Here is a 57671-nt window from a genome sequence, read left to right on the forward strand (position 1 = left end):
AAATCCGAAACCACGCTGTCCCGGAGTTCCACGCAACGGATCAATTTGTTTTAATTGAATAAAATTCATTTAATCCATCAAATAAAAATATTATTCATAAAATGAATAATGGGCTCCCACACATTTGTGATGCATATATTTGATCTTACTGATTAAGTCAAGGAATACCTTATTTTTGATCCGGGGCATGATTTTTCCACCCGCCGGTGGTACCAAACATTGGCAAGCCCTGCTGGCGTCAGAACACATCATATTGAAAACACTACAAAAACGGTTTGACAGGCAATTTAAAAAAGCGTAAGTTAATAAATTTTCAGTCAATAACCCTTGGCTTTACAAACAGCCATTTGCTGAAGGACACAATAGCCAATAACCCGATGTTTAGGTTGTGGTTGGCCAATTAAAGCGGGAATGCCCCCCAAGCCTGCCCCATTGGCACACCAACTCTGACGAGTGGCCCATGTTGTGACCAGGATCCATTTATTAAAACAGAGAGTAAGATGAAAAAGATAATCGTTCTTCATGGCATCAATTTAAATATGTTCGGGCAACGTGATCCAAAGCAGTATGGTAACATAACCCTTGACGGCATCAACAATCAGTTAAAACGCCTTGCCCGGGAGCTTAAACTTGAAATCATTTGCTTTCAGACAAACCACGAAGGTGAGATGGTGGAAAAAATCCATGAATCCCATAAAAACAACATGGATGGGGTTCTGATCAATCCCGGCGCATGGACACACTACAGTTACGGACTGCAGGATGCCCTGGCAATTTTAGACATACCCATTGTGGAGGTCCACATGTCCCATGTCCACTCAAGGGAAAAATTCAGGCAATTTTCTGTTGTGGCACCCGTGGCCAAAGGTCAAATCAGTGGATTTGGCGTAAACAGTTACCTTCTTGGATTAAGGGCCCTTGCCCAGATATTGCAATAGTTCATATCAAGAATGCCAAAAAGGATAGACTTTTCCCATGAATGCACAAATCCCCCCCCCTCTGGTCTCCGCCATTATTCCCACTTATAACCGGGCCTGGGCCATCATTCGGGCTCTGACCTCCGTTCTGGAACAGACCTATCCGGCCCTGGAAATCATCGTGGTGAATGATGGATCCACGGACAACACCGCCAAGGTGCTTGAACCCTATTTGAAAAAAATCACCCTTCTGAGCATAAACAACAGTGGTGTCAGTGCGGCAAGGAATGTGGGCATCAGAAAAAGCACCGGCCAATTTGTGGCCTTCCTGGACTCCGATGATCAGTGGACACCGGATAAAATCGCCTGCCAGGTGGACTTTTTTAAGCAGCATCCCAAAGCCATGGTCTGCCAGACAGAAGAAATCTGGATCAGAAAGGGCAAACGGGTAAACCCCAAGTTCAAACACAAAAAACCATCGGGAATGATTTTTGAACCCTCCCTGAAACTGTGCCTGGTGAGCCCCTCTGCGGTGATGATGCGCCGGGAATTCTTTGATATCAAGGGCTTTTTCAATGAAGACCTACCCGCCTGCGAAGACTATGATCTCTGGTTAAGAACCGCCACGGACATGCCCATTTACCTGGTGGACACCCCCTGCACCATCAAACACGGGGGGCATGAAGATCAGCTGTCAGCGGCCCACTCCCTGGATCTTTACCGGATCATGTCCATGGAGGAACTTCTCAAGTCCGGCAAACTGTCCCCGGCGCAGTACAGCGCCACACAAAGTGTTCTGAAAAAAAAATATATAATTTACGGCCAGGGGTGCATCAAGCGGGGAAAACACGATGAGGGACAGGTGTTTCTGAATCGTGAAGCCACACTTTCCGCCCGTTCTCCCCAAGACACATGATTAGGGCGCATTCCCATTTTACCGGGAGCATCATAGACTTTTACGGATCTTATTTTCAGGCCAACGGGGTCAGGCTTGTGTTATTGGCGTTATCGACCACAGGTTGTGAAAAGGCCAAAAGCATGGATAATGCCAATAACGCAAGCCTGACCCCATCGCTATTAGGGTTTGATTACACCATTAGAGATATCGCCCGGCAACGTTCATCCAGTCGCTTGGGGGAAATTTTCACAGGGGTTTTCAACTCCTGGGCAAACAGCGAAACCTTGTACTCCTCAATCATCCAAAAAAATGCCTCAATGGCATCGGCTTTTTCCCGGGAAGACTCCATGGTCAGGGTGTTTAACATGGCATCCAGCCGGGTGGTATATTTTTCCACGGCCAGAGCCTTTTGCTGGTCGCGGCCAAAATCCACCATTCCCCGCTGGGCCCGAATGGCAATGGCTGAGACATATCGCCTAAGATAGGGGATTTTTTCCATGGCATACAGCTCCAGGAACCCATCCGGAACCAGGGCACTAACAGCGGTGTTGAGTTCTGCCACCCAGGCTGTCATCTGGGGACGATTGATGTTTTTCAACTGAATCTGTTTCAAAGTGTCCAGGGTGTTTTCATAGGCGTCACACAGCTGCCCCGCCTCGGCAATCAGCTTCTGACCAATATCATACAGCTGGGGGATAATCTGCCGGGCATGGGCTTCAAAATCCGCCTGGGTGCGGATATCCTTGATGAACAGATGACGCATGACACAGTTAAACAACGCCGTGTCAACGGACAGCGTTCCTCCTAGAAACCCGGCATGGGCTTTGAGTTGCTTTGCCCGTTTCAGATCTTTTTTAAGGGCATTGATATCGGATTCATAAACGATTTCATAAAGCGCCCGCACACCTTCGCTGTGGGCGGCCCGGGCCGCAGCCTGCTTTTTAAAAAGGCGAAGGTCCACCCTGTTTCCTTGCCGTGTAAGGGCCGGATACACCCCATAGGTATAGCCCTCTACCCCGTCAACGGGGATGGAATCGGGCAGGTCTCCCAGGGTCCAGGCGACGATATTTTCTTTCTCAAATTGATGGCACAGTTTCTCAAAGGCATCTTCCCGGGGGGCCATGGTGTCTGAAAAGGTTTTTAAAACGGTCCGATTCCGGGAAGCCACAATCTCCTGATCCTTTTCATCACGGATTGAAATCCGCATTTTAAGGTGTTCTTCAAGGCCTTCATCTGTCCATGCAGATGCCGGCACGTCCACCCCAAAACGCTGGTTGACAAACCGGCTCAGTTCGGAAAACAAAGGCCTGTCCCGGCGTGGCATCTCTTTTACAATGATCTGGGCCTTGTGGGACACCGGCATGAGCCTGACCCGGTATTTCTTGGGAAGATTTTTAATCAGTGCCGTCACCTTTTCCTTGAAAAGACCAGGCACCAGATATTCCAGGGAAACATTGGTCACGGCGTCCGCAGATACAGCAGGAACCTTCAACGTAACGCCGTCATGATCTGCACCGGGATCAAATCCATATTCCAGTTGAAACCGGGTGGTTCCCATTTCAAGGGTATCGGGTAAAGAGGCCAGGTGGTCCGCATCCGGTTCATTTTTCTGAAGATCGGCAAGGGTCATGCGCAAAAAACCGTCATCCCGGCGTTGCTTGAGAAATCTGGCGAAAGTTTTCAGATTGAAAAAAGGCCGGTCCAGTCGCTCCTTATAAAAAAGAAAAATCTCCTCATCCGTTGCCAGAATATCGCGTTTCCGGGTCTTTTCCTCCAGTTTACTCAAGTCATCCATCAGGGCCTGATTATGATCCATGAAGGCAAATCGCCGGGGGACTTCTCCCTCCACAAGAGCATGGCGGATAAAAATATCACCGGCCTCCTCGGGGTTTACAGGGCCATAGGACACCCGTCGTTCCGGAACAATCACCAGCCCGAACAGAGAAACCTGTTCGGTGGCCACCACCTCTGAACGCTTTTTCTCCCAGTGGGGGGCGGAAAAGGTACGGGTACACAAATCTCCGGCCAGTTCCTCCAGCCATTGGGGATCAATATTGGCCGCGCTTCTGGCAAAGAGTTGACTGGTCTCCACAAACTCGGCGGCCACGATCCAGTCCCCGGCCTTGTTAAAGATACCAGACCCGGGGAAAATCATGGCTGTCTGACCCTTGGCGGCCTGGAAAAGATGTTTTTCTTTTTTATGGGCAATGTTGGCAAGATAACCGCATAAAAGGGATTTATGAAGCTCAATGTACAAGGGACCGCCGATCTCAAATGCCTTTGATTTAAGCCCCTTTGTGCCGGAGAGGACAGTCAGTCTGTTTTTGCCGGTGATACCATGCTCCCGAAGCACCGACAGGATCTGACCATGGATATCCTTCCACTCCCGGAACCGTTTAAAAGACAGATAGTGCTCTTTGCAGAATTTTCTGACCCCGGTGCGGGATTTAAGGGATTTTTCCGCCCCCCGGCAGGCCTTCCAAATGTTCAGCAATGTGATGAAATCCGATGCCGGGTCCTTAAAAAGAGCATGCTTCTGGTCCGCCTGCTGGGTTTTATCCTGGGGTCTTTGCCTCACATCTGCAATGGAAAGGGCAGAAGCAATGATGGTGGCCTCTTCAAGGCAGCCCCTTTCATCGGCTTCAATGAGAATTCTGGAAAGCTTGGGGTCCACGGGAATACTTGCCATGACCCTGCCCTTCTGCGTCAATCGGTAGGCTTTTTTTCCAGGTCCATTTTTCAGGCAGATGGCCCCAAGTTCCAGCAGCGTATCAAATCCGTCCTTGATGGATTTGGCAGCCGGGGCATCAATGAAGGGAAAGGAAGCCACATCCCCCAGCCCCAGGGAAATCATCCGGAGAATTACCTCGGCAAGATTGCTTCTAAGAATTTCCGGAGAGGTGAACAATGCCCTTGATCCATAGTCTGCTTCGTCATAGAGCCGGATGCAGATACCGTTGGAAACCCTTCCACACCGGCCCTTCCGCTGGTCGGCACTGCTTCTTGAAATGGGGGACACCGGCAGGGCCGTAGTCCGGGTTCTGGGGGAATAGTGGGGAATCCTGGCAAGACCTGAATCCACCACATATTTAATACCCGGGATGGTCAGGGAGGTTTCCGCCACATTGGTGGAAACGACAATTTTACGGCCCGGTCCCCGGGAAAACACCTTTGCCTGCTCGTGGGCCGAAAGTCTGGCATAAAGGGGCAGCACCGTCACCCCGGGGTATTGACGTCCCCGCAGCAACTCAATGGATTCGGTGATGTCCTGTTCCGTGGGCATGAACATCAGAATATCCCCCTGGCGGGACTCCCGGTGAATCCGATCCACGGCTTCCACGGCAGCTTCCACATACCCTTGGTCATCCTGCTCCGGATCATCATGATTGTTCACCGGCAGGTAGCGTACCTCCACCGGATACATTCGGCCGGACACCTCGATCACCGGAGCATCATCAAAGGCCTTGGAAAATTTTTCCGTGTCAATGGTGGCAGAGGTGATCACCAGCTTCAGATCCCTGCGTTTTTTCACCAGATCCCGGAGAATGCCCAGGGTGAAATCAATGTTAAGGCTTCGCTCGTGGGCCTCGTCCACTATCAGGGTATCGTACTCGTTGAGAAAGGGGTCTTTCTGGGTTTCCGCGAGCAGAATCCCATCGGTCATCACCTTGACAATGGCATTGGGGCTGGACTGCTCATCAAAACGGATCTTATACCCCACAGATCTTCCCAGCTCCTCGCCAAGCTCTTCTGCAAGCCTTTTTGCCACGGTGATGGCGGCAATACGCCGGGGCTGGGTACACCCGATGCGACCGGCAGCCCCCCTGCCCGCCTCCATGCAGAACTTGGGAATCTGAGTGGTTTTACCGGAACCGGTTTCTCCGGCAATGATCACCACCCGGTGATGTTTAAGGGCATGGACAATCTGATCTTTTTTATGGGTGATGGGCAAATCCGGGAAATCAACAATGCGGGGCATGGCTTTCAGGCGGGCAGCCCGCTTATCGGCAGAGTGCCTGGCCTTTTTCAACAGGTCAGCTGCTTGGGCAGCCCTTTTTTTCGAGTCCATGACAGCCGTTGCTTTTTTTTTAAGCGCACGCACACCACGGATCAACCGGGGACGGTCCACACACATCACCCGGTTGAGCAGTTGTTCTATTTTTTTTATCTCTTTCATAGGCTTTGCATATTAAGGACAGCTTCACAAAATGTCAAACGAGTTGTAACCATAATAAAGAAGTTCCAATATGCGCAAGTATTCGGTCTGCACGCCATCTTCACCTGTTTTGGCCAGATTCACATGGCATTCGTATGCTACGCTGTCCCAAACAGGCAAAGATAGGACACTGTCCAAACATTTACAGTGGCAACCCGAAGATTGACGAATACGCTGTATCCCTCCATGTAATAAATTATGATGATCTCCTCTGAAAGCAAAGGAAAGTTCAATGATTGTTTCCAGAAGAATAAAAGCAAAAGGGTCCCAGAAAAAACAGGTTTTTTCTTAAATAGGTTGACAACATGCTGTTAATAAGCGAAAAATAGCGTGATATCCGTGTGATCAAAACATATTGATTACAATCAAAAAGCCCAAAAGAAGCCCAGAGAAAAGTGCCGTCAAACGCCCAAACTTTTGATGCACTTGAATGACAATAGGATACGGAGGAAGTTAAAGCATGGGTGAAGCAGCAGTTAAGATTGGAAAAAAGCACAAAAGTGCTTTTAAAAACAAGGTGATGGAGATCCTGCCCGATGGTGGCAATCTCAACGCCTGTCTCACATGTGGTGCATGTGCTTCAGGGTGCCCGGCCACGGGACTTGAAGGCATGGACCCCAGAAAATTTCTGAGAATGGCGGCCCTGGGAATGGATGAAGAAATCCTGACCTCCAACTGGGTCTGGATGTGCTCCATGTGTCAGCGATGTGTGTATGTCTGCCCCATGGAAATCAACATTCCCCAGCTGGTTTTTTATGCCAGACAGTCCTGGGCCCGGGAAGACAAACCCAAAGGTATTGTGGGTTCCTGTGACATGGCTCTTCGAAATGACACCTGCAGTGCCATGGGTGCCACGGAAGAGGATTTTGAATTTGTGGTAACTGACGTTCTGGAAGAGTACCAGGAAGCCCAGCCCGAGTTTGCTGAAATGAAAGCGGACGTGAACCGGGAAGGTGCCATGTATGTCCTGAACCAGAACTCCAGGGAACCGGTGACGGAACCCGATGAGATGGTACCCTTGTGGAAGATCCTGCACCTTGCCGGTGCTGACTGGACTTACAGCTCCAAAGGCTTTGCCGCAGAAAATTACTGCATGTTCATGGCAGAGGATGAGTCCTGGGAAAAAATTGTCCGCACCAAGGCAAAAGCAGTGGATGATCTGGGGGCCAAATACTGGCTCAACACCGAGTGAGGGCACGAACTATTCGCAGTCCTGGCAGGACTGAAAAAATTTAAAATTGAGCATAAATTTGAAATTCTGAGCATCATCCAGCTCTACGCAAAGTGGATCCGGGAAGGAAAACTTAAACCCAGCAGTGACTGGAACAAGGACAGAAAGATCAAGTTCACCGTCCAGGATCCATGCCAGCTGGTGAGAAAAACCCTCGGAGACCCCGTTGCCGACGATCTGAGATACGTTGTCAAGGCCGTTGTGGGTGAAGAAAACTTCATCGACATGACCCCTAATAAATCAAACAACTTCTGCTGCGGTGGTGGCGGCGGTTTTCTCCAGTCCGGATTCACCGATGCACGACGAGCCTATGGACAGACCAAAACCAATCAAATTCTGGCCACCAAGGCCGACTACTGCATCACTCCATGCCACAATTGTCATGCCCAGGTCCATGACTTAAGTGATGTCAATGACCATGCATGGCAAACCGTTCATCTTTGGACCATGCTGTGCCTGTCCCTTGGTATTTTAGGTCCCAACGAACGAGAATACTTGGGAGATGACCTCAAGGAAGTGGACGTATTCCACCCGGAATCGGCCATGTAATCCCAAAAGCAAACTGAATTTTATATTAAAGGCCCTCTGCAAAATTATTTTGCAGAGGGCCTTTTTTTTTACGCTAAAAAGAATTGACTCTTCATGGATTTGTGTGAAGACGGATAAATTAAAATGCGTAAACTCTGAAAATTGCGAGCCAGCATCTATCCAAATCTCACGAATCCACAAGAAGACTCAAAAACATTAAAAGACCACCCAAAGCAACCAGGTGGCCTTTTATTTATGTCCAGATCATGGGATCAGATATGCTTATCTAAAAATAATTGATCAAAACAGCGGATGATTCGATCATGTTCTCCAAGGCCAGCAAGGTCATTCCAAATGCGAAATCGGAATTTCGAAACTGGTTATGGAAAAACTAAAGTCTTTCAAAAACGGCAGCAGAACCCATGCCCCCGCCGATGCACATGGAAACAACCCCATATCTGCCATTGACTTCTTTAAGATTGGCAAGGCAGGTGGCGGTGAGTTTAGCACCGGTGCATCCCAGGGGATGTCCCAGGGCAATGGCACCGCCATGGATGTTGATCTTATCCATATACTGTTCCAGATTGAGTTCCCGGATGCAGTAGATGGCCTGGGAAGCAAAGGCCTCGTTGATCTCATAGATATCAATGTCATCAATGGTCAAACCGGCAAGTTCCAAAGCCTTGGGAATGGCGTACCGGGGCCCCACACCCATTTCATCTGATCTGCATCCCACACTGGTATAAGCCACCAAGCGGCCAATGGGTTTCAATCCCAGTTCCTCACATTTTTCCTTGGAGGCAATGATGGTGGCGGCAGCACCGTCGGTGGTCTGGGAAGAGTTACCTGCCGTCACAGAGCCGTTTACAGCAAACACGGTTCTAAGTTTTCCAAGACTCTCTGGTGTTGATTCACGAATACCATCATCGTGCTCAACAATGAAGGTTTCCTTTTTCATGGTCCCGTCTGCCTGGGGAACATATTTATAAGCCGGTGTGGGAACGATCTCGGTAAACAGACCGTTGTCCCTGGCCCTTGCCGCCTTGGCCTGGGATTTTGAGGCAAACACATCCTGATCTTCACGGCTGACATTATAGCGGTTGGCCACATTTTCTGCAGTGATCCCCATGGAGACATACATCTCAGGGTTGGTTTTTGAATATTCGGGATGGGGCCGGGGCACATTACCGCCCATGGGCACAAAGGTCATGGATTCCACACCGGCACCCATTGTGATCTCGGACCATCCCATCTGCACCCGGGCAGAGGCAAGCGCAATGGCTTCAAGGCCCGATGCGCAAAAACGGTTCACCGTGGCACCGGAAACAGAATCCGGAAATCCAGCCATCTTGGCGGCAACACGACCGATGTTCAAGCCCTGCTCTGCTTCGGGGAACGCGCAGCCACACATAACATCTTCAAAATCTTCGACCTTGAGACCCTCGGTTCTATCCACCGCTTCTTTCATGATAAATGAAAGGAGTTCTTCGGGGCGGGTCTCTTTAAACTTCCCCCGTCGCTGCTTGCAACCGGGGGTTCTTACAGACTGTACTATATATGCGTCTCTCATGGGAATTCCTCCTTGAATTAGTTTCTCAACGGTTTGCCGGTTTTCAGCATGTGGTCAATTCTGGCAAGGGTCTTATCTTCCTTGACAAAGTCAACAAAGGCTTCCCGTTCCAGCTTGAGAATAGCCTCCTCAGGCAGCATGCTGTTCTTATTGGCATCTCCGCCGCTCATGACATAGGCTATGCGTCGGGCCAAAAAAGCGTCGTATTCGCTCATAAATCTACCATTTAGCATGTTGTAAATTTCGGCGTTAACCATGCCCTGGCCTGCATTTCCCATGACCCGAAGTGGCTTTTTCATGGGAGGCGCATAGGCATCATCAACCATTTTCAGAACCTCTTTCTTGGCCTCGCCCACCAGGTTATCCCGGTTGAAGACAATTCTGTCGGCAAGTCCCAGAAATCCGTTGGCCCGGGCCTCGGCTGCGGACATGGAGACCTTTGCCATGGCCACATTCATGAAAGCAGGAATAAAGAGCTTGCCAAGATCGGTATCTTTGGCAACGCCTGCGGGAAGGGCGTCAATGAATTTTTTCCAAATATTCATGCAACCGCCACCGGCGGGTAAAAGCCCCACACCGATTTCCACAAGTCCCATGTAAAGCTCGGCATGGGCCACAATGCGATCAGCCCCCAGACAGGTTTCACATCCGCCGCCCAGGGTCATGCCGTAGGGAGCCGCCACAACCGGGAAGGACGCATATTTTGTTTTCTGAATACCAGTCTGGGCTCTTTCAAGGAAGCCATCGAGTTCTGCATATTTTTTATCATGGGCCAGTTTGGAAACAAAGGAAAGATCAGCTCCGGCGGAAAAAGCACCGGGCATGCCGCCTGCCTGGTTGCCGATGACAAGCCCCACCCCATTGGCATCCACATAGTTAAGGGCATCATCAATGGAATCAATGATTTCAGCATTCAGGGCATTCATCTTTGTATGGAACTCAATGCAGAACACCCCGTCACCTATGTCGATGAGGCTTGCAGATTTGTTCTCCTGGACGACTTTATTGTTACCCCGTGCGGCGGCAAGGCTGACCATGGTTTTTCCCATGGGTACGGGTTTATAGGCGGCTGAGGCAAAATCATAAAAATAATTTTTCCCCTGATCCAGTTTATAAAAACAGGTGTTGCCGGCGGCCAGCATGGCGGCAACGTTTTCCGGGATTTCATATCCTTCTGCCTTCATTCTTTCAACGGCATCTGCCACCCCATAGGTATCCCACAGCTCAAAGGGACCCATCTCAAAATTATAGCCCCATTTCATGGAGTTATCAATTTCGATGACGGTATCGGAAATCTCCGGTATTCTATTGGCCGCATACTGAAAGCTTTTCACCGCCATTTTCCAGGCAAATTTTCCCCCCTTGTCCTCTCCGGTGAGGACACATTTGATTTTTTCAGGAAGGGTGGCCATTTTTTTGGCAGCATCCAGACAGGGAAAGGTGGGACGGGTGAGATCCTCGTACTCCATGGTCACAGGATTAATCACCTTGCGAATTTTTTTCCATTCCGGGGTGAGATCGGTTTTATAGAAACCCGCCCGGGTCTTGTTACCAAGAAGCTTTTTGTCAATCATCTGTTTGATGAATTCAGGCACAACAAAAGCCTCTCTCTGTTCATCATCGGGGCACAGGTCATAGGAGTTCTGGCAGACATGGGCCATGGTATCAAGGCCCACCAGATCGGTGGTTTTAAAAATCGCGGTCTTGGGCCGACCCAGGGCCGGGCCGAACAGAGCGTCCACTTCCGGGATGGTCAATCCATCTTCCAGCATGGAGGACATCACAGCCCCAATGCCATGGACGCCGATGCGGTTCCCCACAAAATTGGGGGTATCCTTGGCCCAGACAATGCCCTTGCCCAGATTTTTTTCACCAAACCCTGCAATGAACTCCAGCACCTCGGGAAGGGTCTCCTCGCCGGGGATAAGCTCCAGAAGATGCATATACCGGACAGGATTAAAAAAATGGGTACCCAGAAAATGCTGTTTAAACTCGGAACTCAAACCTGCGGACATATCTTTTAAAGGAATACCGGATGTATTGGAACTGACGATGGAACCCGGTTTTCTGATGCCTTCAATGCGACCGAAAAGATTTTGTTTGATTTTAAGGTTTTCTACAACCACTTCAACAATCCAGTCACAGTCTGCCAATTTGTCAAAATCATCATCAAGGTTGCCGATTTTAATCAATGTGGCATCTTTTTTGGTCATGAACAGGGATGGAAAGGATGCAAGCGCCGCATCCATGCCCGCTTTAACCATGCGATTTCTTGCTGTGGGATCTTTCTTTTCTTCATCCGTCAAATCAAAGGGGACAATGTCCAGCAAAAGCACATTTACGCCGGCACCGGCAAGAAGGGCGGCTATGCCTCCACCCATTATCCCGGAACCGATCACTGCAGCCTTTCTGATCTTTCTACTCATGACGACCTCCTATATATAATTTATCATACGATCCATTAACTATGAATAACTATTCATTGCTAATTAACAGAATCAATCCGGTTGTGTCAAGGATTTTCATATTTTTTTTTACTGGAATATTTTTTTATAAAACCCAATAATTATAATTATTTAAAAATACAATGAGCTTTTAAAGCCCCCAAACTGCAGCCTTCTTAAAACCAAACAAATCATAATGAATACAAATTCATAAAGATTCCCATCGTTATGACCTTGCCATTCCATTGGGGTTTTGATAGAACCCAATAATCTGATTCTTTTCACTTAAATTTCAGACAAATGAATTCAGGCCAGTGTTAACCTTTATTTTAAAATTAAGCTTTAAAGCCAATATCCCGCAAAAAACGAATAAAACGCGCCCGATCACTTCTGGGTAACACCCAGAACGAAGGTGGGAATCAAAGGGTAAAAAAACATTCACCAAGGATAAATATCCATTTAATCTATGAATATATCCCCAAAAAAAATCCAACAGGAGAATTGAATGGATTTAGAAAATCGCCAGCCCCGCCCCAAACTCTCCCTGAACATAGACTCAGTGACCGGCCTCATTTCCCAGTTGCAGTACAGCACCGGGGAAATTCCCTGGCACATTGACGGAAAAACAGATCCATGGGATCTTGTGGAATCGGCCATGGGCTTGAACATCGGGGGAATGGCACAATCCTCCCTGCGGGCCTTTCAATGGATGGCGGCCAACCAGAACCCCAACGGCTCCTGGTATTCATCCTATATAAAAGGAGTCCCCGAGGATCGGACCATGGAAACCAACATGACCGCTTACATTGCCACGGGCCTTTTACACACCTGGCTCATCACCCGGGATACAGCCTTTCTTAACACCATGTGGCCCTGCATGGAAAAGGCCATTGATTTCAGCATCAGCCTCCAGACGGACAGCGGTGAAATATACTGGGCCAGAAGCCCCGAAGGCAACATTGACCCCATGGCCCTTTTAACCGGCTGCAGCTCCATTTTCATGAGTTTAAAATGTGCCCTCACCGTGGCCTTTCTGCTCAGAAAAAAACGCCCCCTGTGGGAAACCGCCTTTCATAAGCTGGGACGCTCCCTTAAAGAGGATATATCCCTTTACAATATCAGTAAATCCCGGTTTTCCATGTACTGGTTCTACCCCATTTTAAGCGGTGCCCTCACCGGAGAGACCGCCACCCGGCGCATTGAAAAATACTGGAAAAAATATGTCATTGAGGGCCAGGGGGTGCGGTGCGTGTCAGATCAGCCTTGGGTGACCATGGCCGAAACATCGGAATTTGTGCTTGCCCTGTCCGCCATGGGCAATACAAACCTTGCCCGCATCGTCTTTTCCTGGATACAAGAGCGCACCTATGAAGATGGCAGTTTCTGGTGCGGATACACCTTTCCGGACATGACCATCTGGCCCGAAGAAAAAATTTCCTGGACCAACGGGGTGGTTCTCATGGCCGCAGATGCCCTCTATGAGCTGACCCCGGCTTCCCGGCTCTTTGACCACAGGGCCTGGGACGGATTTATCTTTAAAGAGTGTATTCAGGATATGGCATCATGAGGCGGGACCACAGACCTTATTTCATCAAAAAAATCTGGTTCGGCATCCAGAAATTTCACCTGAGCCATTTTCTGGAACCCCAGATGCTGCATCTGGGGGCCAATGCCTTTGTGGTGAAACCCTGGCATGTAGAAGTTTTCGGGGGACCGGTGACCATCGGGGATAACATTACGCTTCTGGCATCATCAGACAAAAAAACAAGGCTCACCGTGTGGACCGATAAAAAAGAGGTTCCCGGCATCACCATCGGGGATCATGTGCTCATCTCCCCGGGGGTGCGCATCAGCGCTGCAGAAAGCATTGTCATCGGGGACAACTGCATGATTGCCAGCAATGCATATATTACCGATTCCGACTGGCATGGTATTTATGACCGGAGCCTGCCCCCGGCCACGACCCACCCCGTAACCCTTGCCCCCAATGTGTGGATCGGGGACAGTGCCATTGTGTGCAAAGGTGTCAATATTGGAGAAAACAGCATCATCGGGGCCGGCAGTGTGGTCACAGGGGATATTCCGGCCAATGTCATAGCTGCGGGGAATCCGGCAAAAATCATAAAACCCCTGGACCCGTCAAGGGAGATCATCACCCGGAAGGATCGGTTTGGGGATACCGACACCATTTCCATGAATCTGGATCTTCATGAGCAGGCGATGCTTAAGGGCAATTCTTTGTGGGGGTGGCTTCGACACCTTGTTATGCCTTCCAGAAACGATTAAGGAAAGGAATACAAAATTTGACTTTCAAAGTGAAACTAAATTTTAAAGAACGCATCGGCATCGTGGCGGACATCTCCAATCTGCTTGCCGACCACAAATTTAATATCATCTCCATGGATGTAATCCGAACCACAATTCAGGCCCATGTGTACATGGAAATTGAAAACCGGGAGACCCCGCTTGAAAAAGAAGAAATCCTGGGATTTCTGGGTGGCATTCCCGGCCTTAAAGAAATCCGCTGCATCGATATTCTGCCCCAGGAAGAACGCACCAATCGTTTTCGTGTGGTCCTTGACAACATGCGGGACGGGGTCATCTCCATTGACCGGGAAGGATGTATCACCACCATAAATAAGGTGGCCTGCCAGGTATTCAACTGCAGGGTCAATGACATGCTTGGAAAAGCCATCCAGCAGCTGGATCTTCCGGAATATGCCATATTGCAGTCCCTGGAAGGGCTCACCCTTGACAATGTAAAACAGAATATCATCACCCCGGCAGGGCGGCGGTATCAGTATATTTCCACATGTAAACCCATCCGGGACTCGTCTGACCGCATCGTGGGGGCAGTTGAGATTGCCAAGGATATGCAGGAGATCAAGAAACTTGCCCAGACCCTGTCCGAACCCGGCCTAACCACCTTCAGCGACATCATCGGCGATCACCCCACCATCAAGGAGGCCATTGGCTTTGCCCAGAAAATCGCAGCCACGGATGTCACCATTGCCATTCAGGGTGCCAGCGGCACCGGCAAGGAACTCTTTGCCCGGGCCATCCACACGGCGTCCAATTGCCAGGGTCCCTATATCCCCATCAATTGCGCAGCCCTTCCAGAACATCTCCTGGAAAGCGAATTGTTTGGCTATCTTGGTGGCAGCTTCACCGGTGGGAAAAGAAAGGGCAAAAAGGGCCTGTTTGAAAAAGCCTCCCAGGGCACCGTATTCCTGGATGAAATTGCGGAAATGCCCCTGGGCTCCCAGGCAAAACTGTTAAGACTTTTGCAGGAAAAGGCGGTGAGACCCATCGGAGGAGACACCGAAATCCCCATCCATACGCGCATCATCACGGCCACCAACAAAAACCTGGTAAAACTTGTTGAAAAAAACGTTTTCCGGGAAGACCTCTACTATCGCATCAATGTTTTACCCATCCACATCCCCCCCCTGCGGCAACGGATCACGGATATTCCCATTCTGGCGGAACACTTTTTGTTTCAACTGTTGATCAAGCTGAAAAAGAAAATGGCCCTGCTCACCCCCGGGGCACTGGAAAAGCTTGCCCACCATGACTGGCCGGGAAATGTCCGGGAGTTAAAAAATGTCATTGAACGGGCGGCCTTTTTAAGCAACGGCAATACCATCAACGAGGATAATATCCTTTTCAGCCATGAGATGAACCATGCTGTGGAACAGGGGGCCTTGGCATCTTCCAGGGAAAAACCCATCCGTCCCATCCGGGAACAGGTGGGCGAATTGGAGAAAGACATTGTTCAAGATACCCTGAAACGCCTGGGCACCGTGAGGAAGGCTGCCCTTGCTCTGGGCATTTCCCATCCGGCCCTGTTAAAAAAAATGAAAAAATACAACATCAAGCTCATGCAAAAAGTTACCACTGGTAACTTAAGTTAACATACCCTTTTTATCTTTAAATAATAGAACCTTATAAAATCGACACTCTGATTTCGGTAACCACACATACCACTCGGGCCATTATTGCCATCCCCCTTACAGCCTGAAAAACTGTTTTTTACCTCATGATGGATGAAAAGAAACTGCCAAATCAAGATATATCAGATATTAAAAATTTTATTCATCATGTTGGTATGCATATTGCTCTTTAAAATTCACAGAAATAATCAATGCCAATAATCCCATGGGTCATGCCCAATAAGAATGACGGAGATGTTGGATGTAAAAAAACAGACATATTTTTATTCATAGTGACAATAATAAAGGAGCATGAAAAATGATCGTAGGTATTCTCAAAGAAATCAAAGTGGCTGAAAAAAGAGTATGTATGACTCCTGCTGGCGTGGTCGCCATGGTACACAACGGACACCAAGTACTGGTGGAAAAAGATGCCGGTGCCGGCAGCGGATTTGAAGATGCCCTTTACATTGAAGCCGGTGCCACCATTGTGGACACCCCCGCCGAGGTTTATGCACAGTCAGACATGGTCATGCATGTAAAAGAACCCCAGCCATCTGAATATGACATGATCCGGGAAGGGCAGATCGTTTTCACCTACCTTCACCTCGCAGCCGACGAGCCCCAGACCATGGCATTGATGAAAAGCAAATCCGTCTGCATCGCCTATGAAACCGTGGAAAAAGCCAATGGTTCCCTTCCCCTGCTGCTGCCCATGAGTGAAGTGGCAGGACGCATGGCCACCCAGGAAGGCGCAAAATACCTTGAAATGCCCATGGGCGGACGGGGCATTCTTCTGGGCGGTGTTACCGGTGTTGAACCCGGAACCGTTGTGGTTATCGGTGGTGGTGTGGTGGGTCTCAATGCAGCAAAAATGGCCTGTGGCCTGGGTGCCAAGGTTTATATCCTGGATACCAACCTTGACAGACTGCGGTATCTGGATGACATCATGCCCGCCAACTGCTATCCTGTCATGTCAAACCCCGCAGTACTCCGGGATCTTGTCACCCAGGCAGACGTGGTCATCGGTGCGGTTCTGGTGGCCGGTGCCAAGGCCCCTAAACTGTTGACCCGTGACATGCTAAAAGAGATGAAAAACGGTTCCGTCATCGTGGACGTTGCCATTGACCAGGGCGGATGCTTTGAAACTTCCAAGGCCACCACACATGCAGAGCCCACCTTTGTAATTGATGGTGTAACCCACTATTGTGTGGCCAACATGCCCGGTGCCGTTGCCCGTACCTCCACCATGGCACTGACCAACGCAACCCTTCCCTATGCCCTGCAGCTTGCCAACAAAGGCTGGAAAAAAGCAGTTCAGGAAAACGAAGAACTCAAGAAAGGCGTTAACGTTGTGGACGGTAAAATCACCTTCAAGGGGGTTGCTGAAGCCTGGAACCTGGATTACACAGATGTCAATGAACTGATCTAAGTTTTTTCAGGACCTCTCCGTTGGGATGGGTCCTGAAGCAATCCTTCTGGAAATCAGCTCTTACCGATTTACCGCTTAAAAATTTCCAGACAGCATTCATTTCTGAATGCTGTCTGGATTAAACGGTGGATAACAATTTGCTGTTTTCTGGAATTTTCATGCACCACGGAAGCAAACCTACCTTCATACGTTTGCCTTCCGTGGTGTTTTTTTTATATGTTACCCACCTTATTTTATACCGCTCCCGCCCATGGCGTGTGCGACATCAGTTTTTCCAGATAACGGGATTTCACCTGTTTGCTTGCCAGGATACGTTTGACCGGGGAAAGCCTGAGGATTACTCCGAACACTGCGGCCAGGGCACGGTGGCTGAAAAGAACTTTATTATCAAATAGCATCTCATGCAAGGTTCCCCGTTCAATGGCCATGACCACGGCCCGGTGAACGCCGTCCAGGGGGGTGATAACCCTGCGTTCCCGGGAAATAAGATGAATGGATTCTCCGGGACAGGCCCGGACGCAGACACCACACCCCAGGCACAGCGTTTCATCCACAACAGCCTTTTTCAGCCGTGGCCTGGCCGGGTCTTTGACTGTTACCAGAGACATGGCTTGCACCGGGCATACGTCCACACATTTCCCGCATCCGCTGCACTCTTCGTCATCCACCTGGGGAAGAAAATTGGTGGTGTGAACCGGATTAAGCATACCGAAGCGCTGGGCCGCCAGCATGGCCTCACAGCAGCACCCACAACAGTTACAGATGAAATTAACCCGTTCCCGTACATTTTCTCCGAACTGCACCAGATGATTATCGTATGCCGTCTGGAGCAGATCCAGCCCTTCAACCACGTCCACAGAACGGGCATGACCATGCTTGATAAGGGATGCCGCAGAGGTGTTGAATGTCATGCATATATCCAAAGGTGCTCCGCAGGCCTGATTCCTATGCAGCATTTTATGACGGCAATAGCACAAACTGATGCCCCGGTGAGAGGCTGTTTTTATCACTTCGCTTGCCCGTTCATAATCCAACACCTGCACCATATTTTCCGCAGAGAGTGCCGGTTCGTGTACAAAGGTTCTTCCCAGTTGCGTCTCTCCAAGGGTAAAAAGGTTCTTTACAAAATCCTCTTCCACGTTGAGGTACTGATAAAAAAGCTCGCTCAACACCTTCTGATCCACATCCGTCCGCACCCGCATCATGGAGAATTCAAAAAATCCAGCCATGGGTGGTGGCAACACATAATGGGTTTCTTTACGCATAGTTATATCGACCAAGATGGCTTTTTCCGCAAGGGTATCAAGCACCCTGCGGGCCGATGGCCTGTCCATTTTCCAGATGCGGGCGGCCTTCTCCACCGTAAAGGGTTTTATGGGCAGCAGGGAAACCAGGCCAGCCTCCCTTTCTGTGAAAAGAACTTTGAGAATTTTATAGAGCAGGTCCGAGGGAGGTGCACCCTGGGGAAAACGGTTTAACCGATCCACCAGGCGGGCATGGGATGACTTGGTAACATGATGCGCCATGGGTAATTCCAGAAAGGTTTCGTTTTTAAAAATACCACATCGCCGATAAAAGAGCCACCGGCAGATATGTCAACACATTATAATGAGCCATTACTCATGTCAAGAAGAGAACCATGCCGCATAATTCTGATAGCCCAGGCGTAGGATGGTAAGAAAAATAACCGTCAGAAACACTGGCCGGATGAACCGGGCACCTTTCTGAATGGCAAGGCTGGAGCCGATGACTGCCCCAAGAATCTGCCCGCACGCCATAACAAGACCCACAGAATAAAGGACATTGCCCCCGATAACAAAAGAAACAAGGGCCACGATGTTGCTGGTGAAATTCATTATTTTGGTAAATCCCGATGCCCGGGTCATATTCATTCCCAGCAGCACCATAAATCCCATGGTCCAGAAAGATCCCGTTCCCGGTCCGAAAAAACCGTCATAAAATCCCAGTATTACCCCCAAAAAAACAAAAACAATCCCATGGTGAAGCCTGGGCACACCAGTCGTTACGCCAAGATCTCTTGAAAAAAGGGTATAGATGAACACCAGAAACAACAACACGGGAATAACAGGAACCAGAAAATCAGGGTCCAATTGCTGCACCAGTCCAGCACCGGCAGCGGCCCCCACCAGGGTAAACACGATGCCCACCCATGCCTCCTTTAAAGAGGCCTGGCCCTTTCTGATATAGTTGAATGAGGCTGTCAAGGTGCCGAAACTACCCTGAAGTTTATTGGTGCCCAGGGCCAGTTGGGGGGGAATTCCTGCAAACAACAGTGCCGGAAGGGCAATCAGCCCGCCACCGCCGGCAACGGCATCCACAAGCCCGGCCAGGAAGGCAGAAAAAAACAAAAACACCAGTACATCCATTGTCAATGCAATCGGCTCCACAGATACCTCACAGGGACGCAATGGGAAGAAGACAGGTTTTAATTTTTCCCGAGGCCACAGTCTCATGGAACTCGGCAACAAGCACTTGAGATTGTTTACAGGCCAGGGACCACCGGGCAATGCGCTGCAGATTTTTCCCCTTATACCGGACAAAATCCCCCCGTTCCGGGATCTGTTTTCCAGGAAGCAGATCCAGAAATTTCCGGGTGGGCACCACCAGCAGCACATTGGCCATGTTTTGGGCATTGGGGGTTCGCCAGAACAGTTTTTTATCCAGCCAGCCGGGGATAATACGGTTTGTGTAATGGGGAAACAGCACAATGTTTCCCGGGAATGCATCATTTAAAGGAGATGCAAAGGGAAGATCCTGGTGATAATCAACCACACCGCCATCTCTGTAGACACCTGGGTGAGCGCCGGAAATATCTTCAACACCTGACATCACCAGGGGGATGGAGCCCGACGACAAAAGCGCTGGCCTGAAATTATCCCGGGTCAGAGGAACCGTACAGGTATCAAAAGCCGTCATATCGCCAAGGGGGGGCAATGGACCGGGATGATGGAATAAAATCCGTTGGAAAAAATATTTCAGATAATCGCGTTTCACGGCATTCATAAGGGCAGCACCTGCCAGAGCTGTTCCCTGAACCAGGGAATGTTCACTGCATCCAAATCCCTTGGCCTTTGCGGAAATAAAATTAAGCCGGAAACAGGGATGATTTAAAATACCCTCAATGGCATCCTCTGGCAGAAAACCATTGAGCAGACGTTGGCACTCCCGATCAATATCATCCAGGCAGGGAGCCGTGCCGTACCACTGATTAATGTAGGCCTCTCTGAAAGTTGCCATGGCAGCCACGGGATACCTCTGACAGGCAGCGGCAAATCGCCAGGCCCCGGCGGAAGAACCCATGAGAAAAAGCGGGTCCTGTCTGTTTTTAAACCATTGGCCGAACAAAAAACCATCCAGATGTGTCAAAATGAGACATTTTGGACCACCTGCTGCCCCGGCAACCCATTTCACATGGTCTGGATGAAGTCCCTGTTGCTGAATAAAATCCATGGCCCGGGGGCCTGCATAAAAAGAAAGGTATTTTGACAAGATGAAGTATCCCCGCCCAATCAATACCATGGGAAATGCCGGTTCACATGTCACACCAGCCCACCATGCCACCTTCATGGGCCATAAGAAAAAGAAAATTTAAAACAAAATATCCAGTCACCGGATGGCTGGCACCCCATTTCTAAAACCAGCGCCATCAAAGGGGAAGAATATGTTTCTCCGTCCGAGTGGGATGGTGCCCCAACAACACAAGGCCACTTCTGCCGTCAATGGACAACAAATCGCCAAAGCCAATGCGGTGCCCCAAAATTTCACAATATTGCCGGGACTCATGCACCTTCAAATCCCGGAGCCCCACCACACAAGTTTTTTCCAGGCGCACCGCCACCACCGATGCATGGGAGGTCTGCCCCCCCCGGGAGGTGAGAAGGCCGTCTGCCATGTCAATGACTTTTATATCTTCGGGGACGGTGTCCTGACGAATGAGAATCAACGGCATATCCGGGTCCTCCTGGCGCAATTTTCTAATATTGCCTTCGGAAAATACCGCCCGGCCAGACAAAGCAGAACCAGACACCCCGATGCCCTTGCCAAGTCCTCCGGCCTCCAATGCCTGGGATGCCACGAACACATCAAATTGCTCCTGCTTTTTAATGGTGATCATGTCCCGGGTCTGGAGCAGATACAGATCCGTGGCTGCAGGTCCCTCAAAGGTGAACTCAATTTCCTGGGGATTCCACCGCTCCTCGTACACCAATTCCCTTGCAATGCGCAACAACTCATTATAAATATCGGGAAAGCTTTTTTCCAGGCTCTTGTCCACGGACCGGCCATCAATCTGGGCCTGCTCCACGGAAATGGGGTAGCTTGTGACAAGCCCCGCCACAATATCTTCTCCCTGGTCCCCATAGGCATAATCCCCCCAAAGGGCCACCCGCCGAACCTTTCTGTAAGGGTGGGCCGTGAACAACACACCGGACCCGGACTGGCTGCTTTTATTACCAAACACCATGCTTTGTACAATGACAGCGGTTCCCCAGCTGTCGGAAAGATCCATGATTTCCCGATAGTCCACGGCCTTGGTAGCATTCCAGGAATCCAGCACCATCTCAACAGCATGGGCCAGCTGAAGCCAGGGATCATCGGGGATGGTGATGCCCTGACGTCGCACCAGTTTCTGGTAATCAAGGGCCAACTCCCGCATCTGGGCCGGAGAAAACTTCCATTTGAATTGCACATCATGGCGCTGTTTTGCCTCGTCCATTAACTCCTGGAATTTATCCCGGTCCACCCCGGAAATCATGGCCCAGGACTGTACAAACCGGCGGTAATTATCCCAGGCCAGATAGCCATGACCATGGTTTTTCACGTAGGCTTCCACCAGTTCATCGTTGAGACCGATATTGTGGATGGTGGCCATCATCCCGGGCATGGAAAGGGCCGCCCCACTTCTGACGGAAAGAAGCAGCGGATTCTCCGAATCTCCGAACACCTTGCCGGTGAGTCCCTGCACCCGCGTAAGCGCAGTTCTAACTCTACGCATGAACTCTTCCCTTGCCTTGCTGAATCCATGGATGATATCCCGGCAGCGAAACACTTCGGTGGTGATGATAAATGCGGGGGGAACCGGCAAATTCAGGTGGGTGAGGGTCACCAAATTATAGCCTTTGTTGCTCAGATGAATCAGATCATGGGTGTGCACATTCACATCGTGAAGCATGGACACTGTTTTTTCCGGATTATAGGACATGAGCAGATCCAGATGCCGCTCATCCAGGATATCCCGTTGGCGCTCCAGGGTCTGTATGATCCGGGTGATGAAATTGTCCAAATGCTGAAGGCCAAAGGTGGAAGAGATCAGATCCCGGAAAAAGGCTTCGGAAAGACGATGGGTGGTGTTTACCCCATCGTTGGGTCTCCATTTGGACCGATAACGACTCAGCAGATTGTCATGGCCAATCTGGGGAATGATGATGGAAAGATTGTTCTGGTGAATATTGGTATAATAAGCATAGATCACGTCCTTTACCCCTTCTGAAAGGCCCCGGAAAATATCCAGATACTGGGTGTAGGAAAAACGCCGGATCTTCAGTGAACTGTCCAGGATGGACAAATAGGTGTCCAGACGTCGGGAGGTGATGCCGTCAATGGCCAGTGCCCGCATGAACAATTTTAAACAGGAGACAATGCGAAAAAAAGTAGCCTGGGTGATAAAAGAAAGGTTCACGGTGCCCGGCAATTTTTCAAGGAGAACCCCTGCCAGATTTTCCATGCGGAAGGTCAGGCTCAGGCTGTCAAATTTACGTTCCTGGTACCGCCCGTACACAGAGGGAATATCCACGGCAATATGACGTTTGTGGTAGATGGCCTCCTTGGCGGGAAAGGTTTCGGTGGAAAGAATAATTTCCTTGAGGCCCTCAAGACTTGTCAACAATGCCTTCAAAGATTTTTCCGTGTCCCCCACCGCCAGGACATCGGCCAGTGCTTCCATGCCGGAAAACCCTTCCCTTTCGGCTTCCACAAGTTCCTCCCGGAGTTCCTGGAAGCTTAGATTATATTTCTGGTGGAGCAGTTTGTACATCTGAATCATGAGGTCAAACCGCCGCCGCTCTCCCAGGGAAATGTCCTTCTGGGAATCAAGGTATTGTTTCCGTTCCTTCTTATCCCAGGAAAGAAGGGCCTCCGGGGTGTTAAAATTGAGTTCTTTTTGAATACGATGACTTAAGATATACTGCTCATCAATAAAGGGGCCGGTGGTGGCCACTTCCTCCAGCACCTCCTGGGGAAGAATGGGTGCCAGACGTCCCTTGTCCCTTGTGGCCCAGAAAATAAAAATCTCCTGGATAAACTCCACAATGAGATTGGAGCTTTCCACATGGCTTTGTTTTCTTAAAAAATGGATGAGGCGATCTTTACGCTTGTGAATTTCATCCAGCTCTGTGGAGACATACCGAAGCTCTCCTTCCGCCCCGATTTCATTGTAAAACACCGGCATGAGCTTGGCAAACTGCTTGACCAGGTTGTACACCGGCTCAATGGGATGGTTTAAAAGATGGGTGATATCCCGCTGGAAAAGGTCTGTATCCTTTACGCAGGTCCCGGCAAGCTTTAAATGAATGATCAATGCAGAAAAAAGGGTGGCGCACCATTTGGGTTCCCGAGTGATGAGATGCAGCCACACCCGGATATTGGTCAGATGGGCCGGATTGGTGATGGGCTGCCAGTCTTCGTCTATCCCCGTGACACCGGCGTGCTGGAACCCAAACCGCACCGCCTCCCACAAAAAGGCCTCCACCATACGTGAATTACCCCTTTTGAAAACCTCTTCGCCCAGGATTTCAATGCATTTCAAGGATGTATGGGGAAATTTTCTGACATTGACCTTTAAAAGCTGAAACGTGGTGAGCAGAAAGGTTTCAATGTCTTCAAAGGACTGCTGCCGGATCAACCGGACAAGTCCCTGGTTGATGGTTCTCAGGGTTTCTTCGTGGATGAGATACAGTCCTCTGGTATCCATTATTCTAAATAAAAATAGAAGTTTCTGGTTTTCCAGAAGCATATTCCCACCATCATCAAAATCAGGAACTTCAGCCCCGGAAGATGGCGGCTGTCCCCGGTTAAGACGGGTGGAAATTTCTTTATAAACCTTAACAATATCCACATGGGCAGGAAGAGCCATTAATCTATTCAAACCGTTGTTTTCATCTGTTTCCAGGTTAATGGCTGAAAGGGTTCTGCAATATGATGCCAAGGATTTATGGGAAATGGTTTGAAATAATTCCATGGTGGGAAGATCCCGGCATAAATCCCGGCATTCTGCATGGAACCACACCATGGGATCATCTTCCTGCTGCCAGTACCGGTAATTATTTTCAAGAATAAAAATCATCAAACGAGCCAGGCAGCGATGATCAAAGGACTGGGATAGATTTTTCTGGAGCCCCAGCAGACGATGAACCACCCGCTGCATGGGTATCCGGCCCTGCACCATGAACATTACCAGACGTTCATGGCGATTTCCAAGCTGAATCAATGACTCAAACAGCTTGTTAAAAGCCGTTTGGTACAACAACAGATCCTCACCGGAAAAAAGGGAAATGAACTTATCCACCCAGGAAAAGAGCCCTTCCATCAAAAGCGCGGGAAGATCGTCCCGTTTAATGGATTCCTCCAGGGCTTCCATGTAGATGCTGCTAAAAAGCCCAAAGGCTTCGGGGCCCCGGGGGTGTCCTTTATAATGAATGCTGTTCTTTAGTGTAAAATTTCTCAACTGGGGCAGCAGCAGTTCCCAGTTGCGATAGGTATGGCACACCTCAAACAGCAGAGTCTCAAGCTGGTTATGGATTCCCCGGAAATCCACCACAATATCCAGTAGCAGCTGGTATTCCGAGCGGAGCACCACTTCCTGTGCGGTTTCCATGAGATTGGCCCGAAGGGCATCCGATGATTCAATAAACTGAGAAAATGAGACCCGCTCCATTTGCACTCCCCTTCAGACGGCATTTCTCAAAGGCAACGGGATCAGGCCCGGCTTATGCGCACTATCCCTCCCGATCCATGCAATCCATGAATGCCTGGAAATAATGCACCATAGGCCAAGGCTGCCCCGCGCCCGATATATATCAAAATAACGGCCATGTCCTGACAGACACAACCAAGTATGTAAATGGCATAATACCGCCCCCAAGGATCATCTGATCCGGCCCGGGTGAATTACAGAGGCTTTGCCGCTTCCATATGCAGGATAAGATCCAGCATCCGGTTGGAGTATCCCCATTCATTGTCGTACCAGCTCATCACCTTCACCGTGGTACCGATGACCTTAGTGGAACCGGCATCCACCACCGATGAGTGGGCATCGCCCTGGTAATCAATGGAAACCAGGGGAAGATCCGAATATCCCAGGTATCGATTGGCGGCTGCTTTAAGGGCCTGATTCACCTCCTGAACCGTTGCCTCTTTTTCCACCTCCATCACCACATCCACAAGGGAGACATTGGGGGTGGGGACCCGAACGGCAAGGCCATCAAATTTATTTTTCAGTTCCGGAATGACAAGGGCCACTGCTGCCGCCGCACCGGTCTTGGTGGGGATCATGGAAAGACCTGCCGCTCTGGCCCGCCGAAGATCACTGTGGGGAAAATCAAGCAGGCGCTGATCACCGGTGTAGGCATGGATGGTGGTCATCAAACCCCGTTTAATACCAAAATTATCCAGAATCACCCGGGCCACCGGTGCCAGGCAGTTGGTGGTGCAGGAGGCATTGGACACCACATGGTGCAGGGTTGGATCATACTCATCTTCATTTACCCCCATCACCAGGGTTTTAACCCCGCCCTTGGCCGGTGCTGAAATAATCACCTTTCTGGCCCCGGCATCCAGGTGTCCCTGGGCGGATTCACCGTCCCTGAATATTCCGGTGCATTCAGCCACATAATCCACCCCGAGTTTCCCCCAGGGAATATCCGAGGGCGATCGATGGTCAGACACCGCAATGTGGCGACCATCCACCATGATACCGGTGTCATCTCCTGTGATTTCGCCGTCAAAGGTGCCCATGACCGAATCATACTTCAACAGATGGGCCAGAGTCTTATTATCTGTCAAATCATTGATGGCAACCACCTGCACATCGGCAAAGGCCTTGTCTTTACAGATGGCTCTGAAAATATTTCTACCGATTCTGCCAAATCCGTTAATGCCAATTTTTATTGTCATACCCCACCTCCTGTGGTTTGTTGTTGTTTCATGCACATTGGTTATAAACCCTGCATGGGATATAATCAATTTCTAATCAAAACTATAGTTTAAAACATGTCATCATCAAAGGGAATCACCTGATCGGGCCGGATTTCATTTCTTTGAGAATCTTTTTTTTCCGGAATCATTACGGCACGCTTCCCCGGGGAACGGCCAGAAACATGACCGGGGGAAACCTCTTCCACGCTTTGCCTGGAGCCCGTCACAAGGGTAATGAGCTGCTCCACATAGCCCCGAAGAAGTTCGGCCTGGGAGCGCATCTGTTCTGCGGCGGCGGCGGAGGAATCGGCATTGACCACGGCATTCTGGGTAACCTTGTCCACATCGGCAATGGCGATGTTTACCTGATCGATACCGCTTGATTGCTCCCTGGAGGCTTCGGATATCTCAAAAATAAGATTCCCCACTTTTTCAGTACTTTGGGAAACTTTTTGAAACGCCTCATTGGTGTCGTTAACCAGTGTGGAGCCGTCTTTGACCTTTATCAGTGTTTCCGCAATTAATTTTTCGGTGTTTTTTGCCGCATCTGCGGCCCGCATGGCAAGATTTCGCACTTCATCGGCAACCACGGCAAATCCTGCCCCGGCCTCACCGGCCCGGGCAGCTTCCACCGCGGCATTCAGTGCCAGCAGATTGGTCTGAAAGGCAATTTCATCAATGGTTTTAATAATTTTGGAGGTTTCTTCGCTGGCCTTGGAAATATCTGCCATGGATAGGGTCAAGCGGTCCATGGATCCATTGGCAATATTTACCACCTGATTTGCCTCCTTCATCAAGGTATCGGCATGGGTTGCATTTTCGGCATTTTTTCGGGTCATGGATGCCATTTCTTCCATGGAAGAAGAGGTTTCCTCAATGGCTGCGGCCTGTCTGGATGCCCCTTCTGCCATGGATTGACTGGAAGAAGAAACCTGGGAGGATGCCACTGCCACCTGGGTTGAACCTTCATTCATCCCCCGGGTAATACGATCAATGGCACCGGTTATCCCCCTGATGAGTATAAATGCCACCAGAATACCCGCAAAAAAGGCCACCACCACCCCTGCAATGATAATCTTTTTTGCTCTTTGCTCAACGCTCTTCATACGGCTCACCGTCAATTGTCCAAGATCAGAAAAAAGCCTCTGCATCTCCTTCTGGGACTGATCCATCCGTGACAAAATCACATTGCACGCTGCATCGCCATCATGATATTTGGTGATACTTTCAGAAAAGGATATGGAAAGGCGGGATAATTCCTGGGCAATGGGGAAAAGAGATTGGGAATTTTCCACCAGTTCCATCCATTTATTTACTGCTTCCTGCTGCTTTTGGGACAAAGCCTGAATACTCTGATACACCGACTCCTGTTTTTGAAGCATATAACGGACACTGTCTGCAAACAATCGTTTGGAAACATTGATAATGTCCTCCACAAGCCACAAATCCTTTTCAAGGGTATCGGTCATGGTCTGCATGATATCATTCATTTCCTGTTCAACCGCAATCAAAGAAATTTCAGAGGTGTTCAATGCCCCGAAATCTTCAATATATTTTTTGATATTTTCGCTGTTGGCGGACAGATTCTCCTTGTAAAGGGTATCGGAAGCTCGATTTTGTTGGGTATTGATCATTTCCTGGGTTTTTTTCAGGAGCGCCAGGGCCTTTTGAAATGCCTGCTGCTGCTCTTCACGTCCTTCCGGAGAACGATTCATCATATATCTGGCCATTTCTTCCTTTGCCATGGAAAAAGCCACCTGGGATTCATTGACACTTTGATAGAATGCCCCCCCGCTGGTGGCTGTCCCCAGAGCATAATAGCCCGCAATGCCAACTATCAAGGTAAAAAGAAGGGACAGAGAAAAGCCTGAACTGATTTTTTTTCCAAGGGACAACTTCATGATGATTCACCCTTTAATTCGAATATTGTGATTATATATACCAGCCAATGACAGAAATTCTAAAAGCCCAATACAAATTGAGTTGAACATTAACCCTTTTCAACAATTAAATCAAATTGCTTTGATGACCCAGCACAATTTCAGAACCGGTTTATCCCAACGAGCCCATCACCTCACCAGACGGGCCATCCACATGGTCAGTGGGGAATAAAAGGAAATGATGATGAGGTCAACTATTAAAATAAACAAAAAAGGCATCACACGCCTGCTCACAGCCCCCAGGGAATCCCGGGAAATACTGCACGAAACAATCAGACAAATACCCATGGGCGGTGTGAGCATACCAATGGAAAGGTTGATCACCACAATGACACCCAGCTGAACCATGTCAATGCCAAGGGAGGGCAGCATGGCGGAAATCATGGGAACCAGCAAAATCAAGGCGGCAGTTGTTTCCACAAAGGTCCCGGCAATAAGAAGCACAGCATTGATCAGCAAAAGCAGCAACACTGGATTATCCGTCATTTCAAGGAGGGTTCCGGCAAGGGCCGCAGGAAGATCTTCCATGGCGGCAATCCAGCTGAACACCGAGGCCGTGGCAATGATAAACATAACAATGGAGGCGGTGACAGAACCATCCCGGAAGAGGTGAAATAGATCTCCAGGTTTAATGTTGCCATAAATCACCATGGACACAAACAGCGCATAGGCCACCGCAACTGCCGCTGATTCCGTGGCGGTGAATACACCGCTTAAAATACCGCCAAGTATAATCAAGGGTGCCCCCAGGGCAAGAAAGGCCCTTTTAAAGGTTCCCACAATATTTTTAAAAGAAAACTGGGTATCCGGGGAATATCCCCTGCGTCGGGAAATAAATGTGGACACAGTAATGAGGGATAATCCAATGAGCAGTCCCGGCAGGATACCGGCGGCAAAGAGCTGCCCTATGGAAGCGCCTGTTAAAAATCCGAAAATTATCATGGGGATGGACGGTGGAATCACAACCCCCAGTGATCCTCCGGCGGCCTGCACAGCAGCGGCAAAATCAGAATCATAACCCGAGCGTTTCATGGCCGGAATCAACACAGCTCCCACGGCTGCAGCATCTGCCGCAGCAGATCCGGAAATACCGGCAAAAAACATGGCAGACACAATGGTGACGGCGGCAAGCCCGCCGGGGAGCCAGCCTGCCAGGGCATTGGCAAAATCAATGAGTCGGCGGCTGATGCCGCCTGCTTCCATGATAACACCTGCATACATGAAAAGAGGAACAGCCATGAGATGAAAAGAATCCGTACCCGAAACCATGCGCTGGATCATCACCATCAGGGGATAATCCCCCTGGATCAGGAGGGTCACCATGGACGAAACGCCAATGGCTATGGCAATGGGGGTATTCATGGCAAAGAGAAAAAACAGGATAATAATCAACAGAGATGCGGTCACAATGCCATCCTATCCATCATTTTGGGGGGCCTGGTTTTATTTCCAATAAACATTCCGGTTCTTTTCAGAGCATTTCCAACAAAGGTAAGGACAGGCGCATTTTTATTCACCCCGGATGGCTTCCGCCAGAAACCGAACCCCATGCACCATAAGCACCGCTCCTGCCAGGGGAACAATGGCCATGATCACCCATTTGGGAAGGGAAAGGGCCGGAGAAATCTGGAGTCTGACAAACCAGGCAAAGGAGATACCTTTCACCACCATGACCCCGAATAAAAAAAGGGATACCAGATGGATTCCCACCCGAGCACCCTGCTGCAAACGGAAAGAAAGGTGGGTAAAAATGACATCCACCCCGGGATGCACCCCCCGGTGATATGCCACAGAAGCTCCCAGGAATGTCAGCCACACCAGAAGGTAACGGGCAAGTTCCTCGGACCAGAACAAAGAATGGTTAAGAACATATCTGGCAATCACCTGCACCACCACAATCAGGGTCATGGAAGCGCCCATGGCAAAGAGCAGTCGTTCCACATTCCGGTTCAGCGTATCACTTAAACTTTTTAAAAAAAACAGCATTTTCAATTTCCCAGCCATTCCCGATGAGAATCAGGATAACCATATAAAAACCACTAAAATTACCGCTGCAAACCCCACTAAAACACCCACATAGGTGAAGATGGGATAGCTGCCGAATTTTTTTACCTGGGCATTGGTATTTTTGTTTATTTCCGAAGGATTATTTGGCGGCCTCAAGCATTTTAATAAGCAGCGCATTCACCCGGGGATCATTGTAAAGATCCATGTTTTTCATGTCCGCCACCCGCTCCCGGAAGGCCGCAACATCGGGATTATTCTCAATGATCATTCCCTTTTCCGCCAGAAGCGCCAGGCGCCCCGCATCTTTTGCCCGATTATCCCCCCGCTGAAAGATGGCGGCATCCGTCATGGCACCGGAAACAAGTGCCCTGGTATCTGGATCAAGTTTATTCCACCATTTCAAACCAGCCACATCAATGTGGGGCGAATACACATGCCGGGTCATGGTCATGTATTTCTGAATTTCATAGAACCGGTAAACCTCCATGACCCACAGGGGATTTTCCTGTCCGTCTATGACTCCCTGCTCAAGCTCCGTGTATATGGGCCAGGGCATGGGAGTGGGGTTGGCACCCAGGGTCTGCCAGATAGTTTTATGCAGGGCCGAGGCCATCACCCGGATTTTAAGCCCTTTGATATCTTCAGGCCCCTTCACCGGCCGTTTACTATTGGTGAGATTACGAAAACCGTTTTCCGAAAAATGAAGTCCCTTGAATCCTGAGCTTTCAAGACTTTTAAGAATCTCCTGCCCCAGGGGACCGTCCAGTATCTTATCTGCCTGTTCATTGCTCTGGAACAAAAAAGGATAGTTCACTACCCGGACAATGGGATCAAAGGTGTCAAAGGGACCTGCGGTGATAACCCCCATCTCCACGGTTCCCATCTGGATCTGCTGGAGAATTTCCGTTTCATTGCCAAGGGATGCAGAGTGAAAAATTTTCACCTGAAATTCTCCCTGGGAACGTTCTTCAATGAACTTTTTAAAGGTGTCTGCCACAATATTCTGGGCGGAACCGGGTTTTGTTACAACGGCCAGTCGGATCTTCATGGCGGCAGAGGCAGAGGTGGAAAACAGCAGCAGCAACACACATAATACGCTTATTTTTTTCACAATTACTTTTCCTTTTCTATAAGTCCCTTGACAAACCAACGTTGCATGAAAAGTACCACCAGCACCGGCGGCAGCATGACCAGAAGGGCCGCCCCCAGGGCCAGATTCCATTCAGGCAGATCGTCTGCCTGGGGAATAAGGTTCTGCAATCCAATGACCGCCGTGGCCATTTTGGGGTTGGTGGTGATGAGAAGGGGCCACAGGTACTGGTTATAACCATAGACAAACTCAATAACCACAAGGGCAGCAATGTTGGTTTTGGACAAAGGGAATAAAATTTTTCTGAAAAATGTCATGGGCGACGCCCCGTCCATTTTAGCGGCCTCGCAAAGCTCTTCCGGCACCGTCAAAAAAAACTGCCGAAACAAAAAAGTGCAGGTGGCCGATGCCACCAGAGGAAGAATGAGACCCGTGTAGCTGTCCAGAAGACTCCAGTCCAGGGCCAGCTCAAATTCATTGGTGGTGAACCAGGAAACCACGGTGTTCAGGTGCAAAAAATCCCACACGGACTGCAGGGGGCCAAGTACATTGGCAGCCACCTCATAGGTAGGCATGATGCGCACCTCCACCGGAAGCATCAGGGTACAAAATACAGAGGCAAAGGCCACCGCCCGGAAGCGATAATCAAAATACACAATGGAAAAAGCGCCCAGTATGGAAATGGTTATCTTTCCCACAGTGATCCCCGTTGCCATGATAAAGGAATTCATGATCTGGGTGCCCAGATTACCCCGGGCCCAGGCTTCCTGGATATTGACAAGAAACTGATCCCCGGGAATCAGCGGCATGGGCACCCTGGACACATCTTCAAGGGTCTGAGTAGCAGCCAACATACTGTAAATAATGGGAAATCCCACAATGAGAATACCCGTCATAAGAAACAGGTAAGTAAAAATATCCAGAATCGGTGTACGTTCAACCATAATGTTAACCTGTATATTGAACTTTCTTTTCAACAAATTTAAACTGAATCACCGTAATAACGATAATAAGAGCCATGAGCACCACGGACTGTGCAGATGACGACCCCATATTCAAGCCCACAAACCCATCCTGATATACCTTGTATACCAGAATATTGGTGGAGCCTCCCGGCCCCCCCTGGGTCACTGTGTGAATCACCCCGAAGGTCTCAAAAAAGGAGTAGATGATGTTCATCACCGACAAAAAGAAAAAGGTGGGAGACAACAAGGGAAAGGTTATGGACCAGAAACGCCGCAGGGGACTTGCCCCGTCAATGGCCGCGGCCTCAATCAGGGATTTGGGAATGGCCTGCATCCCAGCCACAAAAAAGACAAAATTATAGCTGATCTGTTTCCAGGCACTTGCCATGGTGATCATGATCATGGCATCACTTCCCTTGAGCACCGGATTCCAGTCAATGCCCAGCCATTTTTTTATGCCAAGGGCCACAATGCCATAGGAGGGGTGCAAAAGAAAAAGCCATAAAATACCCGAAATAGCCGGAGCCACGGCATAGGGCCATATCAGCATGGTACGCACCACAGCCTTTGCCTTAAGGGCACGGTTGGCCATGGTGGCAATGAATAGTCCAAGAGAAAGGGACACCGTTGCCACCATAAGGCTGAACACCAGGGTTATCATGATGGATTTCAGGTACAACGGATCTGTGAAGAGTTCAATGTAGTTGTAAAACCACACAAAGGTGCTTCGACGTCCAAAAGGATCGCTGAGCAGAAAAGACTGGCTCAGCCCCTGAATGGCTGGCCAGTAAAAGAAGGTAAGGGTAATGAGCACCTGGGGCAGAATCAGCAGATAAGGAAGATATTTTGATTTAAAAAATGAATGTTTAATCATGGGAAAAACACATATCTTTCGTTTCCCTTATGCAGGGTGGGTACCGGATCTGTCCGGCTGTTATGAAAACAAAGGCAGTGCTTACGAAGCCACTGCCTTCCATGGACGATATTATTTATATGTTTTTTCAAAGGTTCTCAACTGCTCGTTGCTTCGAGCCACGGCATTATCCAGGGCTTCCTGGGGAGTTTTAGCACCATTCCATACCTGTTCCAGCTCTTCGTTGATGATATTTCGAATCTGGACAAAATAGCCCAGACGCAATCCCCTGGAAATCTCTGTGGGAATGGCCCGGTTCAACTGCTTGATACCCACTTCCTGGAGGGGATTTTCTACATAGTAATTTTTTGCAGTGAGATCATCGTAGGCATTAAGGGTGATGGGAAAATATCCGGTTTCCTTGTGCCAGTATTCCTGCATTTCATTGCTGGCCAGAAATTTCAGAAAGGTTGCAACTCCTTTGTATTCTTTTTTGGTGTGACCCTGAAGCACCCACAGAGATGCCCCGCCGATGATGCTGTTCTGGGGTTTGGTCATCCAGGCTTCCACCGGAAGGGGGGCTGCATCCCAGGTAAAATCCTTGGCAGCTTCCTTGAGCTTGGCAATGCCACTTATGGAATCAATGTAAAAGGCTGCATTCTGGGCGATAAACTCCGCCTTGGGTCCCTGGTATTTCTGACCACCATACATGAAACGGTTGTCATCAATCCACTGTTTGAGTCGGGTGATGTGGGCCACCACCTTGGGGTTGTTTATCTTCAATTCACAGTCAAGACCTTTGTAACCATTGGCCTTATCTGCAAACTCAAGATTATGAATGGCGCTATAGTTTTCAATCTGGGTCCAGGACTGCCAGGCGGTGACCATTCCCGCCGGTGCAATGCCCTGGTCCACCAGTTTCTTGGTGATTTCTCCCAGCTGATCCCAGGTAATGGGTTCAGATTTTGACAACGGATCAATACCTGCCTTTTTCAACATATCTACATTGTAGTACATAATGGGCGTTGATGAGTTAAAAGGCATGGACATGAGCTTGCCATCGGCGTTCATGTAATAGGAAAGCACCGCCTGGAGATAATTGGACCAGTCAATGTCAAAGCCGGCATCGGCCATGAGCTGATACACGGGATAAATGGCACCGGAGAGCATCATGGTCTGGGTTCCCACCTCAAACACCTGGAGAATGTGGGGCTGTTTCTTTGCCCGAAAGGCTGCCACCCCGGCATTCATGGTTTCATCATAATTGCCTTTGTTGGTTCCCACCACCACATAATCAGACTGGGAGGCGTTGAACTTTTCAATCATGGTGTCCACCACTTTGCCCCTTGCACTTCGCATGGCATGCCACCAGTTAATGGTAAGCGGTTTGGCAAAGGCGGATGTCCCAAATGTCAGGCAGACCGCCACAGCAGCAACAATTAAACGTTTTTGAATTTTCATTTTTTCCCCTTTTATTTTTCTTTTCATCGCCAAGACGTCCAGGGACATTGCAGATAACTCAACCCCGGCACCCTCCCATGATCAAGCCCATGCATCCAGTCGTGATCAGCCCCTTTCTCCATGGCACTTCCCCGGGGCAATCACATCTTCAAGATTTAATGGTTATACCCAAAATCGTCAAGATTAATATGATATTTCAAAAAAAAGAGTTGCATAATCAGATAATTTAATGTTTTTTTACCATGAAACTCGATGATTAAGTTTCTTATATTGACATATGATGGGGAAGGGGCAGAATCGCCCCCCCCTTGAAAAGAAATGGTCATCACCTCGCCGGGCCTACTGGCGGTACCCATAAATTTCAGAACAGTTAAACGGAATCTTTGCAATGACAGCGCTTAAACTCAATCAGGTTGTTAAACGATATGGCAAGACAGAGGTGGTGCATGGCATCACCCTGGATATAAAAGATAAGGAATTTCTGGTTCTGGTGGGTCCTTCAGGGTGCGGCAAATCCACCCTTCTACGCATGGTGGCAGGGCTTGAAGTCATCTCCGAGGGAACCATTTCCATTGGCGGTAAGGTGGTCAATGATCTGGCTCCCAAGGACCGGGGACTTGCCATGGTATTTCAGAACTATGCTCTTTATCCCCACATGGATGTGTTCAACAACATGTCCTTTGGATTAAAACTTCGGAAAACCCCGAAAGCTGAAATCCAGCAAAGAGTCCAGGAAGTGGCCCGGATACTGGGGCTTGAAACGCTGCTGAAACGAAAACCCCATGAACTGTCCGGGGGCCAGCGCCAGCGGGTGGCCATGGGCCGGGCCATGGTGCGCAAACCCTCGGTGTTTCTATTTGATGAACCCTTGTCAAACCTTGATGCCAAGCTACGCATTCAGATGCGGGCGGAAATCAAACGGCTTCATCACCGGGTGAATTCCACCATTATTTATGTCACCCACGACCAGGTGGAGGCCATGACCCTTGCCGACCGGATTGTGGTATTAAAGGATGGCTACATTGAGCAGGTGGGTACCCCCATGGAGCTGTTCTCCCAGCCGGCCAACACCTTTGTGGCTGGTTTTATCGGCACTCCGCCCATGAATCTGGTGCCCTGCCGGGCCGCAAAAAAAGACAAAGGATTTGTACTGGCCTTTGAAGGCGGCCTTGAAATACCTGTCCCCCCACGGGAGAAAGGAGACATAACGGATGGCCAGACACTTGTCATGGGCATTCGCACAGAAGAAATAACCCCCACAGAAACAGACAACACCCCATCTGAGGGCACTTTGTTCCAGGGCATCGTTGATGTGGTGGAACCCCTTGGCAATGAAACCCACATTCATGTAGATCTTAAAGGGGTCAAGTTCATTGCCCGGTGTGAGGGCCGCAGGATCATCCAGCATCAGGATGCCATCTCTCTTACCATGAATCTGAATCAGATGCACCTGTTTGATGCAGAAACTACCCGGGTGGTTTATTGATCCATCAATTCAAGGGCTGATTTTCCGCCAGAATATTGAAAATTTCATGGAGATTGTCCGGGGCAAGGGCACTTTCCATGCTGCATCCCCCGGCACCGGCATGACCGCCCCCCCCGTATCGGGCCAGGAGATGTCCAATATTCACCTTCAGCCCTTCCCGGAAAATGCTCTGCCCAATACTGACAATGGTGGTGTCCCTGTCCTGCTCGTCATAACGTATTTTTACGCTGGCAATGACCTCTGGATAGGTGCAATACACCAAAAACCGGTTTCCCGAGGGAACCTTTTCAAGGGATCGAAAATCCGTCACAGCGACATCACCATGTACCACTGTGTGGGCCTTTAAAATATCAACGTAGGCACGGTTTTCCGTCACCACGGATTGACATCGAACCTGGACCAGGGGATCCTTCATCACCTTTTCAATGGATTTGTGCCGCAACATATCAACCAGACGATTCCAATAGGGAGCGTCCTCACCATTACGATTTTTAATGGTCATTGAAAGCAGCAGGTAGGCATATTTTTCAGGATACATCACCTGATCCCTGTCCAGTTTTGCGGCATCAATGATGTCCGTCCACTGGACAAGTTCATTAAAATCCTTCTTCAGCTTTTCCATTTTACGATAATATTCATACACAAGGCCCGCCGCTGACGGTGCAACCCGAAACAGGCCATCGGGCTTTTTTTCCATAACATTTGATACGTGATGATCAAACCACATGGAGCAACGAGGATCATAGGGAAGATTGGCAATAATATCCCCGGCCATGATGTCGGCACGGCCATTCTGAATCTGACTGGGCTCCAACCATTTGATGGCACCATCCACCGTTTCCGCCTCATGAATCAACACGGCACACACCACGCCGTCAAAATCAGGTCTGGTCACAATTCTCATATTTTCCCCGTAACTCCATGCATTAAACTTTTGATTTATTCTCAATTCGATGATCACAGCCCATTTTCTATTAACACAGTCTCTGCCTTTTAACAACACTCTGAGTTTTCATGCAGTCTTTCCGATTGAGTCTTTTTCTAAACAAGCTCCCAGAACAAAAAGAAAATATTTAAGATTGTATCAATCACTAAATATAAGGATGCCCATCTAAAAATATAAGGATGCCCATCTAAGGCAATATTATTCTTTACAGATGCTTTTTTCTTTTTTATAATGCCACTAGTTTGTAATTTGAAGTGCTTTCAGGTTTTGATTTTCATATGTCAAGATATTTTTCGGAAATACAAAAAAATATTTCACCCCGAGACCACGAAAATTTTTTGACACGGCAATAGTGCATGTTGAAGGCTGTAAATTCAGGGTTACCTTACCCCAAAGCGTCAGGCAACGCGCCATCATTCAAAAAAAGGCACCCTGAAATCAAGCCATGACAAAGCACTGGTCATCCAAGATGCAAGGAGGAAAAATGAGTAAAATTCTTAGAATAAACACCGGAAATCTGACATTTACCTACGAAGATGTCCCGGAAGAACTGGCAGGTCTTGGGGGCAGAGCCCTTACATCCAGAATGGTCCTGAACGAAGTACCGGCAACCTGCCATCCCTTGGGTGCCGCGAACAAACTGGTCATGGCCCCTGGAATTCTATCCGGCTCACCTGCTGCCAACTCCGGCAGACTTTCCGTGGGGTCAAAATCCCCCCTGACAGGTGGTATCAAGGAAAGTAACTCCGGTGGATTTGTTTCTCAGAAACTGGCTCGCATGAATATTGCCGCCTTGGTGCTTGAAGGCAAACCCGATGGCGATGCCTACAGCATGATCGTCATTAAAAAAGATTCCGTTGAATTCCTGCCCGCCGACGAATATGTGGGACTTGGCAATTATGAAATGATGGAAAAAATGTGGGCCACCTATGGCAACAGAACCGGCGTTATGAGCATTGGACCTGCCGGCGAACAACGCCTTAAAGCCGCCAGTATTCAACAGGCGGATCTCAAGGGAACTCCCGGCCGAGCAGTGGGTAGAGGCGGACTTGGTGCCGTCATGGGCTCCAAAAAAATCAAAGCCATTATTGTGGATGACGCAGGATGTGATCGTCCAGTGATGGCGGACCCGGAAGCCTTTAAAGCTGCCAATAAACGCTGGGTGGACATGCTTAAAAACCACCCTGTAACCGGCCAGGGACTCCCCGGTCTTGGTACAGCAGTTCTTGTCAATGTCATCAACGAATCCGGCGCACTGCCCACCAAAAACTTCACATCAGGTCGCTTTGAACATGCCCATGAAATCAGCGGTGAAAAAATGGTGGAAAACATGGAAGCCCGTGGCGGTATTGTGGCCGAAGGCTGTCACCCGGGATGCGTGATCAAATGCTCCCAGGTATACAATGACAAAGAGGGTAAACAACTCACCGCCGGGTTTGAGTACGAAACCCTGTGGGCCTTTGGTGCTCATACCACCATCAAGGATCTGGACGACATTGCCATGATGGATCGCCTGTGCGATGATTTTGGTCTTGACACCATTGACACCGGTGTGGCCATCGGCATGGCCATGGAAGGCGGATTGATTCCCTGGGGAGATGGCAAGGCTGCCATTGATCTCTTGAAAGAAGTCGGTAAGGGAACCGGATTGGGTAAAATTCTTGGCAATGGCGCAGCCTTTACCGGTGATGCCTTCGGTGTGGCCCGCATACCCGTTGTAAAAAGACAGGCCCTTCCCGCCTATGATCCCCGATCCGTCAAGGGTGTGGGTGTCACCTATGCCACCACCCCCATGGGTGCTGACCACACCGCAGGTTATGGCGTCACCGCCAACATTCTCAAGGTGGGCGGAGATATTGATCCCTTAAAGAAAGAGGGAAATATTGAGCTGTCCCGGAACCTGCAGATTGCCACGGCCGCCATTGATGCCGCAGGTCTTTGCCTGTTTGTGGCCTTTGCCGTTCTGGACAACGAAGACGGCGTTCAAACCATTGTGGATATGATCAATGCCCGTTATGGACTGAGTCTGACCCCCGATGATGTGGTGAGCCTTGGCAAATCCATTCTCAATGATGAAAAAGAGTTTAATCGGCGTGCCGGTTTCACCAAGGTTGATGACCAGCTCCCGGACATGTTTGATGTCAAATTCCCGCCCCACAACACGGAATGGGATTTTTCCACAGATGAGCTTCAGGAAACCCTGAATTTCTAAGGATCGTTCTTTTGACAACGAGATGATACCGGTTTAGAAATCAGGATCTGATTACAAGGGGGCAGAAATAGTTTTTTTATTTCTGTCCCCTTTTTCTATATATCCCACATATCCTGACGGACACAACGAATATTGAAAATGCTATCACGCCGCCCCTCCTCGACGGGCAATGGGCCGGCCCGGAACCGTAGACGGGTCAATTGGCCGGTTCCTATTGCCCATCGGGGGGGCTCTGCTGAGGATGCTCGGAAGTTTCTTATTTTCTAATCAAAAAAACGATTCCCCTCAGCAGACTGAAATCACAGGAAATTCATTTCTTGTTGAGCCCGGCGGTTACTGTTACCGGCATTTGGAGTTATAAATTCAGTCGAATACCATTCACCCAGGAAACACTCTTGCCCCATTTACCAATACTGCCAGAACCCTGGGCCACCATGACCAACCGCTCCAGGCCAAAACCAAGCCCCACCCAGGTATCGGTTACCCGCCAGGCCGCGTCCAGGGGATGGGGCCCCATGGCACCCGATGCCACCTCAATTTTATCCTCACCGGCCACCACATCCAGGGTCTGCCCATAAACTGCGGAATCTTCAGTTTCAAACTCATAGTCAACCAGTCCAGCGGCATCGGCCACCAGGGATGCCAGCTCTTTTAAACGCTCCCGACGTTGATCTAAAGGGACCCCCATTTCCACCAGGTTCAACATGGTGAACTCACTGTTGTGACGGGCACCGTCGGACTCTTTTCGAAAACAGGAGCCAATTTCAAAAAAACGTATGGGCCGGGGTTTGAGACGCCCCAGACTCACCATGTATTGGTAGAGATTTGGGGCCAGCATGGGCCGCAGGCAATGCCGGTCATCCAGCCAGTACACCTGTTTTGACAGGGGATGATCCCTGTCCACGGTCATTTTGTCAAGGGCATCCCGGGAAATGATGACAGGGGTGGTAACCCGGGCAAAGCCCTGCTGGTTCAGTACAACTGTAAGACGTTCCTCCAGACCAATCAATCGGGGTTTCAAATCAACGGTGAGAAACAGTCTTAATTTTTGCTGCTGTTGTTTCACCAGACGTTTTTCAATGCGCTGAAAACATTGATTTCTATCCTGGTTGCCAGCGGCGGTGCATATCAAATCATTTTCCCCGGCTTCAAGCTCCCTTAGGCGGGCCAGCTGGGTATCTGTCCAGATTAATACATTATTCAAAATAAAATCCTTTTTAGGCATCCTTCATGTCTGCCCCCAAAGTACTTTTGCACTTTTAGAGCAATATTTCCCGAAAAATGGGTTTGATACGATAACGCCAACAAGACAAGCCAGATCCCGTTTTCGCAAAATCGACAAACAAAAACTTGAGCAGCCAGTAAAAGGTGTCAACAAAAAAGCCAGGACCTCCCCGGAATCCAATTCAAATCAGAAATCGATCACAGCATTGCAACCGCCATGCTGGCCACTCCTATTTCCAGCTTATCGTGGACCAAACGGCTGGCAATTTTTTTATATCCTGTGGGAGAAATCCCCAGGGGAACCCCCGGAGCCGCCAGCCAAGTCGTGTCAGAAAGAGCTGTATCCGGGATGGCATTTGCCACGGGTGTGGCATCAAGGAGGTATCTTACCTGGTGAAGCGCAGGGACCCCATTTTCGCCTGCCACAGAAATACGGGACAATTTGTTACCAGAATCAGTGCCCACAGAGGCTGACAAAAGGTCTCTGAGTCGCCGGGCCGCCGGGGCAACAACATCATACAATACCACATGGGCACCTGCATCCATCAACCATCCGGCCGATGCACTACCCACGGGTCCGCAACCCACCACCCCTACGGTTTTTCCTTTGAGCCCCCCGGCCATTAGGTCCAGGGCTGCGGCATATCCTCTGCCAGTGAATACGGAATTATCAACAACCCTTTGGGCGTTCAGATTCAGGGCCACAAACCGGCTGTCATCGGACATCATTATTCCCCGCACCCCAGCTTCAAAAGCCTCCGCCAGCCCTGCTGTATCCGTAGCTTCAGTGACAGATGCCGGAAAACCAAGGTAAGCCAGGATAGATTTCACCGTATGGGAAAAGGTGGTAATGATGCCCTGCCCGGCTGTGACGGGCACCACCCCCACCGTAAATTTTTCCATCAATGGGGTAATGTCAGAGAGTTGACGTCCACAGGCGTGGCAGGCCACACCCAGAAGTGATTGCCCTGTTTTTTCAATAAGTTCGACATTGTATCTGTTCAAATTTCCAGCAATGGTGTCAATATCACAGGTTTTTAAACGGGTCATAACAGGTCTCCCCCCTGGCAATGGCATTAAAAACCGCTTGGCGCTTCTGTGCCAGTGCGTCTTCAGTTGATGCTTTGTTTATCAGTGTGGCTACAAATTGACTTTTTCCCTGCTGATAATTTGTGATTACTTCATCTGCACCAAACAGACCTGGTACCATCTGCAAAGGAGCATCAATGGACATGATGTGCTCACCCTGGCACCGCACCTTTTGGTTTGAAACGGCAACATGCTCATAGCTCACCCATAGCGGAGCCACCGGCACCACCGGTGCACTAAGGGTTTTATGCACAAAAATTTCCCCCAGTACAGACATCATATTAATGCCGGTGGAATGAAACACCGCCGTGGGTGTCTGGCTGGGCAGACGGGCATCGATTTCCAGGACTTTCAGCTGCCCCTGATGCAAAATCACCTCCACGTCCATAATGCCCTTTAAATTAACTGCCCGGGCAAGTTCCAGGGATATCCGGATAAGTTCATCTTCAAGGTCCCGGGAAAAAGGCACCGGTGCCGTCACACGGCAGCAGTCATGGATGTCGTCCATGAAAAGCTCCGTGGTCTGCAGGGCAATGTAGTGCCCCGGCATTCCCATGACCTCCATGGAATAGGATGGGCCTTGCACATATGCCTGGAGAACATCCGGAGCTTTACCGAATGTTGCCAAAAACTTTTCATAGGCCTGGGAATCCGGAAAAAGGGTAACCCCATGACTGCCACTGGCACTGTCGGGCTTTCCAATGGCTGGAAAACCGCACAGGGGCCAGGGCATAGGTGCCGGGACATTTTTTTTATGGAAAAGGGCATCAGATGTCACTTTGGATGAAGAAATGGCATAGGCATCGGCATCAAAGGCCAGGGGAATCCCATATTTTTTGCTGAATATCACCAAACTGTCCAGGGCCGCCTGGTTTTCCAGAGCAGGCACAATAAAATCCACATATTGAAAAGCCTTTGACAATGCCTCATCATCGGCCACGTCACACTGAGAAAAATGGTCACAAAGACCCGAAGCAGGAATATGGGCTCGTCTGTCCACCACATGGGTTGTCCAACCCGCCCGGGAAGCCAGATAAGAAGCCTCCACCCCCTGAAGATTCCCCCCTGCAATACCAACGATCATACATATACCTCCAACATTGCTTCAACACTCATGGCTGGGTTAGCGGCTCTTTAATATGGGACAAAATGGTCCTGTGCTTTTGTTCACGCACCAGCATCAGGGCCGCCCAGACACCGGTAATCAGAAAAAGTCCGCCCCCGATACAAAACGCAAAGGGCACCCCCACAACATCCGCATGCCACCCAAGTACAGGCCCGATAATGACAAAAGAGAGCCGGATGGTCAGACTTCTGACAGACAGCACCGTGGCCCGGATTTCCGACGGGGTAATCTCATTGATATAGTTTCTCAACACTGGGGTTGCAATCCCTCTTAGTATGTAGAACAGGAAAAGAAATACAATACCCCATGCAGCGGTAAAAACCCCAAGGAACAGATAACCGCAACCGATGGATATGGCAATGAAAAACACCATCCCGGCCATTCCCAGTCTTTTTTCCAGATGGTGGGCATGCATGGCCGTAAAACCGGTGGTTAAATTCAATACAGGGATAATGACTCCATAAAACCCCAGGGGAATGGCAAGAAAGACCAAATAGGGTTGAACAAACCACGCCATGGTCAAGGTGGCGGTTCCCATGACGGAAGAAAAGATGATGTTCCATTTAAGGGCACCGTTGCGCACAAGTGCATAACGTACAATGGCAAAAATATGGCGAAATCCCTTCTGCTGACCATTGTCCATGCGGTGGGGTTCAAACAGATAAAGGGCCGCCGGAATGGCGGTAAAGGCCACCACGGCCTGACAATAAAAAGTAGTCCGAAGGGAAATCACCGCAAGAAGAACCCCAATGGGTGCCGCAATGGCTTCGGCAAAATTTCCAATGGAAATCAGCCGTCCCTCGATTTTTAAATATTTTTTTTCGCTGTCCGCCCACAGCAGGGTATCATATAAAATAGCCGAATCGGACCCGGAAATAAAACTCTGACCCACCCCCAGAATGATTTCACACACCAGAAATCCCCAGAAACCATTGGAAACACTATAAAGGGCAAACCCGGCAAACCCCAAACAGCTGCCCAGCACCAGAGATTTTTTACGGCCCCACATATCCCCAAAATATCCCGAGGGAACCTCCATCAGCACAATGGCTACGGAGTAAACCGCTTTTAGAATAAAGAGCTCCTGGGTGCCAAGGCCATTTTCCCGGTAAAAAAGAAAGACAACAGGCATGGTGAGCATGAGCCATTTGGATATTTTAATAATGTAAAGCCTGAAAATATTGGCCTTGACCCGGCTTGCCACAGTTAGCTGGCTTGTCATGGAAATAATGTCCTGTTATTTGTGCTTAAGCATTCTTCCTTCATCTTCTTTTAATGATGAGAAGAACTGGTGTCATGAAAAACCGGATTATTACAACAGCAATCAAAAATGACGTCATGGTTCATTTCAAAGCACACAGTAAAATTTCATTTTTTATCAATCAAAAAGCATGAAGTCAAATCAAAAAAGCTCATGCTATGTTTCAGGGTCTTATTTCCTAAAAACAACGATAATAAATTGAGTTCAAAAAAATAACAGCAATATCTTCATAGGGTATTCCTTGATAGCAACCATCGCTTTCACAATGAATATTAGGCACCTGAAGCATGGATAACAATTACTCTTTCCAATTTCGTTTTTTGGTCTTATTACGATTTTTTTGCTTGCGTTTGTTTGGTTTTTTATCGATAATTCCTTGCACTCAAAATATTTTTTTATGATAAATCAAATACATACTGGAATCAGAGGCATTTAGAACTTTTTTTATATTTTTATTTAGGACGCACTTGTTTTACGCCTAAGGGGAAAAAGCATCAACACCGAACAAAAACAAATAAGACGACAAAAAGGAATGAGGGCCGTCAATGTGGGATTGATAGCCAATACCTTTCTTGCACTTGTGAAAACCACCATTGGTATTGTGGGCCACAGCCCGGCCCTGCTGGCAGATGGCATCAATTCCACCTCGGATGTGGCCTATGGCATTGCCGTGAACATATTCATGCGCCTTTCAGGAAAACCTGCAGACCATGAACATCCCTATGGCCATGAACAGATGGAAAGCATCGCCGCCGTGGTTGTTGGGGCCTTTGTAATTTCCACGGCCATTGCCATTTTTTGGAACAGTATAAATACCATTTATGAAATTATATCGACCCAGGAATTGTCATCAGGGGCAAGCATCCAGGCATTGTGGGTGGCTCTTTTCACTGTGGGGTTAAAACTTTGCCTCACCGCCTGGACCCGGGCCATCGGCGCACAGACAAAAAATACTGCAGTCATTGCCCTGGCAGCGGATCATCGAAATGATGTATTTGCCTCCCTGGCTGCCACCGCTGGTATTTTTTTCGGGCGTATGGGCCATGCCTGGATTGATCCTTTGGCAGGGGCAATTGTCTCTTTGATTATCCTGCACACCGGTATTGAAATTCTCCGGGACGCGGCAGGGGAACTCATGGACACAGTTCCGGGTCAAACCCTGGGGAATCAGATAAAAAATCTCATTGCAACGGTAAAAGAGGTTGAACAGGTGGAAGAGATAAAGACCCACAGATTCGGGCCTTACCTTGTGGCCAATATCACCATAGGAGTCAATGCTTGCCTCACCGTAGCCCAGGGGGATCACATTGCCACCCGGGTGGAAAAAATTCTCATTGATGAGATTGATCCCATGAGGCGAGTTTATGTCCATTATCACCCCACCCGGGAATTAAACCCTTAAGGCAAGATTCACACTTCAGCGCTGGATAACCCCCAGATAATTGTTTTTTTGCAGGTTGCAATTCCACTAATATTGAGGGTATTATAGTGGACTTTACCAGCTTGTTAAAACCATGAACACAGCAACTCAGAACATGCTCACCCGCACTTGCAAAAAAAGGGTTTATTTAAAATGCAGATATACCAATACCCCTCAACAGAGGGTGAAAAAAAAATTTATGACACCATAGAAAGGGGCCTTGGCTACACCGAGGCGGATTACAAAAACGTACAGGCCTATATCAAAGATGTAAAAGACAGGGGAGACGATGCCCTGGTGGATTACACCCGACAATTTGATTCCAAGAGCGTCACCCTTGAAACCCTCAAGGTCAGCGATGCCGAATTCGACCAGGCCATGACTAAGGTGGATGAGGCTTTTTTAAAGGCCCTGGATCGTGCCGTGGCCCAGCTGACACAGTTTCATCAACAGCAGAAAGAAAAATCATGGATTGATACCCCCAGATCAGGGGTAATGGTGGGGCAACTTGTAAGACCCGTGGATGCGGCAGGTATCTATGCCCCCGGTGCCAAGGGTGGTAAAACCCCCTTGGTGTCATCGGTGCTCATGGGAGGCATTCCAGCCAAGGTGGCAGGGGTTAAAACCCTTGTTCTCATGACACCCCCCATGGCCGACGGTACCATCAACCCCCACATGCTGGCAGCGGCCAAAAAAGTGGGCATTGACCAGGTATTCAAAGCCGGCAGTGCGTGGGCCATCGGGGCCATGGCCCACGGAACCGAACAGGTACCCCGGGTGGACGTCATCGTGGGGCCCGGCAACATCTATGTCACCCTGGCCAAAAAAATTGTTTCCGGCACTGTGGGCATAGACATGATTGCAGGCCCCAGTGAGATTCTCATCATTGCAGACAAAACTGCAAACCCGGAATTTTTGGCAGCCGATCTGCTGTCCCAGGCCGAACACGATGTCATGGCCTCGGCCATTCTCATAACCGATTCAAAAGCACTTGCCACTGCCACAATACAGGCCGTAAACGCACAGCTAACAACCCTTTCCAGAAAGGATATTGCCAGCCGGTCCATGGCGGATTTCGGTGCAGCCATGGTGGTTCCTGACATTGAAACAGCCATTGATCTTGCCAACCGCCTGGCACCGGAACATCTGGAACTGGTGGTGGATTCGCCCTTTGAATACCTTGACCGCATAAGAAACGCCGGGGCCATATTTGTCGGTCCCTACACCCCGGAACCTGTGGGGGACTACATAGCAGGCCCCAACCATGTATTACCCACAGCAGGAACCGCACGATTTTCCTCGGCCCTCGGTGTGGATAACTTCACCAAAAAAAGCAGCCTCATTAACTACTCCCGGTCAGCCTTCATGGCCGAAGCCGAAAATATTGTCACCCTGGCGGAAACCGAAGGGCTGGATGCCCATGCCCGGGCCATCAAGGTAAGAAGGCAAAATCAGGTATGATCATTGATTGCCGAATCCGTTCTGCTCACTGCAGTCCGGGCATTCCCAGGTAATCCCGTTGCATGTCATGCCCCATTCGTTTTCATACATGCACTCCTGACAGATGGAAAATCCGCACCGGCAGTTCCAGCAGAATTTAAATTCTCTGCCACAGCAGTGGCAGAGATGCACTCTTTTGCTGCGCCTCTTTTCCTTTCGATTTTCAGATACTTCGGTCATATTTCCTCCTGTTGAAAAGGAATGGTTATACAGGTTTTACCTTTATTTTTGAAGTTTTTTATGAGATTCCCCCAAGGAAAATACCAGCATGAAAAAAAAAGAACTCTTTCTCATTGACGGCAGTGCCTACCTTTACCGGGCATTCCACGCCATTCGCAACCTGTCCAACTCCAAGGGTCTTCCCACCAATGCCACCTTCGGGTTCACCCGAATGCTTTTAAAACTGATAAAGGAAAGAACTCCCAACTATATTGCCATGTTCTTTGATGTCAAAGGCCCCACCTTTCGCCATGAAATGTATGATCAGTACAAGGCCACCCGCCCCCCCATGCCCGAAGACATGGCCCAGCAGATCCCCTGGATCAAAGAGGTGGTCACCGCCTTTGGCATCCCCATTGTGGAAAAACAAGGATTTGAGGCCGATGATCTCATCGGTACCTGTGCCCGCCTGGGCGAAGAAAAGGGATTTTCAACCATCATGGTCACCGGAGACAAGGATTTCATGCAGCTGGTCACCGACCACTGCGTCATCTATGATCCCATGAAGGAAAAGACCATTGACAAAGCAGCCATAAAACAAGACTTTAACCTTACCCCCACCCAGATCATTGACATGTTAGGCCTTGCCGGAGATACCTCGGACAATATTCCCGGGGTTCCCGGGGTGGGGCCCAAAACCGCCATGAAACTATTAAAAGATCATGGCTCCATTCAGGGCATCTATGATCATTTAGATGAACTCAAGGGTAAAAAAGCCCTGCACAAGAAACTGTCAGACAACAAAGAGCAGGCATTTTTAAGTCGACGGCTGGTGGCCATTGATCAGCACGTGAATATCCCCTTTGTTATTGAAGATTTTAAAGCCGTTGATCCGGACACCCAGACTCTGTCCACTTTATTTAAAACCCTCGAATTCAGGCAACTCCAGGAAGAATTCACCCCCCAAGCAGCCCCCATTAAAAAAACCTACATCTGCCTCACAGACCTTAACGACATAAAAAAGGAGCTAAACCAGGCCAGACAGGCCGGTCGATTTGCCATTGACACAGAAACCACCTCCCAGCACCCCATGCTGGCTGAACTTGTGGGCATTTCCTTTTCTTACAAGCCCCATCACGCCTGTTACATTCCCCTGGGCCATGTCACCTTTGGCAATGAAAAATTTGTACAGCCGGATCGTGGGTTGGTGCTGGATCTGATCAAACCTCTGCTGGAAGATCGAACCATTCACAAGTTGGGCCAGAACATCAAGTATGACTATATTGTGCTGTTCCGTTGCGGCATTTCCATGCAGGGCATGATCTTTGACACCATGATTGCCTCCCATCTGCTCACTCCCTCCCATCGGGGACACAGCCTGGACCACATCGCACTGACCCTGCTCGGCCATAAAACCATCAAATACGAAGACATGGTGGGTAAGGGAAAAAACCAGATCACCTTCAACGAGGTGGAAATTGAAAAAGCCGTGGATTATGCAGCCGAAGATGCCGACATCACCCTGCTGGCCAGTCAGATCCTGGAAGAACGGATCCTGGAAAATGATCTTTCTCCCCTGATGCAGGACATTGAAATGCCCCTGGTATCGGTGCTGGCACACATGGAAATGGTGGGCATAAAGGTGGATAAAGACAAATTAGCTCACCTTTCCGCCACCTTTGAACAGGAACTTGCAACCATTGAAGAAAAAATTTTTTCCCTGGCTGGAGAACGGTTCAACATTAATTCTTCCCAGCAGCTTGGAACCATTTTGTTTGAAAAACTCCAGTTGCCGGTGCAGAAAAAAACCAAGAAGAAAACCGGTTACTCCACGGACATTGATGTTTTGACAATCCTTGCCCAGTCCCATGAACTGCCAGCCCTGATTGTACGTCACCGGTCCCTTGGAAAGCTTAAATCCACGTACACCGATGCCCTGCAACAGCTGATTCACCCCCAGACCGGCCGGATTCACACCTCGTTTAACCAGAGCATCACTGCCACAGGTCGTTTGAGCAGCTCCGATCCCAATCTTCAGAACATCCCCATCCGCACCTCGGAGGGCAAAGAGATCAGAGCCGCTTTTATACCAGATAAAGGCCATGTGCTGGTGGCGGCGGACTATTCCCAAATTGAGCTGCGCATCCTGGCCCATTGTGCCGAAGATGCCATCCTCATTGATGCCTTTACCCGTGACGAAGACATTCATACACGAACGGCAACCGAAGTATTCAATGCTCTGCCCGGATTCATCACCCCGGAACTTCGCCGTCAGGCCAAGGCCATCAATTTCGGTATTGTATACGGCATGGGGGCCTTTAAACTCAGCAAGGAACTGGGCATCAGCCGAAAAATGGCCCAGACTTACATTGACAACTACTTTGCACGATATTCAGGTGTTAAAACCTACATTGACACCACCATTGCAAAGGCAAAAGAAACCGGGGAGGTCTCCACCCTGCTTGGCAGAAAAAGGCGATTGGAGAACATCAATGCCGCCAATGCCAACATGCGGGGATTTGCCGAAAGAATGGCCATCAACACCCCGATCCAGGGCAGTGCAGCAGATCTGATCAAACTTGCCATGATCCGCATGGAAAAGGCTCTGCTGGACAAAAAAATGGCATCGCGCATGCTGTTGTCCGTGCACGATGAAATTTTATTTGAAGTACCGAAAAAAGAGGTGGACGCCCTTATGGCCCTGGCCCGGGATGTCATGGAAACAGTTTTTGATCTCAAGGTTCCCCTAAAGGTGAACATGGATGTGGGGAGCAGCTGGGCCGAGGCCCATTGATATGAAAAACCAATCCCTGGCCACATCACCGAAATGTTGAAGTGGGGTAAGATTTATTCAAATCAGCCCAGGGCGGCATGATTGAGGACGGATGCAGCTATTGTCCGGATTCTGGTGACCCGGTATTGTCCTTAATCGAACCCTTAACGGTGTCTGACACCGTCCGATGAATATCCACAAAGGATTCATGGATGCTGGTGGGGGAAAGCCGCCCCATCTCAATGAATTTAACCACGATTTCTTTGGTGGTTCTAAGTATCTGTTCGTCTATTGATTTCATGGCTTCCCTGATACCAGAGATTTTTCACTTGGTCAAGCCCGCGGGTTGATATGGACTGATTTCAGTTGCCAAAACAGAAAAAATGGTTATTATTCGTGCCTGTTTATCATCGATAAAATCGACTTTTTTACACACAACGGTCTTGAAAGACCTTGCTTCACCCCAAGGAAACCCATTTTAATGGAAATAAATGAGCAGCATAAAGATGCAATGATTGACAGAATCCACCTGGACGGTAAAGAAATTATCCTCATTGGCACAGCCCATGTCTCCCGGGAAAGTGCTCGGCTTGTAACAGAGATCATCCACCAGGAAAAACCCGACACCGTGTGTGTGGAGCTATGTGATTCCCGACTGAAATCCATCCGGGACAACGAGAGCTGGCGAAACATGGACATTGTAAAGGTCATCAAGGAAAAAAAGGCCATGCTTGTCTTGATGAACCTGATGTTGGCCTCTTTTCAGAAAAAAATTGCAGAAAAATTCGATATCAAGCCCGGACAGGAAATGATCAACGCCATTGATGCTGCAAAGAAAGAAGGTGCCGTCCTCATCCCTGCGGATCGGGAAATCCAGATAACCCTGACAAGGGTATGGCGAAACATGGGCACCTGGGAAAAAATAAAGCTGATGTTCCAGCTGATGCTTTCCATGGGCAGTTCCGACGAAATCACAGAAGAAGAAATTGAACAGATGAAGCAGGAAGATCTTCTACAGAGTCTGCTTGCCGATGTAAAAAAATCCCATCCCATCATGGAAAAGGTGCTCATTGCCGAGCGGGACCAATTCCTTGCTGCCAAAATAAAAAGCGCCCCGGGACAACGCATTGTGGCCGTGGTGGGGGCCGGTCATGCCCCCGGCATCAAGAGACATCTGGCCGCAGTGACAACCATTGACACCGATGATCTGACAAATATCCCCCCAGCGGGTAAAATAGGCAAGGTTCTAAAATGGTTGCTTCCCGGTGCCATAGTATTGCTCATGGCTGTGGGATTTTTCATGAAGGGGGCGGATGCCGGCACCGACATGATCTGGCTGTGGATCACTGCCAACGGTATTTTTGCAGGCATAGGTGCCATTGTGGCCCTGGCCCATCCCTACACCATCCTTTCAGCCATTGTGGCAGCCCCCATCACCTCTCTTAACCCCATGATTGCAGCAGGATGGGTATCAGGACTTGTGGAGGCCATGTCCCGGAAGCCCAAGGTAAGGGATCTGGAGTCCATCCCCGGGGATATTCTTTCCATCCGGGGATTCTGGCGAAACAATGTAACCCGGATTCTGCTCGTGGTGGTGTTCACCAACCTTGGCAGCACCATCGGCACCATGACGGCCATCCCGCTCATGCTCAGGGCAATGCATTAAACCTAAAAGTTGCATTCATGGCCTTGAATTATCTAACGATTATTTAAAAGACTTATGAAAATTCTTCTTCCATTGTCCACTCACCATGATTATGGGCATTCAAAATGCAAAAGCCATGAACCATTCGGGAACCTTATTTGACCGAATCTGCTGCGTTACCAGGCATGTACGGTAGTCCACTACAGCAACATGCCTGTTGCCTTGCATACCCGGCCCAAATAAGGCTTGCAACTTTTAGGTTAAATTTTATTTTCAGCAAATTTTTGGATGCATTCCGGATAGAGTGCCCACTCCAGGGCCAGCCCTTTTTTTTTCACCGTTTCCAGAGTGTCGTCATCGTTGATATCAAAGGCCCGCTGGCCGATGATGGGGCCGGTGTCCTCACCATAATCGATGAAATGAACTGTGCACCCCCCCACCTTGCACCCATGGCGAAAGGTATCCCCATACCCGTCAGTGCCGGGAAACGAGGGAAGCAATGCCGGATGAATGTTCATGATTTTCCATTTTCCCGGCACGGTATTAATGCGATCTATAAAATACGGGGTAAGGGTCCGCATAAAACCTGCCAGCACCAGCAGATCAATGTCATAGGGGAGAATGTGATCCAGCAGAGCCCTTTCGGCCACGGCCCGAGACCGCAGAAATGCCGTAACCTTCCCGGGGTCGGCAGAAGCCTGAAAAAGTGTCTGGCTGGCACGGACAGCTTCCAGATCAAAATCTTCCGGCAATGCCAGGCCATGGGGATCTTTCTTTAATGTTTCTATAATCTTTTTATAATCCACCACAAAGGTATCAATGCCAGCTGATTTTGCCCGATCAAGACCTTTTACTCCGGGGGTATCCGAGCCGGTGAACATCAAGTGTGCATCAATACGTCCCAGTTTACATGCATCAATGATGGCCTGCAGATTAGTTCCTCCACCGGATATCAACGCACCTATTTTTAATTTCTTTCCCATTATGTCTTCCTTTTCTGATAAAAAACAGGGGATTGATCATAACATGAGCCACTCGTCACAGATATTGGGTCAACGGGGTAAAGCGTGTGTTATTGGCGTTATCATTGCACCGCCTGCGCAAACGCCAAAAGCACCGATAATCCCAACAACCCAAGTCTGCCCCCTCCCCAACGTGGCCGATGTTGTGATCAAGCCCCCAAATAGCTTGTCCATGGTAGACTTCAATACCATTGCCCCCCCATTTTGGCAACCCGGGAAGGTTTTTTCATTTATTGACAAAGCAAATCCAAAACCCTATATTTACAAAAAAGTTTTTTCGTATACGACATCCATGGCAGGACCGGCTGCCCTGACAACGTTTGAAACTTCATAATGACAGGACCTTGATCGGAGTTTCATGTAATAATCCCAAACAAGGAGACAGTTTGATGGCAAAAAATATAGTTGAAATAGACGATGATTCATTTGAAACCGCAGTGCTCAAGGCAAACAAGCCGGTCATGGTGGATTTCTGGGCTCCCTGGTGCGGTCCCTGCAGGGCCATTGCCCCCATTGTGGATGAACTGGAAGGAATTTATGGTGAAAAAATGAATTTTGTAAAAGTCAATGTGGATGAAAATCCCCTGACCCCCAGTAAATACGGCATAAAAGCCATTCCCACGCTGATTTTCTTTAAAAACGGTGAGGTGGCAGAACAGATTACCGGCATGGTTGCCAAGGGCAAACTCAAGGAAACCATAAAGGGTGTTCTGCAGGAGGGATAATGACCAATACAGATTATGATGTGGTTATCATCGGCGGTGGACCGGCAGGACTCACCGCAGGAATGTATGCCTCAAGGGCACGCCTCAATACCATTCTTTTTGAAAAAGCCTCCCCGGGCGGACAGGTGATCGTCACCGACTGGGTGGAAAATTATCCAGGCTTTCCGGAAGGAATAACCGGGTATGATCTAGGGGAACAGATGGTCGCCCAGGCTAAGAACCTGGGGCTGACAATTGAATCCGATGAGATCGCCTCACTGAGTCTGACCCCGAATGAAAAAAAGATTCACCTTGCAAGCGGCAAGACAATCACAGCCCGGACGGTGATCATTGCATCGGGGGCATCCCCCAGAAAACTTGATGTGGGTGAAGCAAAATTCATGGGAAAAGGCGTCTCCTTTTGTGCCACCTGTGATGCTCCCTTTTTCCGGGACAAGATCCTTGTGGCGGTGGGCGGCGGTGACACGGCGGTGCAGGAATCCATTTATCTGACCAAATTTGCCAGCAAAGTTTATCTGGTACATCGTAGAGACGAACTGAGGGCCACCAAGGTGCTGCAGGAACGCGCCCTTAAAAATGATAAAATCGAAATGGTGTGGAATTCTGTGGTAACTGGGATGGACGGTTTTTTTAATGTAGAGAATGTCCATATCAAAAACTTGAAATCCAATGAACAGACCACCATTAAAGCCGACGGCTGTTTTATCTGGGTTGGAACCACCCCGAATACTGCCTACGCAAAGGGAAGTGTGGACATGGATGAAGGGGGATTCATCATCACCGATGCCCACATGGAAACCTCAATCCCCGGTGTTTATGCCGCAGGGGACGTCAGAACCACTCCCCTGAAACAGATCGCCACCGCCGTTGGAGATGGTGCCATTGCAGCCATGTCTGCCGAGCACTTCATTGAGAATCTCAAGGATGCAACATGAGAAGTGCCACTGTTATCAGAATCGCTGCCATTGTGACCATGGCCGTTGTTTTGTTCTCTTTTCCAGGGTGTTCTTGGTTCAAGGAATCAAACAGGGAAATGGAAAAAAGTGCGGAAACCCTTGTAAAGGAAGGTACCTTAGCCTACAGAAATGAAAACTACCGGGATGCCATACGCTCATTTACCACACTGCGAGACTGGTATCCATTCAGCAAATATGCCATCCTGGCAGAACTTAAGATTGCCGATTCCCACTACAAACTGGAGGCCTACGAAGAAGCCATACCAGCCTACCAAGAGTTTGAAAATCTTCATCCCCGGAACGAAGCTATTCCCTTTGTCATCTATCGCATCGGTATGTGCTGGTACAATCAAATTCGTTCTGTGGACAAGGATCAGACACCTGCTGCCAAGGCCATGGCCGAATTTCAACGCCTTATCGACAGATTTCCCCAGGATGGCCTGAGTGGCAAAGCCCGAAAAAAGATTCAAAAATGCATGGAAAGCCTGGCAGGACATGAAGCCTATGTGGCAGATTATTATTTCAAAACAAAGCAGTACAAGGCCGCATTAAAACGATACGAATCGTTGTTTGCCGTGTATCCGGATACATCGTCCGGAAAAAGGGCATTGGAAAAGATCCCCCTTTGCAAGGAAAAAATCAATCAGGAATAGCGTGTAAACAAAACAATACTGATTTTATCTGTCCGGGGGTGCTTTACGACCCCCAAAATTTTTTAAGGCAAAATCAGAATTGCTTTTTGTTTACATCCCGCTCTTTTTGTTGTATAGGAATGTGTTTTGAAACTTCCGGTAATTAGTAATTGACCGAAAAGTCGTGTTTGAACGAAAACTTGCCCAGATGCAAGGCGGCAAGCAAGGCTGGAACCGGAGCGTACTGTAGTACGTGAGGATTTCAGCCTTGTGCAGCAACGCGGCAGGTGGGTGAGTTTTCGTTCAAACACTAATTATTTTCAATAAGGAGAAAGACAAAAATGTCTAAAGAATGTAAGATATGCGGTAAAAAACCCATGGTTGGAAACAATGTCAGCCATGCCCATAACATTAACAAGCGTCGTTTCAACCCCAACCTGCAGCGGGTGAGAGCAGTATATGAAGGACAGGTAAAAAAGATTGATGTATGCACAAGCTGCATCAAGGCAGGCCACGTGGTTAAAGCGCCCTAATCGGCAATGACCACGCGCTTTACCGATTTAACCTGTTTCACCCGTTTTAGATCAGATATTATTTTACCCAGTTGTGCAGTACTCTCCACAGCAATGGTAAAATAACTGTTAACGACCCCGTCATCACTTGTTTCCGTGTGGGCGTTGATAATATTGGCTTTAGCCCTGGAAATGGTTAACGCCACATCGGCCAGAAGCCCCGATCTGTCAGTGGAGCGAATTCTTATCCTAACCGGGTAAGATTCGGTATAATCTTCGCTCCACTGAACCTCTATTTTCCTTTCCGGACTCATTTTCAGGGTATTCACGCAATTTTTTCGATGCACTGCCACCCCCTGCCCCTGGGTAATAAAACCCACAATGGCATCCCCCGGCAGCGGATTACAGCACTTTGAAAATTTCACCAGAATATCATCAAGTCCCTTGACCACAATGCCTTCCCGGGTTCTTCGTCTGCTTTTTCCATCCAGTCCCCTGTCCAGAAATGCCGGCTTATCTTCTTTTTCCTTTTCTTCATCGGGGAGGGTTTTATGCAGAATTTGAAGGGGGGTAATTTTCCCAAACCCCACCTGGGCAATGAGATCCTCCACGCATTTAAATCCAAAGGATTCTGCGGCCTGAAGTACCTCGCCGGACTTCACAAAGGAATTAAAACTTAGATTCTTTTTACGGAAAAGCTTTTCACACATTTCCCGGCCAAGGGTGATGCTGCGTTCCTTTTCCTGGGTTTTAATCCAGTGACGGATCTTGTTGCGGGCTTTCACTGTTTTTACAAAATTGAGCCAGTCCGGACTGGGATGGTGCCCTTTGGTGGTGATAATACTCACGGTGTTGCCTGTTTCCAGGGGCTGAGCCAGGGGTACCAGCCTGCCGTTCACCCGGGCACCGGTGCACTGCTCTCCCACTTCCGTGTGGACCTGATAGGCAAAATCCACCGGGGTGGCTCCCTTGGGCAGGGTACGGATATCTCCGCCGGGGGTAAATACGTAAATTTCATTGGGATAAAGATCAATTTTAACGTTTTCCAGAAACTCATCCGGATCTGAAGATTCTTCCTGGTTTTCCACCAGATTTCTAAGCCAGGCAAATGTTTTTCCCGTCTTTTCATCAATGGCGGCACCCTCTTTGTAACTCCAGTGGGCCGCAATTCCCGATTCGGCGATGCTGTCCATTTCCCAGGTGCGAAGCTGGATCTCCACCCGCTGCCCCCGGGGACCCATGACCGTGGTATGCAGGGACTGGTACAGGTTGGGTTTGGGCACCCCAATGTAATCCTTGAACTTGTAATGAATGGGCTTCCACATGTCATGAATAACGCCCATGGCCTGGTAACACTGGGATTTTCGATCAAGAATCACCCGAAAGGCAATGATGTCATAGACCTGATCAAAGGGCAAATTCTGGGATATCATCTTCTGATAGATACTGTAATGCTGCTTGAAGCGCCCTTTTATGGACATGTTTTCCATGCCCTCAGCAACCAGTTTTTCCGTAAGTTTTTTCTTAACTTCCTCAATGTAATCTTCTTTTTCTTCCTTGGCCCGGTTCACCAGAGAATCAATGGCCGCGTATTCCTCTGGAAGACTGTAGTAAAATGCAATATCCTCCAGTTCCTGCTTGATCCAGAAAATTCCCAGGCGGGAGGCAATGGGAGCGTAAATATCAAGGGTTTCCCGGGAAATGATCACCTGGGTTTCTCGGTTTTCATGGTATTTCAAGGTTCTCATATTGTGAAGGCGATCGGCAAGCTTGATCAGAACCACCCGGATATCATCGGCCATGGCAAGAATCATCTTTCGAAGACTTTCAGCCTGCTGCACCACCCTGTCTGAAACGGTGAGAAGCGACAGACTCGTCACCCCGGCAACGATGTGGGCAATGCCCGGGCCAAAAACCTCCTGAATTTCTTCCCGTGTGGCATGGGTATCTTCAATGACATCGTGGAGAAGACCTGCGGCAATGCTCTCCACATCCAGTTTCATGTGGGCCAGAATAGCCGCCACCTCCAGGGGGTGGGATAGATAAGGTTCACCGGACAGACGCACCTGACCATCATGGACCCGGGCCGAGTAAATATAGGCACGGTCAATGAGACCGAAATCTGCATCGGGGTTATATTCCACAATAATATCAATTATATCGGTGATTCTAATCATAGTGCAGTGAACCTTTTTACGTGCTAAGTCATAACATTTGCCGTTCTGGGGAGAGGTCAGACCTCAAAAACACAAGCCAGACCCCATTGACCCGCCCATTATGATTGCTGGC

At 49.1% G+C, this 57671-nt stretch carries 41 protein-coding genes; 17 read left to right on the forward strand and 24 right to left on the reverse strand.

Annotated features, from left to right (window positions below; genetic code table 11):
* Positions 1-500: 500 nt before the first annotated feature.
* Together aroQ and ACYQ2M_RS14310 are read left to right on the forward strand one after the other, a co-directional pair.
* Positions 501-938, forward strand: a complete 438-nt coding sequence (gene aroQ, locus ACYQ2M_RS14305; protein WP_459917039.1) for a type II 3-dehydroquinate dehydratase — start codon at positions 501-503, stop codon at positions 936-938.
* A gap of 37 nt (positions 939-975) precedes the next feature.
* Positions 976-1833 (forward strand): glycosyltransferase family 2 protein, encoded by an 858-nt coding sequence (locus ACYQ2M_RS14310; protein ID WP_459917040.1) that lies wholly within the window; start codon positions 976-978, stop codon positions 1831-1833.
* A 172-nt stretch (positions 1834-2005) separates the two neighbouring features.
* On the opposite strand, the gene hrpA is transcribed toward ACYQ2M_RS14310, so the two are convergent.
* Positions 2006-5992, reverse strand: a complete 3987-nt coding sequence (hrpA, locus tag ACYQ2M_RS14315) for an ATP-dependent RNA helicase HrpA (protein WP_459917041.1) — start codon at positions 5990-5992, stop codon at positions 2006-2008.
* A 499-nt stretch (positions 5993-6491) separates the two neighbouring features.
* On the opposite strand from hrpA, the gene ACYQ2M_RS14320 reads away from it, so the two are divergent.
* On the forward strand, positions 6492-7811 hold the full coding sequence (locus tag ACYQ2M_RS14320; protein WP_459917042.1) for a (Fe-S)-binding protein: 1320 nt from the start codon (positions 6492-6494) through the stop codon (positions 7809-7811).
* A 370-nt stretch (positions 7812-8181) separates the two neighbouring features.
* On the opposite strand, the gene ACYQ2M_RS14325 is transcribed toward ACYQ2M_RS14320, so the two are convergent.
* Both ACYQ2M_RS14325 and ACYQ2M_RS14330 read right to left on the reverse strand, forming a co-directional pair.
* Positions 8182-9360, reverse strand: a complete 1179-nt coding sequence (locus ACYQ2M_RS14325; RefSeq protein ID WP_459917043.1) for a thiolase family protein — start codon at positions 9358-9360, stop codon at positions 8182-8184.
* A 17-nt stretch (positions 9361-9377) separates the two neighbouring features.
* Positions 9378-11786: a 3-hydroxyacyl-CoA dehydrogenase/enoyl-CoA hydratase family protein gene (locus ACYQ2M_RS14330; protein ID WP_459917044.1), complete on the reverse strand. Its 2409-nt coding sequence runs from the start codon at positions 11784-11786 to the stop codon at positions 9378-9380.
* 523 nt (positions 11787-12309) lie between these two features.
* Here ACYQ2M_RS14330 and ACYQ2M_RS14335 point away from each other — a divergent pair.
* The 4 genes from ACYQ2M_RS14335 (at position 12310) to ald (ending at position 17168) form a co-directional block, all read left to right on the forward strand.
* Positions 12310-13371, forward strand: a complete 1062-nt coding sequence (locus ACYQ2M_RS14335) for a phenyltransferase domain-containing protein (RefSeq protein ID WP_459917045.1) — start codon at positions 12310-12312, stop codon at positions 13369-13371.
* On the forward strand, positions 13368-14090 hold the full coding sequence (locus ACYQ2M_RS14340; RefSeq protein WP_459917046.1) for a DapH/DapD/GlmU-related protein: 723 nt from the start codon (positions 13368-13370) through the stop codon (positions 14088-14090). Before ACYQ2M_RS14335 ends, ACYQ2M_RS14340 begins: the two co-directional genes overlap by 4 nt.
* A gap of 17 nt (positions 14091-14107) precedes the next feature.
* A complete protein-coding gene (locus tag ACYQ2M_RS14345) occupies positions 14108-15718 on the forward strand; it encodes a sigma-54 interaction domain-containing protein (protein ID WP_459917047.1) in 1611 nt (536 codons plus the stop codon).
* Positions 15719-16055: 337 nt separating this feature from the next.
* Positions 16056-17168 carry an alanine dehydrogenase gene (gene ald / locus ACYQ2M_RS14350; protein ID WP_459917048.1) on the forward strand — a complete coding sequence of 371 codons (1113 nt, stop codon included), beginning with the start codon at positions 16056-16058 and terminating at the stop codon, positions 17166-17168.
* Between the two features lie 233 nt (positions 17169-17401).
* On the opposite strand, the gene ACYQ2M_RS14355 is transcribed toward ald, so the two are convergent.
* The 12 genes from ACYQ2M_RS14355 to ugpB all read right to left on the reverse strand — a co-directional run bounded on the left by ACYQ2M_RS14355 (position 17402) and on the right by ugpB (position 34694).
* On the reverse strand, positions 17402-18694 hold the full coding sequence (locus tag ACYQ2M_RS14355; protein ID WP_459917049.1) for a 4Fe-4S binding protein: 1293 nt from the start codon (positions 18692-18694) through the stop codon (positions 17402-17404).
* 99 nt (positions 18695-18793) lie between these two features.
* Positions 18794-19555: a TSUP family transporter gene (locus ACYQ2M_RS14360; RefSeq protein WP_459917111.1), complete on the reverse strand. Its 762-nt coding sequence runs from the start codon at positions 19553-19555 to the stop codon at positions 18794-18796.
* Positions 19556-19583: 28 nt separating this feature from the next.
* Complete coding sequence (locus ACYQ2M_RS14365) at positions 19584-20678, reverse strand: patatin-like phospholipase family protein (RefSeq protein ID WP_459917050.1); 1095 nt, start codon at positions 20676-20678, stop codon at positions 19584-19586.
* A gap of 157 nt (positions 20679-20835) precedes the next feature.
* The gene (locus tag ACYQ2M_RS14370) at positions 20836-25119 is read right to left on the reverse strand and encodes a PEP/pyruvate-binding domain-containing protein (protein WP_459917051.1); all 4284 of its coding nucleotides are present in this window, start codon (positions 25117-25119) and stop codon (positions 20836-20838) included.
* Between the two features lie 233 nt (positions 25120-25352).
* Complete coding sequence (gene gap / locus ACYQ2M_RS14375) at positions 25353-26357, reverse strand: type I glyceraldehyde-3-phosphate dehydrogenase (RefSeq protein WP_459917052.1); 1005 nt, start codon at positions 26355-26357, stop codon at positions 25353-25355.
* Between the two features lie 89 nt (positions 26358-26446).
* Positions 26447-28279 (reverse strand): methyl-accepting chemotaxis protein, encoded by a 1833-nt coding sequence (locus tag ACYQ2M_RS14380; protein ID WP_459917053.1) that lies wholly within the window; start codon positions 28277-28279, stop codon positions 26447-26449.
* A 168-nt stretch (positions 28280-28447) separates the two neighbouring features.
* Positions 28448-29725: a TRAP transporter large permease gene (locus ACYQ2M_RS14385; RefSeq protein WP_459917054.1), complete on the reverse strand. Its 1278-nt coding sequence runs from the start codon at positions 29723-29725 to the stop codon at positions 28448-28450.
* A gap of 102 nt (positions 29726-29827) precedes the next feature.
* On the reverse strand, positions 29828-30304 hold the full coding sequence (locus ACYQ2M_RS14390; RefSeq protein WP_459917055.1) for a TRAP transporter small permease: 477 nt from the start codon (positions 30302-30304) through the stop codon (positions 29828-29830).
* 160 nt (positions 30305-30464) lie between these two features.
* Entirely contained in the window at positions 30465-31436 is a 972-nt protein-coding gene (locus ACYQ2M_RS14395; protein WP_459917056.1) for a TRAP transporter substrate-binding protein, read from the reverse strand.
* A 2-nt stretch (positions 31437-31438) separates the two neighbouring features.
* Positions 31439-32359, reverse strand: coding sequence for an ABC transporter permease subunit (locus ACYQ2M_RS14400; protein WP_459917057.1), 921 nt, complete (start codon positions 32357-32359; stop codon positions 31439-31441).
* A 4-nt stretch (positions 32360-32363) separates the two neighbouring features.
* Entirely contained in the window at positions 32364-33254 is an 891-nt protein-coding gene (locus ACYQ2M_RS14405; protein ID WP_459917058.1) for an ABC transporter permease subunit, read from the reverse strand.
* 111 nt (positions 33255-33365) lie between these two features.
* Positions 33366-34694, reverse strand: a complete 1329-nt coding sequence (gene ugpB, locus ACYQ2M_RS14410; protein WP_459917059.1) for a sn-glycerol-3-phosphate ABC transporter substrate-binding protein UgpB — start codon at positions 34692-34694, stop codon at positions 33366-33368.
* Between the two features lie 388 nt (positions 34695-35082).
* On the opposite strand from ugpB, the gene ACYQ2M_RS14415 reads away from it, so the two are divergent.
* Positions 35083-36180: an ABC transporter ATP-binding protein gene (locus tag ACYQ2M_RS14415; RefSeq protein ID WP_459917060.1), complete on the forward strand. Its 1098-nt coding sequence runs from the start codon at positions 35083-35085 to the stop codon at positions 36178-36180.
* A 4-nt stretch (positions 36181-36184) separates the two neighbouring features.
* On the opposite strand, the gene ACYQ2M_RS14420 is transcribed toward ACYQ2M_RS14415, so the two are convergent.
* Complete coding sequence (locus ACYQ2M_RS14420) at positions 36185-37084, reverse strand: exopolyphosphatase (protein ID WP_459917061.1); 900 nt, start codon at positions 37082-37084, stop codon at positions 36185-36187.
* Between the two features lie 526 nt (positions 37085-37610).
* Here ACYQ2M_RS14420 and ACYQ2M_RS14425 point away from each other — a divergent pair.
* Positions 37611-39338 (forward strand): aldehyde ferredoxin oxidoreductase family protein, encoded by a 1728-nt coding sequence (locus ACYQ2M_RS14425; RefSeq protein ID WP_459917062.1) that lies wholly within the window; start codon positions 37611-37613, stop codon positions 39336-39338.
* A gap of 355 nt (positions 39339-39693) precedes the next feature.
* On the opposite strand, the gene pylSc is transcribed toward ACYQ2M_RS14425, so the two are convergent.
* The 4 genes from pylSc to ACYQ2M_RS14445 all read right to left on the reverse strand — a co-directional run bounded on the left by pylSc (position 39694) and on the right by ACYQ2M_RS14445 (position 43999).
* A complete protein-coding gene (gene pylSc / locus ACYQ2M_RS14430) occupies positions 39694-40542 on the reverse strand; it encodes a pyrrolysine--tRNA(Pyl) ligase large subunit (RefSeq protein WP_459917063.1) in 849 nt (282 codons plus the stop codon).
* 218 nt (positions 40543-40760) lie between these two features.
* Complete coding sequence (pylD, locus tag ACYQ2M_RS14435) at positions 40761-41612, reverse strand: 3-methylornithyl-N6-L-lysine dehydrogenase PylD (RefSeq protein WP_459917064.1); 852 nt, start codon at positions 41610-41612, stop codon at positions 40761-40763.
* Positions 41590-42735, reverse strand: a complete 1146-nt coding sequence (gene pylC / locus ACYQ2M_RS14440) for a 3-methylornithine--L-lysine ligase PylC (protein WP_459917065.1) — start codon at positions 42733-42735, stop codon at positions 41590-41592. The genes pylD and pylC overlap by 23 nt, the downstream gene beginning before the upstream one ends.
* 28 nt (positions 42736-42763) lie before the next feature.
* Positions 42764-43999, reverse strand: coding sequence for an MFS transporter (locus ACYQ2M_RS14445; RefSeq protein ID WP_459917066.1), 1236 nt, complete (start codon positions 43997-43999; stop codon positions 42764-42766).
* A 571-nt stretch (positions 44000-44570) separates the two neighbouring features.
* Here ACYQ2M_RS14445 and ACYQ2M_RS14450 point away from each other — a divergent pair.
* Together ACYQ2M_RS14450 and hisD are read left to right on the forward strand one after the other, a co-directional pair.
* Positions 44571-45440 carry a cation diffusion facilitator family transporter gene (locus ACYQ2M_RS14450; RefSeq protein WP_459917067.1) on the forward strand — a complete coding sequence of 290 codons (870 nt, stop codon included), beginning with the start codon at positions 44571-44573 and terminating at the stop codon, positions 45438-45440.
* 171 nt (positions 45441-45611) lie between these two features.
* Positions 45612-46919 (forward strand): histidinol dehydrogenase, encoded by a 1308-nt coding sequence (hisD, locus tag ACYQ2M_RS14455; protein ID WP_459917068.1) that lies wholly within the window; start codon positions 45612-45614, stop codon positions 46917-46919.
* On the opposite strand, the gene ACYQ2M_RS14460 is transcribed toward hisD, so the two are convergent.
* Positions 46920-47138, reverse strand: a complete 219-nt coding sequence (locus tag ACYQ2M_RS14460) for a hypothetical protein (RefSeq protein WP_459917069.1) — start codon at positions 47136-47138, stop codon at positions 46920-46922.
* 88 nt (positions 47139-47226) lie between these two features.
* Here ACYQ2M_RS14460 and polA point away from each other — a divergent pair, with 88 nt between their 5' ends.
* Positions 47227-49911 (forward strand): DNA polymerase I, encoded by a 2685-nt coding sequence (gene polA / locus ACYQ2M_RS14465; RefSeq protein WP_459917070.1) that lies wholly within the window; start codon positions 47227-47229, stop codon positions 49909-49911.
* 97 nt (positions 49912-50008) lie between these two features.
* Here polA and ACYQ2M_RS14470 read toward each other — a convergent pair whose 3' ends face one another.
* On the reverse strand, positions 50009-50191 hold the full coding sequence (locus ACYQ2M_RS14470) for a conjugal transfer protein TraB (protein WP_459917071.1): 183 nt from the start codon (positions 50189-50191) through the stop codon (positions 50009-50011).
* Between the two features lie 180 nt (positions 50192-50371).
* On the opposite strand from ACYQ2M_RS14470, the gene ACYQ2M_RS14475 reads away from it, so the two are divergent.
* Positions 50372-51556, forward strand: coding sequence for a TraB/GumN family protein (locus ACYQ2M_RS14475; RefSeq protein WP_459917072.1), 1185 nt, complete (start codon positions 50372-50374; stop codon positions 51554-51556).
* Positions 51557-51795: 239 nt separating this feature from the next.
* Here ACYQ2M_RS14475 and purN read toward each other — a convergent pair whose 3' ends face one another.
* The gene (gene purN / locus ACYQ2M_RS14480) at positions 51796-52518 is read right to left on the reverse strand and encodes a phosphoribosylglycinamide formyltransferase (RefSeq protein ID WP_459917073.1); all 723 of its coding nucleotides are present in this window, start codon (positions 52516-52518) and stop codon (positions 51796-51798) included.
* Between the two features lie 428 nt (positions 52519-52946).
* Here purN and trxA point away from each other — a divergent pair, with 428 nt between their 5' ends.
* The 4 genes from trxA to rpmB all read left to right on the forward strand — a co-directional run bounded on the left by trxA (position 52947) and on the right by rpmB (position 55403).
* On the forward strand, positions 52947-53282 hold the full coding sequence (gene trxA / locus ACYQ2M_RS14485) for a thioredoxin (RefSeq protein ID WP_459917074.1): 336 nt from the start codon (positions 52947-52949) through the stop codon (positions 53280-53282).
* Positions 53282-54217 carry a thioredoxin-disulfide reductase gene (trxB, locus tag ACYQ2M_RS14490; protein WP_459917075.1) on the forward strand — a complete coding sequence of 312 codons (936 nt, stop codon included), beginning with the start codon at positions 53282-53284 and terminating at the stop codon, positions 54215-54217. The genes trxA and trxB overlap by 1 nt, the downstream gene beginning before the upstream one ends.
* Positions 54214-54891 carry an outer membrane protein assembly factor BamD gene (locus ACYQ2M_RS14495; RefSeq protein ID WP_459917076.1) on the forward strand — a complete coding sequence of 226 codons (678 nt, stop codon included), beginning with the start codon at positions 54214-54216 and terminating at the stop codon, positions 54889-54891. Before trxB ends, ACYQ2M_RS14495 begins: the two co-directional genes overlap by 4 nt.
* 320 nt (positions 54892-55211) lie before the next feature.
* The gene (gene rpmB, locus ACYQ2M_RS14500) at positions 55212-55403 is read left to right on the forward strand and encodes a 50S ribosomal protein L28 (RefSeq protein ID WP_459917077.1); all 192 of its coding nucleotides are present in this window, start codon (positions 55212-55214) and stop codon (positions 55401-55403) included.
* On the opposite strand, the gene ACYQ2M_RS14505 is transcribed toward rpmB, so the two are convergent.
* A complete protein-coding gene (locus tag ACYQ2M_RS14505; protein ID WP_459917078.1) occupies positions 55400-57559 on the reverse strand; it encodes a RelA/SpoT family protein in 2160 nt (719 codons plus the stop codon). The two genes, rpmB and ACYQ2M_RS14505, sit on opposite strands and share 4 nt — an antisense overlap.
* Positions 57560-57671: the final 112 nt, after the last annotated feature.

The sequence above is a fragment of the Desulfocicer niacini genome (assembly GCF_054657595.1).

Coding starts and splice junctions, on each gene's coding strand:
- aroQ (WP_459917039.1), top strand. CDS start 501: ATGAAAAAGATAATCGTTCTTCATGGCATCAATTTAAATATGTTCGGG.
- ACYQ2M_RS14310 (WP_459917040.1), top strand. CDS start 976: ATGAATGCACAAATCCCCCCCCCTCTGGTCTCCGCCATTATTCCCACT.
- hrpA (WP_459917041.1), bottom strand. CDS start 5,992: ATGAAAGAGATAAAAAAAATAGAACAACTGCTCAACCGGGTGATGTGT.
- ACYQ2M_RS14325 (WP_459917043.1), bottom strand. CDS start 9,360: ATGAGAGACGCATATATAGTACAGTCTGTAAGAACCCCCGGTTGCAAG.
- ACYQ2M_RS14330 (WP_459917044.1), bottom strand. CDS start 11,786: ATGAGTAGAAAGATCAGAAAGGCTGCAGTGATCGGTTCCGGGATAATG.
- ACYQ2M_RS14335 (WP_459917045.1), top strand. CDS start 12,310: ATGGATTTAGAAAATCGCCAGCCCCGCCCCAAACTCTCCCTGAACATA.
- ACYQ2M_RS14340 (WP_459917046.1), top strand. CDS start 13,368: ATGAGGCGGGACCACAGACCTTATTTCATCAAAAAAATCTGGTTCGGC.
- ald (WP_459917048.1), top strand. CDS start 16,056: ATGATCGTAGGTATTCTCAAAGAAATCAAAGTGGCTGAAAAAAGAGTA.
- ACYQ2M_RS14355 (WP_459917049.1), bottom strand. CDS start 18,694: ATGGCGCATCATGTTACCAAGTCATCCCATGCCCGCCTGGTGGATCGG.
- ACYQ2M_RS14360 (WP_459917111.1), bottom strand. CDS start 19,555: ATGGATGTACTGGTGTTTTTGTTTTTTTCTGCCTTCCTGGCCGGGCTT.
- ACYQ2M_RS14370 (WP_459917051.1), bottom strand. CDS start 25,119: ATGGAGCGGGTCTCATTTTCTCAGTTTATTGAATCATCGGATGCCCTT.
- gap (WP_459917052.1), bottom strand. CDS start 26,357: ATGACAATAAAAATTGGCATTAACGGATTTGGCAGAATCGGTAGAAAT.
- ACYQ2M_RS14380 (WP_459917053.1), bottom strand. CDS start 28,279: ATGAAGTTGTCCCTTGGAAAAAAAATCAGTTCAGGCTTTTCTCTGTCC.
- ACYQ2M_RS14390 (WP_459917055.1), bottom strand. CDS start 30,304: ATGCTGTTTTTTTTAAAAAGTTTAAGTGATACGCTGAACCGGAATGTG.
- ACYQ2M_RS14400 (WP_459917057.1), bottom strand. CDS start 32,359: ATGGTTGAACGTACACCGATTCTGGATATTTTTACTTACCTGTTTCTT.
- ACYQ2M_RS14405 (WP_459917058.1), bottom strand. CDS start 33,254: ATGATTAAACATTCATTTTTTAAATCAAAATATCTTCCTTATCTGCTG.
- ugpB (WP_459917059.1), bottom strand. CDS start 34,694: ATGAAAATTCAAAAACGTTTAATTGTTGCTGCTGTGGCGGTCTGCCTG.
- ACYQ2M_RS14415 (WP_459917060.1), top strand. CDS start 35,083: ATGACAGCGCTTAAACTCAATCAGGTTGTTAAACGATATGGCAAGACA.
- ACYQ2M_RS14420 (WP_459917061.1), bottom strand. CDS start 37,084: ATGAGAATTGTGACCAGACCTGATTTTGACGGCGTGGTGTGTGCCGTG.
- ACYQ2M_RS14425 (WP_459917062.1), top strand. CDS start 37,611: ATGAGTAAAATTCTTAGAATAAACACCGGAAATCTGACATTTACCTAC.
- pylD (WP_459917064.1), bottom strand. CDS start 41,612: ATGACCCGTTTAAAAACCTGTGATATTGACACCATTGCTGGAAATTTG.
- pylC (WP_459917065.1), bottom strand. CDS start 42,735: ATGATCGTTGGTATTGCAGGGGGGAATCTTCAGGGGGTGGAGGCTTCT.
- ACYQ2M_RS14445 (WP_459917066.1), bottom strand. CDS start 43,999: ATGACAAGCCAGCTAACTGTGGCAAGCCGGGTCAAGGCCAATATTTTC.
- ACYQ2M_RS14450 (WP_459917067.1), top strand. CDS start 44,571: ATGAGGGCCGTCAATGTGGGATTGATAGCCAATACCTTTCTTGCACTT.
- hisD (WP_459917068.1), top strand. CDS start 45,612: ATGCAGATATACCAATACCCCTCAACAGAGGGTGAAAAAAAAATTTAT.
- ACYQ2M_RS14460 (WP_459917069.1), bottom strand. CDS start 47,138: ATGACCGAAGTATCTGAAAATCGAAAGGAAAAGAGGCGCAGCAAAAGA.
- polA (WP_459917070.1), top strand. CDS start 47,227: ATGAAAAAAAAAGAACTCTTTCTCATTGACGGCAGTGCCTACCTTTAC.
- ACYQ2M_RS14470 (WP_459917071.1), bottom strand. CDS start 50,191: ATGAAATCAATAGACGAACAGATACTTAGAACCACCAAAGAAATCGTG.
- ACYQ2M_RS14475 (WP_459917072.1), top strand. CDS start 50,372: ATGGAAATAAATGAGCAGCATAAAGATGCAATGATTGACAGAATCCAC.
- purN (WP_459917073.1), bottom strand. CDS start 52,518: ATGGGAAAGAAATTAAAAATAGGTGCGTTGATATCCGGTGGAGGAACT.
- trxA (WP_459917074.1), top strand. CDS start 52,947: ATGGCAAAAAATATAGTTGAAATAGACGATGATTCATTTGAAACCGCA.
- trxB (WP_459917075.1), top strand. CDS start 53,282: ATGACCAATACAGATTATGATGTGGTTATCATCGGCGGTGGACCGGCA.
- ACYQ2M_RS14495 (WP_459917076.1), top strand. CDS start 54,214: ATGAGAAGTGCCACTGTTATCAGAATCGCTGCCATTGTGACCATGGCC.
- rpmB (WP_459917077.1), top strand. CDS start 55,212: ATGTCTAAAGAATGTAAGATATGCGGTAAAAAACCCATGGTTGGAAAC.
- ACYQ2M_RS14505 (WP_459917078.1), bottom strand. CDS start 57,559: ATGATTAGAATCACCGATATAATTGATATTATTGTGGAATATAACCCC.